This window comes from Ruegeria sp. HKCCSA071, assembly GCF_017872555.1.
Taxonomy (GTDB): Bacteria; Pseudomonadota; Alphaproteobacteria; order Rhodobacterales; family Rhodobacteraceae; genus Ruegeria.
Genome location: NZ_JAEDOX010000014.1, coordinates 1 through 57209 on the forward strand (window position 1 = coordinate 1; position 57209 = coordinate 57209).

Consider the following 57209-nt stretch of genomic DNA (forward strand, 5'->3'; position numbering starts at 1 on the left):
CTTTCGGCTGAATTACACCGGCAGCTATTCACTCTCTGTGTTCTTGAGCGTCAATGGTCAAAGTTTGCAACAGATCCATACGAGAGTGCCTACGGTTAGGCACCCGCGTCACCATGATTGAGCGCAAAGGTGACCGTTGGTCACTTGAGGTCGATGGTTCCGAAAGTTCTGAAAGTATTGAGGCCGATCTCGTTGTCGTTGCAGCCGGGCTCTATTCAGAGACACCAAATGTCCCGAACATTCCCAAACGTGAAGATTTTGGAGGAGAAGTCGTTCACGTGAGCGAAATTAAAGACATATCGCAACTCAAAGGTCGTCGTGTCGCTGTAATCGGCTACGGAAAAAGTGCCACAGATATAGCGGGTTCGGCTGTGGGTGTCGCGGAAAAGGTTCACCTCGTATTCCGAACCGCACACTGGCCTGTTCCGCGCAAATTGCTGGGCGTTCTTCCCTTCAAATGGGGAATGCTGACACGCCTTGTTGCTGCTCTGATCCCTCCGTATGTCAGACCCAGCCCAGTCGTGCGCGCCATCCACTCAATAGGATATCCGTTGCCCTGGCTGTTCTGGCGTGTCGTAGAACTGCTGCTCAGCACCCAGCAACGATTGCGAACACAAATCGCGCGTGGTGAGACCCTGATGCCTGAGACGCCTGTCGAATTCGACGCGTTTACGGAAGTGACTATGGTTCCACGTCCGGGGCTCATCGACTTTATCCGATCAGGTAAGATTTCCGCACATCGAACAGGCTTGAGTGCATTCTCTTCCAACGGGATCGACCTTGCGGACGGAGATTCTCTTGAGGTCGATTGCGTGGTCTTCGGCACGGGCTGGAAGACCGGCTACCCATATCTTCCGAAGTCGATCCTCACTTCCTTGGGCGATGGACCGGATGGGTTCTATTTATACCGCCATGTCCTGCACCCCTCGGTGCCAAACCTTGCATTCGTGGGTCGGGCGTCCTCCTTCATGAGTGTGACGACCTTCGCGCTTCAGGCCAAATGGCTTGCGGAAGTCGTTGCAGGACGTGTGCTCCTACCGAATGCTGAGGCCATGCAAAGCGATATCGATGCGCTCAAGTCCTGGAAACAATCTTGGATGCCAGAAGGGCCAGCACGTTCCGCCACACTTCTACTTCACATGTGCCACTATCACGATGAACTCTTACTCGACATGAGTGCGGACCCACTTCGCAAACGCGGTTTCCTGGCGCCGATTTCTGAGTTGATTGTGCCTTATCGTGCCTCCGACTTTCGAGACGTGGTCTAAGCGATTTGTACGCGAAGCCCCTAATATCCTTTTGACACTTCTTTAAAATGGATACGCGTGAGGATTTTTGTTTGGAACGACACCTGGCGGCCATACTCGCAGCTGATATTGTTGGCTATAGCGCGCTTGTTAGTGCGGACGAGGAAGGCACTTTACACGCGTACAAGGGTCACTTTCGAGCGCTGGAGCCGCATATCGGTTTGAATGGCGGGCGCTTGTTCAAAAAGACCGGTGACGGTTTTTTCGCAGAGTTTCCTTCGGTTGTGGATGCGGTGGCATGTGCGGAAACGATGCAGCGTCAGATGGTTGAGCGGAACGCGTCACGCGGGCAAAGCCCGGAGATGCAATTCCGTATGGGAATTCATGCGAGTGATGTTTTTGATGACGACGGTGACGTTCTTGGTGACGGCGTCAACATTGCAGCCCGGTTGGAAGGTTTGGCTCCACCTGGTGGGATCATAGTTTCAGGGCGGGTCTACGAAGACGTTATAGGTAAAGTGGATGTTTCGTTCACCGAATTGGGTCCGCAATACCTGAAGAATATTGCGCGCCCTGTAACCGCCTACTCAGTACAGGCGGCATTCGCTACTGCACCTCCGGTAATTCAAACTCGCCCAGACAAGCCTTCGGTGGCCGTATTGGCGTTTGAAAATCTTTCGTCTGACGCAGAACAGGACTATTTCGCAGAAGGTATTACCGAAGACATTATTACCAGCTTATCCAGAGTGCCTTGGATATTCGTAGTCGCCCGAAACTCTTCTTTTTCTTACAAGGGTCTTTCGGTTGATGTGCGTCGCATCGGTCGCGAACTTGGTGTTCGCTACGTGCTGGAGGGTTCTGTTCGCGGAGCTGGTAATCGGTTGCGTGTTACTGGTCAGCTGATTGATGCGGAAACCGGGGCGCATGTCTGGGCGGATCGATACGATGGGAAGCTCGACGATATTTTTGAACTTCAGGACCAGATTACTGAAGCCGTCGTTGCTTCAATTGCGCCGGGTATTAGACAGGCGGAAATCGACCGTTCTGCGCACAAACGCCCGGACTCTCTGGGAGCATATGATCATTTCCTGCGCGCACAGGCCTTGATCTACAGGTTCAATTTCGCTGAAGCGGACGACCATTTGTCAAAAGCTCTCTCGCTCTCAAGTGAGTACCCGTTAGCCAGCGCCCTTCGAGGCTGGATCAGAACTTTGCTTTGGAACCCGGACACGCGCCCAAGCAAGGACCGATTTGACTTCGCAGTGCAGCTTGCACATGAGGTTCTAGAGGCGTCGCACGTAGACCTGGAAGCGCAAGCATATGCCGGCTACGTACTCGCATTTCTGTCAGAAGACACCGAGTACGGCTTGTCATTGGTGGATCACGTGGTCAAAACAAGCCCAAACTGCGTTTCAGCCTGGGGCTCCAGTTGTTTACTGCATGGCCTGATGGGTGAAGCGAAAACGGCACAAGCGCATGCCAGGGAGGCCCTCCGGCTCAACCCGAATGATCCGCTGAATTACCGGGTCTATATGGGAGTCAGCCTATCGCAAATTGCAGAAGAGAATTGGCACGGTCTAAAAGAAACAGCCCAAAAAATGCGTGCATTTCATAACACTGTGACGGTGTTCCGCCTGAACGAACTTGTCGCAGAGATGGCTCTCGGCAATGTGGAGCGAGCCAAAGAACTTGCGCGTATTCACATGTCGCGGGAACCTGATTTTAGCGTTTCAATGTTTCGGGAAATGCGCGCTCGTATCTCAATTGCAAAGCCGGAGATCTATGACGCGTTTTACACGATGCTGGCAGCCGCATGCATTCCTGATTAGCGCCACCAATTGCAGATCAGCTGCCAGTGATCGAAAGCGAGCAGCACATGGAGTAGCAATTTGTCACTATTGGTGGGATATCCGCTTGGGGCTGAGTGCTTCCAAAGCGACAAAGGGCGCTTCTATGAGCACCGCTGACACTTTCAAACAAACCCAAGGGTGCCCGCAGCTCGCTGCGTGAGCGAAAAGTCGACATGTGACGGCAGATATCTATAGCCTCAACTGGCTTGGTCAGAGGTTCGGCAGAAAAGGGGCAGACCTGACGCAGCTTTGTAGCAAGTATAGGGTGAAGCAAACTAACCAAAGGAGAAACTACAGGGGTCATGCGGTCATTTGTTGCTATATCGCTTAGCGGCGAGGCAAAAGAAGATTTTGCACGTGCGCAGCGCGTACTGACAGTTGGCCGACCGGTACTGGAGGACAACTTGCATCTGACCCTAGTCTTTCTGGATGATCAGCCCGAGGAGATTTTGGAGGCATTGCATGAAGAACTTCTGGCTCTTTCAGCCCCAAGCTTCAGACCTGCGAGAAATCGTTGTGCGATAGCGCCAATGAGCGAACCCCCAACCCAAATCGCGCCATAACCAATGACAAGGGCCAGCGCCTCCGTGGGGCGCGCTGCGCCTGCATGTCCAAGTTCAAGAAATACCCGCAATGTCGGCACAAAGGTTGGCATCATCATTGCCGCGGCCATGATCAACCACATCGCAAAGAGAGCGCCAAGGCCAGTGTTTATGGCCCCGCCGCACAACGCGCGCCAAAGGTCGCGCGGCACCCCGGACAAGGGCGACGTCATTGTCATGAAGAATAAAGCGGCCCATGCGCTCAGAACGATTACAAAGAACGCAATCCACACAATTGCGGTTCCAGCTTTTGGATGATTGAGACTGATCTGTAGCTTGGAAATCATCCCGCCGCCCCAAGTATCCGACCGGCGATTCCTGCCATCCCTTGCTGCTGCAGCACGCCGGCCAAAGTCTCACCGTTCACATTCTGGACCCGCAAAGCGCCCTCCAGTGCCATCGCGGCAGCAACGCCTGTCGCCTGCCCCATCGCCATGCATTGCGGCATGCCCCGAACCGAGGCAAAGGCCACCGGATCGGCACAGATGAGGCGACCGGCGAACAGCAGATTCTCGATAGTTTCGGGGACCAGCGCGCGGAACGGGATGGTGTAGTAGGCACCCTGGTCGACGGCGGCCTCATGGGTCATCTCGGCGCTGTCGCGCATCACATCGTCGATCGGGTTGTCGCAGGCGACGATGCCGTCCGCGAACCTGGTTCCCCCGGCGATGTCCTCTCCGGTGATGCGATAGAGCGCTTGCAGCTTTCGGGTTTCGCGCACGCCAACGGTCGGGCCGAGCCCCCACATCTGCGCATCCTGGAAGCCAGGCACATCCTCGACCAGAAAGCGCGCCACCTGATGGCAGCGGCGCCGGCCCTCCTGCGTGGCGCGAGCGATGACCGCCGGGTCGGTGCCGTCGACGCCCCGGATGGTCACGGTGTTGCAGAACACGGTACCGGGGTGGAAGCCACGCATCAGGTAGAGCTTGTGCAGATCGGGGTGCAGCCGTCCTTCGGCGATGCCTTGGGCAGCGAAGCGGCGGAAATAGGGGTCGCCTTCGGCAAAGACGGCCTCCGTGTCGACGCCGACCATGTGAAAAGTCAGGCTGACCGCCATCATGTTGCCCCGGTCGTCTCCCAAGGTGTAGGGAACACCAGCGCGCGCGGACAGATCGCCATCGCCGGAACAATCGATCACCATGCGCGGGAGAAAGCGCAACGGCCCCAGTCTGTCTTGCGCTGATACCGCGCCGATGCGCTTGCCGGCCATTTCGGGTAGGCCGCAGAACGTGTTCAGGTGCAGGATGACGCCCGCCTGATCCAGCATGTCGAACATGACCAGTGTCGCAGTCTCGTGGTCGTATTGAACCTCGGCGCCGAAGTTTTCCAGCGCGCAAGGACGGACCTCGGCAGCGGGCGGCGTCATTGCTGACAGCCAGCCCGTCAGCTCAGCAAAGATGCCGCCGATGCTGTAGCCCAGAGGATAGCCGCCGCCCCAGGGCATGCCGGGGCAGGAGGCCATGACCCCGCCGATCTTGGGCCCGGCCTCGATCAGGCGGACGCGCAGCCCCTCTCGGGCCGCGGCAAGCGCCGCCGCGAAACCGGCGGTGCCGCCACCCACCACCAACACATCAGTTTCGATCTCACGGATCGGCTCTGCCATGGTCAGGCGATCCTCACGCCCTGGCGGAGCAGTTCAGCCTGAACCCCAGCCATATCCACCTGCGCCACATCGCAGCCTGCCTTGACCGCCAGTGCTGCGGCCACGCCCGTGCCCTGCCCGGCGACCGCGCAGCAGGCCATGTTGCGCGTCGCGGCATGGGCGATCCGGTCGCCGCCGATGGCGCGGCCCGCCACCAGCAGGCCCTTGACCTTGCCGGGCAGCATCGCCCGGTACGGTATCTGCATGTAGCGTCCGGTGGTCGGGATGATCAGCACGCCATAACCGTCGATGAATTCCGGATAGATGCCGATGGAATCCTCGAACCGGCCCTGCTGGCGCACGTCGGTTTCCGTCATGTTGTAGACGGCACGGATCTTGCGTGTGTCGCGAATGCCGATGGTCATGCCAAAGTTGCGCAGTCGCGCGCCGGCGCAGCCTGGCATGAACCGGCGCAGCGCCTCGATAGCCAGAACGGCCTGATGGCGGCCTTCGATCTCGCCCTTCGTCATACTGTCGGGATCGGTGCCGTCGATCCCGGCGAGGTGGACGAGGTTCATGTATGTCAGCTCGCCCGTGTCATGCATAGCGCCCCAAGTGCCCGCGATGGTGTTCAGATGCGGCGGTATCACACCCTCTTCGATTGCCTTGGCGAAGGGTTTCTTGAGGAAGGGAGAGAACATTTCGACTTCTTTCCCATCGGTTTCGACCGTCCATTCGCCGGTGGACCAGTCCTTGTAGGTCTGCGGATCGCGACGCACCTCGGCCATGAAAGCGGCCTTGTCCACACCGGCAAGGTGGAACATGACGCTGGCCGCCTGCATCTCCTCGACCGGGGTCTTGGCGGTCGGCGCGCCCGCGCGATGGGCCACGTCGGCGTCGCCCGTGGCGTCGATCACGACACCGGCCAGGATCGCCTCGCGTCCGGCCTTGGATTCCACAATGATCCCGGCGATCCGGTCGCCGTCCATCACCGGGGCGACGAAGTGGCGGTGCAACATACCGTGGATTCCGGCCTCCTCCACCAGCCGGTCGGCCACCAGCTTGAAGCCCTCGCTGTCGATTTCATAGCTCAGCGACTGGCTTTCGGGCACGGCGGCGCCCATGTCACGAGCACGATCCTCGAATTCGCGTCCGATGCCGCCTGCCTCGACAGTCGCTTCGTGGCGGTACCAGGCAAAGCCTTCGACACCGACGACCGTGATGTTGCCGCCGAAACAGCCGAACCGTTCGACCAGACAGACCTCGACCCCGGCCCGGGCAGCTGCCAAGGCTGCGGCAAGCCCCCCGGGGCCGGATCCGACCACAAGCACGTCCGTATTGTGGATGACCGGCGTCTGCCGGGCGGGTTCCGTGATGACAGTCATGTTGCCCTCAGAGGAATGGCAATTCACACAGAGTTCCTTCGACGGATCCGGCCGCGCGCCTTACGACGACCCGGTCACCGGGTTTTGCAGAGGTCGCCACAAGCGCGAACCCGATGTTTTTCTTCATGCGGTAGGACCAGACACAGGTGGTCATGTCGCCAATGCGCGTGCCATCCATGTCGATGTCATTCCACGTGAACTCCGCCTTGACCGGTTCCGAGTTGTCCATGACCACACCCAATTGATGCCGTTTCGGACCCTCAGCCGCGATCCGGCGTAACGCCTCGATCCCGACCGTGTCGTCAGGCACATCAAGGTCTACAAACTTGCCCATCCGGACCTCGAACGGATTGGTCTGCCCGTCCGAGTCGCCGCCATATGAGACCAACCCGCTTTCGACACGTTCGCACCAGTTGGGGTTGCCTGGCCCGATGCCGTGGGGCTGTCCGGCTTCCTTGACGATGTTCCAGAGCTCAGTGCCTTTGGTGCCATCCATCAGGTAAATTTCGAACCCGCCCTGCTTGGACCAGCCGGACCGGGCCACCGCCACGGGGATTCCGTCGATCTCTGTCTCGCGGAACCAGAAATATTTCAGGTCGCGAACCCAGTCGCCGAAGATCGAGGCGACGACGGTTTCCGCCTTTGGCCCCTGCACTGCGAGGGGCGACACGTCCGGTTCGCTCACCTCGACTTTCAGACCGCGCTCGCGCGCGATGGCCTCGGCCCAGAACCAGATGTTGCTGTCGGCGATGGACAGCCAATAGCGGTCTTCGTCCAGCTTCAGCAGGATGGGGTCATTGATCAAGACGCCTTGGTGATTGCACAGGGGGACATACTTGCCTTGCCCGATCTTGCATTTCGACAGATCACGGGGCGCAAGGATCTGCGCCAGCCGCCCTGCGTCGGGGCCTTTCAACTGCACCTGGCGTTCAACCGCCACGTCCCACATCGAGACGCCGTTGATGATGCGCCAATATTCCTCTTCGGGGTGGCCATAAGAGGTGGGCATCAGCATGTGGTTGTACGTCGTCATGGCACAGACGCCGTCAGCAAGCGTCGCCTCGTAGAAGGGAGAAGGACGCAGACGTGTGGAAGGCGAGATCAAGAACATGTTTGCCCCGGTTGTTGAGTGGAAGGGAAACGAAAGGCCGCCGATCCGGGTGGACCGGCGGCCAGGAGTCAGTCGGCATATGCCTCTGACAGGGAGGATGTTGGCTTAGGCGAGCCAGACGTTTCGCAGCGTCTGTCCAAACCCACCCATCGCGCCGACCGAATGCGGCGTGTAGCCCATAACGTTCTTTGCCGTTGCCTCAAGCTGGTTCTGGAACACAGGGTTCACGAAGCCGCCGTCGTCGTTCATCATGTGGAGCATGTCGCAGTACATCTGCGCGCGCTTGGCCTCATCCAATTCGGCACGGGCGGCAAGGATCATGGCGTCGAACATGTCCGATCCCCACATGGTTTCGTTCCAGCTGCCGCCCTTCATGTGAGCGATGGTGAGGAAGGCATCGACGGTCGGACGCGCCTGCCAGCCGGACATCGTCATCGGTTTCTGCATCCAGATGTTCGACCAGTAGCCATCAGACGGGGTCTTGATGACGTTGATATCGGCCGCGCCCTTCGCGGATTGCTGGAAAGTCAGCGCGATGTCGTTTGCGGTGCTGCCCGCGGTCTCGGACGTGTAGAGATCGACCGCGTTGATGCCTGCCTTGTCGAAATAGAATTTCGCCTTGTCGAGGTCGTATTCGGCGGGCTTCACGTCCTCGCACCAGTATTTGTAGGTGGGCCCGATTGGCGTGTCGGCCGAGATAGTGCCGATACCCTTGAATACCTGGTTCAGGATGAGTTCCCGGTCCAGCGCATGCTTGATGCCCTTGCGGAAGTCCGCGTTGTCGGTCGGCGCGCGGTCGACCATCATCACGATATTAGTGAAACCGCCCGTGGGCGTATTGTGTAGCGTGATGGCGCCGTTGCCACTCAACTGTTCCACGGCGAAGGCGGGCACGTCGCGAATGGCGTCCACGTCACCGGCCAGCAATGTGCTGAGCGTCGCGTTGGCATCCGGCACAGGGATGAAGTCGATCCCGTCGAGATAGGGCTTGCCCTCTTCGTAGTAGTTTTCGAACCGTTCGAGGACCACACGTTCACCGGGGATGAACTCCATCACCTTGAACGGGCCCGAGCCGATGGCCATCGAGAAGTCGCTGTGGCCGGCCGGATGGATGGCGAGATGGTAGTCGGACATGATCACCGGCAGGTCGGCATTGCCCGAGGACAGGGTGATCTTGACGGTCGAGGCGTCCGGTGCGTCGATCGCGGTGACGGTCGAGAGTAGCGCCTTTGCGGGAGATTCCGAGCCCTCGGCGATGTGCCGCGACAGGCTTTCGACGACATCAGCGGCGGTGACCGGCTGGCCGTTGTGGAAGGTCAGACCGCCACGCAGCTTGAAGCTCCATTCAGTGGCCGCGTCGTTGACGCTCCATTCTTCAGCCGCGTCGCCTTCGACCTCCAGCGTCGGCGCGAAACGGGTCAGGCGCTGGTAGACGCAGTTCGAATAGATGCCGTCATCGGTATCGACCATGCGCACCGGCTCGAGCGTGTTGTCCGTGTTGCCCTGCGCAATCCGCAGCCAGCCGCCGCGCTTCGGTTCCTCGGCGCGGGCTGGCCCGGCCATCGCAAGGATACCACTTGCCGCTGGCACCAGCAGGCCAAAGGCGCCCGCGCGCTTGAAAAATCCCCGGCGGCTGAGCGCGCCGGCCTTGTATTGCCGTACCAGGCTGTCGATGTCGGACATATCTTTCCTCCCAGATGACCGATGACGGGCTGCCCCGCTATTCCTTGGACATTGCGAGGGACAAGCGCAGTGCACAAACAACCGATTTCATGACTTTGCCATAACTGAGGTTATGGGTCCGACTCTCACCGCTCGCGCGCCAGGAATGGTTCTGCGGTCATGCCTGTTGGAACTGTCACCCCCATTCGCGTCAGGATCGATGGCGCAAGTGCCAGTTGATCCAGCAGTGTGTCTTCTGGCGGCAGGGCACTGTCACCGAAGTAATAGAAGGCGACGTCCTGTTGATCCTCTCCAGCACCGCCGTGGTGGCCAAGGTCATCCTGACCATGATCTGCCGTGATAATAACGTCATAGCCAAGGTTGCGCCAACGGGTCACGTAGGGCGCAAGTGCTGCGTCAAGATAGTAGCAGGCGTCGCTCATCTCTCGTTTCCCATGGCCAAACCGGTGTCCCATGCTGTCAAGCGTCGACGTATGCAGCAGTCCGTAGTCGATCCCCTTGGCCTCGCAAAGATAGGTCAATGTGGCGAACAGATCGGCATCGGACGGGCTCATCTGGTTGGCTTCCGTCGCATCGGCCATGGTGTGGAAACGGCCGTGGTGGATCGGGCCCTCTGGGCTGTCGAGTTCGATGTCGCGCACGGGGTCGAACGGCATCCGGTGGAATAGTTCGCTCCACCAACTCAGCGCCACGGCACCGGTCTTGCGCCCCGCCCCAGCCAGTTCCGAGAACACATCCGGCGCCTCAAGACGCTGGCGGCGCTTGTTCCCGGTGACGCCATGGACGTGCGGCGGAAGGCCGGTGTGCATCGACGCATAGCAGGCCGAGGATGTGGACGGCAGGACCGACCGCATCCGCCGTATCCGCGCCTCGCCCGAGCCGACCCAGCCTTCCAGATTGCCGAACAGGCGTCGGAAATTCCGGTAGGGCACGCCGTCCAGGATGATGAGAAGAAGCTTTTCGGATTTGGTCATCAGTTCACCTCGAACAAGCCGGCAGCCCCCATTCCGCCGCCGATGCACATCGTGACAACAACGTAGCGGACGCCGCGTCGGTTGCCCTCGATCAGCGCGTGGCCAACCAGCCGCGCACCTGTCATCCCGTAGGGGTGGCCCACGGAAATCGCGCCGCCGTTCACGTTCAGCCTGTCGGGATCGATCCCTAGTTGGTCACGGCAGGGAATGGCTTGCGCGGCGAAGGCCTCGTTAAGTTCCCACAACCCGATGTCCTCGACTGTCAGACCGGCCCGGTCAAGCAGCCGCGGCACGGCATAGACCGGGCCCATGCCCATTTCCTCGGGGGCGCAACCGGCGACGGCCAGCCCTCGGTATATCCCAAGCGGCGACAGCCCGCGCTTTGTGGCCGCTTCTGCCGACATCAGGACACAGGCCGAGGCTCCATCCGACAACTGACTGGCATTGCCTGCGGTGACCAGCCCGCCCTCGACAACGGGCTTCAGGCCCGCCAGCGTATCCTCCGTGGTGCCCGGGCGGTTGCCTTCGTCCCGCGTCAGGGTGATGGTTTCCTCGTGCATCTCGCCGGTTTCGCGGTTCTTGATCAGCTTGGTGGCGGTCACCGGGACGATCTCGTCATCGAAGGCCCCGGCGGCCTGCGCCGCGGCGGTGCGGGCCTGCGACAGCGCCGCGAATTCGTCCTGTGCCTCACGCGTGATGCCGTGCAACTGCGCCACGTTCTCGGCCGTCATTAGCATCGGCATGTAGGCGTGCTCGGCCGCGCGGGTCACGGCGGGGTCTTTCTCGGCCATGACCCAGTCGAAATAGCGTGCCTGGATCGCCGAGATGTTTTCCTGACCACCTGCCACCACGACGCCCATGCCATCGAGAGCGATCTGCTTTGCGGCAGTCGCAATGGCCATCAGCCCTGAAGCACATTGCCGGTCGATGGTCTGAGCGGCCGACGTGGCTGGCAACCCGCCCGCCAGCGCAGCCAGCCGCGCAACGTTCAGCCCGGCGGTGCCGGCAGTCAGGACCGACCCTATCACGACGTCCTCAACCTCGGCAGGATCGACGCCGGACCGCGCGACCGCCGCCCGGATCGCATGCCCGGCCAGCGTCGGCGACTTGATGTTGTTGAAGGCCCCCCGGAAGGCAGAGCCGATGGGTGTGCGGGCGGTCGAAACGATGACGACGTCTTTCATGGCGAAGGTTCTTTCCTAGCAATAGCGGGTTCTCAGGGCTTTCTTGTCCAGTTTCCCGACTGAGGTCTTGGGCAGCGCTTCGACAACCTCGATCCGGTCGGGCACGGCCCATTTCGATAGCGCCCCGTCCGCGACCGCCCTGGCAAACGACGTGCGCAGTGCTGTCGCAATTGCCTCCGGGGCATCGGTGCAGGCGACCACCAAGAGCGGGCGTTCGCCCCATTTGGGGTCCGGCACGCCGATGGCGGCGGCCTCAGCCACCCCCGCGACCCTGCTGGCAAGGTTTTCCAGTTCGAGCGAGGAAACCCATTCCCCGCCGGTCTTGATCACATCCTTCAATCGGTCGGTGATCCGCAGGGTTCCACCCTGATCGAACAGCCCCACGTCGCCGGTATGCAGCCAGCCACCGTGCCAAAGCGCCTGCGTGCCCTCCTCATTCTTAAGATAGGCCTGCGTTAGCCAGGGAGCGCGGGCGACGATCTCGCCGGTGGACTTGCCGTCGCGTGGCACGTCGTTCATCCCCGGATCCACAACCCGGATCTGGACCATCGGCGCCGGTTTGCCGGTCGCAGTCCGCACCTCGATCGGCGCCTCTGGGTCGCGCGTCGCCATCATGTCGGCTACCGTCAGGAAGGGACAGGTCTCTGACATTCCGTAAGCCGCGTGAAGGTCGACGCCTCGCGCCAGTGCCTGGCTCGCCAGTCCTTCGGGCAGTGCCGAGCCGCCGATGATAACCTTCCAGCGGCTCAGGTCCGTCGTTGCCGCCTCCGGTGCATTCAACAACATCGCAAGGATCGTCGGCACGCAATGCGAGAAGGTCACGCCATGCTCGGCAATCAGCGCCAGCAGGCGCGCGGGATCGTAACGGCCCGGATAGACCTGCTTCAGCCCCATCAGCGTCGCGACGTAGGGAATACCCCAGCCGTGAACATGGAAAAGCGGCGTGATCGGCATGTAGACATCGCCACGGTTCAGCCCGCCGCCGGGGATCGGACCCAGGCACGCCGCCACGGCGAGCGTGTGCAGCACAAGCTGGCGCTGCGAATAGCTGACCCCTTTGGGGTCGCCCGTCGTGCCGGTGGTATAAAACAGCGTCGCGCGGATATTTTCGTCGAAGTCTGGAAAATCGCTGACCGGCGTGGCGGCGTCCAGAAGGGCCTCATACTCGCCCTCGGCTTTCACATCCGGGGGCGTCTGGCCGTCATCACTCATCACCACCAGGCGCCAGGGCCGCTCGATCCGGTCGGCGATCCCCATGAGCATCGGGAGGAAATCGACATGGCAAAGGATCAGGTCATCCTCGGCATGGTTGATCGTGTAGAGAATCTGATCCGGCGACAGGCGGATGTTCACCGTGTGCAGGGTGGCCCCGATCATTGGCACGGAAAAAAAGCATTCCAGATAGCGGTGGCTGTCCCAGTCCAACACCGCGACAACGCTGCCTTCGCAAGCGCCAAGGGCGCGCAAGGCCCCGGCCGCACGTCCGACCCGCTCTGCGAATATGCGGTAGTCGTAGCGCATAGTATCGGCATGAACGATTTCCTGCCCGGGCGCATGAGAAAGGGGCGCGGTCAGGATCTGCTTGATCAACAGGGGGTAGGCATAGGCGGTCATGGGCTTCTCCGGTTTCAAAACTTGTGCCGCCTCAAGTCGGCATCGGACAAACAACAAAAAACCGGGCTTTGCCCTGATCCAAGGCAACCCATGCCCGACCCATAACGAAAACACACCCATCATGTCTTCTATGGTTGTTTGTCGAAAACAACGCTTGCCCTGAAACTGCGAGCAGCCTTGAGGGAGGAACGAGGTGTATCGCATCATATTGACGCGCCTGGGGCAGGGTTTGCTGACCTTGCTGCTGGCATCCATCATCATTTTCGGCGCGACCGAGATCCTTCCCGGCGATGTGGCCGAGGCGATTCTGGGACAAAGCCGCACGGACGAGGCGCTGGCCACTCTGCGTGAGGAGATGGGCCTGAACCGCCCGGCCATCGTTCGCTACTTCGACTGGCTGGGTGGGATGGTGCAGGGTGACCTGGGCACCTCTCTGGCAACCAAGCGTCCCGTGGCCGACATGATAGAAAGCCGGATGTGGAACACACTGCGACTGGCGCTGCTGGCGGCGGCGATCTCGGTTCCGCTGTCGCTTGCGCTTGGCCTCTGGTCGGCGATGCGGGCCGGAGGCAAGGTCGACAAGACGCTGGCCATGACTACACTCGCGCTGATCGCGGTGCCCGAGTTCTTTATCGGCCTTATCCTGATGAAGGTCTTTGCTGTCGAGTTGAAATGGTTGTCGGCCTCTGCCAATACCCGACCCTATTTCGATTTCTGGCAGAATTTCCGCGCACTTGCCCTGCCGGTCGCGACGCTCAGCTTTGCGGTTCTTGCGCATATGATGCGGATGACCCGGTCATCGGTGATCAACATTTTCACCTCGCCATATCTCGAGATGGCCGCGCTCAAGGGTCTGCCAAAGCGCCGTCTGGTCATCCGCCATGCGCTGCCCAATGCGCTGTCCCCGATCCTGACCGTGATCGCGCTGAACCTCAGCTATATGGTGTCCGGCGTGATCATCGTCGAAACCGTGTTCGGCGTCCCGGGTCTGACTCGCCTGCTGGTCGATGGCGTCACGCTGCGGGACATCCCGCTGATCCAGGCCTGCGCCATGATCTTTGGCGCCGTCTATATCCTTCTGAACCTGCTGGCCGATGTCCTGTCCATCATGGCCAATCCGCGCCTGAGGTACCCCAAATGAGCGACGCAACCGAAATTGCCAAGCCGCGCGCTTCGGTCTTTGCGGGCCTGCGCCTGACCTGGACCGCCACCATCGCGGGCTCGGTCCTGCTGTTCTGGCTGGTCCTTGCCCTGTTCGGACCATGGATCGCGCCGCATGGCGAGGCCGAGATCATCTCGGGCACGACCTTTGCACCAGTTGGCGAAGGCGGACTGTTGGGAACGGACAAACTGGGGCGTGACGTCTTCTCGCGCCTGATCTACGGGGTGCGCACGACGCTTCTGCTTGCGCTGATTACCACGGTGATTTCCTTTGCCTTCGGCGTGACGCTGGGTTTTGCCGCCGCGAACCTCAAGGGCTGGTTCGACATCGTCGTCAGCCGAATCGTCGAAGCCTTCATGGCCTTCCCCTCGACCCTGCTGGCCCTCGTGGTGATCGGCGCATTCGGGACCTCGATCACGGTTCTGGTGCTCACGGTCGGATTGGTGCTGTCTACCAGCGTCTTCCGGGTGTCGCGCGCGCTTGGCTATGACATCGGTGTGATGGATTTTGTCGAGGCCGCCCGCGCCCGCGGCGAAGGCACCTGGTGGATCCTGACGCGCGAGATCCTGCCAAACTCCATGGCCCCGCTGATCGCCGAGTTCGGACTGCGCTTCACCTTTTCCATCCTGTTCCTGTCGGGCCTGTCCTTTCTGGGGCTCGGCGTTCAGGAACCGGCTGCCGACTGGGGCCTAATGGTGCAGGAAAACGTCGGCGGGCTGTTCCTGGGATCCTCCGCTGCACTGATCCCGGCCGCCTGCATCGCCTCGCTGACCGTATCAATGAACCTGCTTGTCGACTGGTTCCAGCAGCGTCAGCAAGGTGAAACCGTTCTGGAGAAGATCGACCAATGAACGATATCCTGACCATCAAGAACCTGCGCGTCGAGGGTCGTCCGCCCGGGGGCAGCTATGTGCCGATCGTCAAGGGCGTGTCGCTGAACGTTGCCAAGGGTGAAGTGCTGGCCCTGATCGGTGAAAGCGGGTCAGGTAAATCCACGATCTCGCTGGCGTCGATGGGGTTTGCCCGGCCCGGCTGCCGCATCGCGGGAGGAGAAATCTGGCTGAACGGGCGCGACATCATGAAACTGTCACCGCATGAGCGCCATGCTCTGCGCGGTGACGAAGTGTCCTACGTTGCGCAATCGGCGGCAGCCAGCTTCAACCCCGCGCTTCGGATCGGCAAGCAGGTGATCGAGGCACCGCTCTGGCATGGCGCCGGCGATGCCGCGACGCTGACCGCCACAGCCGTCGATCTTTACCGCAAGCTGGACCTACCGAACCCTGACACCGTCGGCGACAAGTTCCCGCACCAGGTTTCGGGCGGGCAGCTGCAACGACTTATGGCGGCGATGGCCATGTCCTGCGGACCGGATCTACTGATCCTTGATGAGCCGACAACGGCGCTGGATGTGACGACGCAGATCGAGGTGCTGAAAGCCTTCAAGGACATCATCCGCGATCAGGGGACGGCGGCCATTTATGTTACCCACGACCTGGCGGTCGTGGCGCAGGTGGCGGACCGCATTCTTGTTCTCAAGAATGGCGAAATGGTCGAGGAAGGCCCAACCGCCCAGATCCTGAATGATCCGAAGCACGAATATACCCGCTCGCTGATGGACGCCGTCCGGCCCGCACCGCATCTGGTCGACCATGTTGACGGCAGCGCGGCGCAAGCGCCGGTCATCTCCGCACGAAACATCACGGCGGGTTACGGGGCGCTAACCATCCTTTCGGATGTTTCAGTTGATGTCCCTGCAGCATCGGTCGTGGGGGTGATTGGTGAAAGCGGCTGCGGGAAAAGCACACTGGCGCGCGTCGTCGCCGGCCTGACGCCGTTGCGAGAGGGAGAAATCAAGCTCGATGGGAAGGTCGCCGCCCCTGGAGTGAAGGATCGCCCCCGCGATACGCTCAAAGATTGCCAGATCGTGTTCCAGATGGCCGATACCGCGTTGAACCCGCGCCAGCGGATCGGTGATATCCTGGGCCGCCCGCTGGAGTTCTATCAGGGCCTCAAGGGTCGCGCGCGTTTAGACAAGGTTGGCGAGCTTTTGGAATTGGTCGACCTTCCGCGCAGCTTTGCCTCGCGCTTCCCGGGCGAATTGTCAGGTGGGCAGAAGCAACGCATCAACCTCGCCCGTGCATTGGCTGCCGACCCCAAGGTGATCCTGTGTGACGAGGTCACCTCGGCGCTGGATACCGTGGTCGCGGCAGGGGTGATCGAGCTTCTGAAGTCGCTCAAGGACAAGTTGGGCGTGGCCTATATGTTCATCAGCCATGACCTTTCGACCGTCGCCTCTTTCGCGGATGAGGTGGTGGTGCTCTACGCCGGACGGGTGGTCGAGAAGGGACCGTCAAAGGCCGTCTTCAGCCCGCCTTTTCACCCCTATACCAAACTGCTTCTGTCCTCGGTACCCGAGATGCGGCAAGGCTGGCTGGAAGGGGTGGCCGATACCGGGGAGGCTAAGGCCGCGAGCGCCGGAAGCGTGATCATTGGCGCCAAGGGCTGCCCCTTCGCCAATCGCTGCACCCATGTGATTGCCGGGACATGCGACAGGGTCACGCCGCCGTTGCGCGACCTTCCCGGAGAGTTGTCAGTCGCTTGCCACCTAGACACTGACGCACTTCCAAGCACTTGAACGGTCAGCCGACAAGCGCCTGGTAGCTCAGGACACGTAGCAGACGACGCAGCGTATAGGCGCTCGAGGGAACGAGCTGGGTCATCAGGATCACGGTCAATTCCTCGACCGGGTCCACCCAGAAGGCCGTCGAGGCCATGCCGCCCCAGGCGAACTCCCCGGGTGAGCCGACAATCTTTGCGCGCGCCGGGTCCAGCATCACCGAAACCCCAAGGCCGAACCCTATCCCCTCGAATGTGGTTTCGCTGAAATGCGCCTGCCCACGGCTGGCCAGATCGCCGCCCATGTGGTTCGACACCATCAGATCGAAGGTCTTGCGTCCGAGCAGCGCCCCCCCGTCAAAGGCACCACGTCGCAACAGCATCGTCGCGAAACGCTGGTAATCCGCCATCGTCGAGACCAACCCGCCCCCGCCGCTTTCCAGCGTCACCGGCGCAACGCAACGGTCCTGGTTCGCCGATGGAGCAAAGCCCGCAGAGCTGTGGTCATAGAGCGTGGCCAATCGGCTAGACTTGTGGTCGGGAACAGAAAACCCGGTATCCGCCATGCCAAGAGGGTCAAAGATCCGGGCCTTCAGGAAGGCGCCAAGCGTTTGCCCGCTGATCACCTCGATCAGATGGCCCAGAACATCGGTTGACAGGCCATAGAACCAGCGCTCGCCCGGATGAAACGCTAGTGGAAACCCGGCCAGCGCATCGACGGCTTCCGTCATGGTGACAAAACCGCGGTCGAAATCGAGCCCGGCTGCCGACAGGGCCTGTTCCAGAGCGTTGCCCTGCGGGTCTCCATAGACGATACCGGCCTGATGGGTCAGCAGGTCATGAATGGTCACCTGGCGTCGCGCCGGCTCGGTCGCGCCCAGAGCATGGCCCGGCCCCTTCCATACCCGGGGCGCACCGAAGGCCGGCAGGAAATCGGCAATGGGCTGATCCAACTGGAATGCCCCTTCCTCATACAGCATCAGCAGTGCGAGCGAGGTGACCGGTTTGGTCATCGAATAGATCCGCCAGATCGTATCGGGTGTGACGGGCTGGCGCGTAGCCGTGTCGGCATACCCCGCGTGTTCGGAAAACGCGACTTCCCCCCGTCTTGCGATCTGTACCGCCAGACCGCTCAGCCGCACCTCGCGGACATGGGCCTCCATCCACTGCGAGATGCGTCGCAGGCGCTGCGGGTCAAAACCCGAGATTTGGTCGATGGGCAAGGCGGCACCTCCAGTGGATTCCGGCTCCATCCTGCGCCTGTTCGATCAAGGCTTTCAAGCGACCTATAATCACCCTATAACCAAACAAAATTTATGCATGAGTTGGCCATGAGCACCCGACGCCTTCCACATCTGACCTGGCTACGCGCTTTTGAGGCGTCGGCGCGGCATCTGAGTTTTACCAATGCCGCCCAGGAACTGAATCTCACCCAGGCCGCGATCAGCAAGCAGGTGAAGCTTCTGGAGTACTACCTGCGCGAACCGCTGTTCGAGCGCAAACCTCGCAGTCTTGTTCTGACCAAAGTCGGCGCGGCCTATTTGCCCAAGGTCCGCGACGGTTTCGAACGCCTGGCCGCGGGCACCGAAGAGGTCTTCGGGCTCAGGCGCTCGGAGGTGCTGACGGTACGCGCACCGGTCGGCTATTCCGTCAACTGGATTGCGCCTCGACTGCAGGGTTTCTTTGATCGCCACCCAGATACCGAGGTCCGTCTGGTCTCCAGTGTCTGGGGCGACCAGTTCGACAACGAGCGATTTGACCTCGACATCCAGTACGGCACGGGACGCTGGCCGGGTTACAAGGCTGATCGACTGACTTGGGAAGTGATCAAACCCGTTTGCGCACCATCACTTCTGGAAGGCGAACATGCGATCAGGAAGCTGGCGGACCTTGCCCACCACCGTCTCTTGCATGTGCTTGGCTATGAGGAAGGCTGGGCCGATTGGCTCAGATACGCAAAGGCAAGTGGCATCAATTCGGGTCAGGGGCTGCAATTCGATACGTCACTGTTGGCATTCGAGTTCGCATCACGCGGTGGCGGGGTGGCATTGGCCCGTTCCTCGATGCTCGGCATCGAGATAGAGCGAGGTCGACTCGTCGAGCCATTCAGTATCGAAGCGCCTTTGCAGGAGGCCTTCCATCTCATCTCGCCAGAAGCAGGTCGCGACCATCCAGATGCCGAGAAATTCCGGGAATGGTTGATCGAAACGGCTGCAAACGACCCGGAAAACAGGCGAATCCGTGAGGCTTACCGCGCCTGAAGCCGAACGCCGGCGTCAAGGCGAATGATCTCGCCGTTCAGCATCGGATTGCGGATGATGTCGACGGCCAGTCTGCCGAATTCGGCGGGTTCACCGAACCGGTTCGGAAACATTCGGCCATCCAGCATCCCGTCGATGACCTCTTGCGGAATGTGATCGGCAATGGGCGTTTTGAACAGACCCGGCGCGATCGTCATGACCCGGACACCCCGCGGCATGAATTCCCTTGCGGCCTGCAGGGTGAGGCTGGCGATTGCCCCCTTGGAAGCCACATAGGCGCCCTGCCCGATTTGCCCTTCAACGGCGGTGATCGACCCCGTGTTGATGATTATCCCGCGCTCACCATCCTCGTTCAGTGGCTCCAGCGCCATCATTCGGGCCGCACACTTTGTCATGACGCTGACGGTTCCCATGAGGTTGACGTCGATGACCCGCGCAAAGGCGGCCATGTCCACCGGACCGTCGCGCCCAACAAGACGCATGCCACCAGGGATACCAGCGCAGTTCACATTGATGCGGATCGGTCCGTTGTGCCCTTCGGCTTTTGCCAATGCTTCTGACACCGCGCCCGGGTCGGTAACGTCACAAGCGACACCCACGGCGCCGATCGCATCAGCCATCAGCGACACCTTCTCTTCGTTCAGGTCCAGAATGGCGACCTTGGCACCTGCCTTTTTCAAAGCCTCGGCGGCGGCCAGCCCCAACCCTGAAGCCCCGCCAGTAACCAGCGCGGAAAGACCGTCAACCTGCATCGCACATCACTCCTGTTCTTCGTGATGAAATAGCCCGGTTTCTTCCGATGTTCACGCGAAGAGTATTTACCCTTTGGCCAACCAGAAGCACTGAGACAAGATCCGACAGATGCCAAAGAGACTGATCAGGTTTCAGAAAGGTCCTCGCGGTGGCACCAGATTGAATGACCTTCGGAAAATGTCCTGCGTGGCGGGACAGCCTCTTCGCAAATGGGGCCAAGTCGCTTCGGACACCGCCGCTGGAAAGGACATCCCTGTGTCGGCGGGCTGAGCTCGACCACATCGCCAGCCGAAAGGGTGGGGGCAAAGTCCGGGTCGGGTTCCAGCACCGCTCCCAGCAGGACCTCGGTATAGGGATGCGAGACAGAACTGTAGACATCGCTGGTCGAGCCAAGTTCGCACAGGCGACCCTGATAGAGAACGGCGACCCTGTCGGACAGGGCTTTGACCACCGCTAGGTCGTGGCTGACGAAAATGTAGCTGGTGCCGTTGTCACGCCTCAGGTCGTCAAGCAGTTCCAGAACTGCCGCCTGTACTGATACGTCGAGCGCCGATGTGATCTCGTCGCAAAGAACCAGTTCGGGCTGTGCGGCGAATGCACGCGCCACGGCGACGCGCTGTTTCTCACCGCCTGACAGCTGGCTTGGCAATCGATCCAGATAATGCGCGCCGAGGCGCACCTGTTCCAGCAATGCGGCAGACCTATCCAGCAGGTCCTGCCCGCTCAGGCCAAAATAAAGCTTTAGCGGCTGAGCCAGGATTTGCGCGATCGTCTGACGCGGGTTCAGGCTTTCGTCGGGGTTCTGAAAAATCAGCTGAACCTGGCGAAGATGCTGGCCAACGCGGTCCTCGACCCGGGGTTGAAGATCGTCCTGCCCATTCAGCATGGCGCGTCCGGACAGGGGCGGAAGCAACCCCGCGATCGACTTCAGGATGGTCGATTTGCCGGAACCGCTCTCTCCGACCAGTCCTAGGGTTTCTCCGTGGCGCAGCGCAATGTTAATCCCGTCCACGGTTGCAACGGCTTGTGTTTCGCGCCGCAGCAGACGGTCAAGCAGGCCAGGCACAGCATAAGAAATGGCCATGTCTTGCAGGTCGAGCGAAAGCGCGTCCGGCAACGACCGCTCGCCAGCCTCGCGTTCACCGGTCAGGGGGATAGAGCGGACCTGTTCGGGAAGGTGACAGCGCGTGCGCGACCCGCTAGAGGTCTCCCGCAGATCTGGACGCGCCGCCTTGCATCGGTCCGCAGCGATGGCGCAGCGTGTGGCAAAGGCGCAGCCGCTTCCCGCCTGCCCCGGCGCTGGCGGGCGCCCGTCAAGCGCCCGCGGCAGGCACTTGTCTGAGAGTTTTGGAATGGAGGCCAGCAACCCGCGCGCATAGGGATGATCCGGATCGCGCAGTACCTGCGGGCGGAGCCTTCCAGCACGATCTCGCCTGCGTACATGACCACGACATGGTCGCAGACGCGCGCTATAGCGCCAAGGTCATGGCTGACATAGACCATCGCCATGCCGGTGTCGCGGGCAAGATCGCGCAAGAGCTCCAGTATATGCGCCTGCGTCGTCACATCGAGACCAGTGGTCGGTTCGTCCAGCAGCAAGGCTTCGGGTTCGCCTGCCAGTGCCATAGCTCGGCAACTGCAAACCCGTCAAATGACAGAAAGGCAGACGTCTCGAAGCGTTGTGGCCAGCTCTCCCATATAGGTGTCATCGTAACCCGAGTCATTCTCCAGCACACTTAAGAAAGCACAGCTGGTGCCGGTGACCATATCCACCATGAGGAACTGCCCTCCATAGCCAGCATGACCGATTAATCGACCGTCGGTCATGGTCTGGTTTGAGTACTTGAGCCAATTCTTGGGTGGTGTCATCGCTGGCGCGCGGCGGATCAGAGTTTCTTGCAGGAAACCGATGTTGGCCATAGGTCGACCGTGCAGGTCGCGGCCTTCCCGCGCCAGTAGCAACCCGAACCGCGCGAGGTCGCGCACGCTTAGGCAACCGCCACCGGAAAACGCTGGGTGCCCGTCCTTGCTGAGGCTGATGTGAAACGCGCCTTCGTAACCTGCGGCGTCAGCGATCGCTTCGATTTGTTCAGCCAGTGGGATGGGTGAAACCTTGACAGCGATCAGGGTCAGGACATCTGTGTTTGCAGATTTGTAGTCAGCCTGTTGCATCCCCGTATTGGGCCTGAAACCCGTGATCGAGGCCGCAAATTCCGCAAGCGTGATTTCCTTCTCACCCGCGCCGGGCAAACGCCAACCCAGGGCGACCTCTTCTGTATAGCAGTCGGCATCCGGGTCAGCATAATCCTCGGTGAAGTCGTTATCGACGTTCATGTCGAGCAGAGATTGAATGCTGGCCTCGGCATACCCGCTGCCCATATCCGGCAAATAGTCGCGGACCTGCGCGTCCAATGACAACAGCCCCTGTGCAAGCAGACGACCTATGATTAAGTGGATGTGTAGCTTTGTCACCGACTGGATGGAATGCGGCGCTGAAGTCGAGAAATCATCTGCGGCTTTTTCCAGAATGATCTTGTCGTTCTTTAAACAGCAGAACCCAGAGAACGCCGGATGGGCAAGCATTTGTTCCAGTTCAGGCACACGGGCGCACAGATTCTGCTCGGCGGCTTCCAGCTGCAAAACCTCTCTGGAACGCACCATGAGACATCGGCGGAACAGCCGATATGCGTTGTGGAACCCATGCCGGCGAAATTCCGGCTGGTTCCACCGTTGCTTGTTGTCGTCTCCAACAGCCAGATCGGGATTGGGTATGATCCTATTCCTGCTCATGACCGAGGCACCTGGATCAGGGCATCAACGGCGACGATGTGATCTAGGTAGACAAACATCGGGTTGATCTCGACCTCTGCGACTTGGCTGCGCGCCTCTAGGAACGCCGCACAAAACCGGTGCAGCGCATCCGAAATTCGCGGAATGTCCGCTTTTTGACTGCCCCGGTACCCTTCCAACAGTCGAGCTACACGGAGCGAGCACAATGCGCGCTCGATCTCGTCTTTTGAGGCAGGCAACAATACAGTGCGCGCATCTCGGACCAACTCGGTCAAAACACCGCCGCTACCAATCACCAAGCTGGGACCAAATTGCGGATCAGCACGCAGCGTGACGATCAGCTCAGCAAGCGGCTTGGGCGACATGGCTTCGATCAGGAAGCGATCCGTCACCGCCGCGCGGTCATAAGCCGCAACCGTTGCCGTCATTGCCTTGATCGCCGAGGACAGCCCCTCCGCATCCTTGATCCCCAAAGCGACCGCGCCCGCTTCGGTCTTGTGAGGCAAGCTTGGTGACATCATTTTCAGTGCGACCGGATAGCCGATATCCTGCGCAACGCCAGCTGCCTCGGCCGCATTGCAGACATGTCCGTTTGGCACAGCAACAGCCATTTGCTTGAGCCAGGATTTACCTTTGTCTTCGGTCAATACCATTGGGTTCTGTATAGTTGCACCGGGTCGCAAGGCAGCAGGCCGGTCAATCCTTGTCCGCGCCCTTGCTTCGGACCACCAAATAGCATCACGCATGGCATTCAACGTCTCGTGAATACCCTGCATAGGCGCAACCCCCAGTTCAATGAGATGTCTGCGGGTCCCACGATCAAGATTTTCAGGTAAGGTCGCGCAGATCGCTGCCGGGACAGAGTGTTCCTGAGCGGCCTGAGCAAAAGCTGCAGCATCGTTCTGGTAGTAGATCTTGGACGCGTCCAACCCTTCTGCCGGGTAGTCCTGCACCAGAACAGCCAGATCCGCGTTTAGGGCCGATAGCGCCGTGGCAAAAACCGGGTAAGTCTTATCGCCCTGTCCCCAGATTGGGGTCGTATAATCCAGCGGGTTGGAAACCGTCGCGATCTCAGGCAGCAAACTGGTCAGGCTTTCCTGCCCTGCAGAGCCCACTTTGGGAAAGCACACACCAATCCTTTCCGAGTGATCTGCGAGCATCGTCGCCCCGCCCCCAGAACAGGTAAAGCCAGCGACACGCCTGCCTTGCGGCGCGCCTGCTACGCAGAGGTACTTCAGCGTTTCCAGAAACTGCGACGGGCTGGTGACGTCGATCACCCCGGTGCGATCAAACAGTGCCTGATAAAGCTCGCTCGAACCGGACAGAGAGCCGGTGTGACTGACAGTCAGAGTCGCCCCTATGGCGGAATTGCCGGTCTTCAGTGCGACAACAGGAACCCCCCGATCCAGGGCTTTCAGCGCGGCGCGTTCAAAAGCAGCAATGTCGCGCAACCCTTCGATGTGCAATCCAATGGCGCGCACAGCCGGGTCTTCAGCAAAGGCATCTAGGAATTCCTCAATCCCCAAGACCGCCTGATTGCCTGCAGAAACCATGTAGGCCATTGGCAAGGAACGCGCGCTCATGGTGATGTCGGATGAGAACATACCGGACTGGGTAACGATCGCTGCACCGTATCCCGGCGACCAGCCACCATGTTCAAATGACCAAAGAGCGGCATCGTCGATATAGTTAATCATGCCATAACAGTTTGGACCGATCAGAGCCATGTCACCGGCGGCTTCGATCAGATCTCGTTCTGATTGTGTGTCGCCAGTTTCCTTAAAGCCCGCGGAAAAACAAACGACGCCACCTGCACCCATCTGTTCCAATTCTCTCAGGGCATCAGTCACCCCGGCCGCAGGGATAGCGAGATAGACGGCATCAGGTGGCTCCGGCAGGTCCGAGATGCAGGGAACACAGCCCACGCCATCCAGATCGGCGCGTTTGGGATTAACGGCCCACATTTTCCCTTGAAATCCACGCCGACGGGCTTCGCGCACGGCAATGGTCGCATCACGTCCACCAATAAACGCGATGTGGCGCGGCTTTAAGAGACGCTCAAGATTTTCGCGCCGCGCCGGCGTCATGCGCCAAGTGGCCTCAGGATGGACCTGGTGATGATGTGGCGTTGGATTTCGCTGGTGCCGTCCCAAATCCGCTCCAATCGGCTATCGCGCCAGAACCGTTGGATCGGCATTTCCTCCATCAATCCCATGCCACCAAAAATCTGAACGGCATCATCGGCGATTTTGTTGAGCATCTCTGAGCAGTAAACCTTGACCATTGCCGCATCTGCATCACCCATGACACCCGCTTCGGCACGTGCAACGGCGTCTTGCACCATCAGATCGGCCGCGCGCAACGTCATCGCACCGTCCGCCAAACGGAAGCCGGTGGCCTGAAACGTACCGATCGGTTTACCGAATTGCTTGCGCGTTGCGGCCCACTCGGTCGCCAGGTCAAGGATGCGTTCGGCCTTACCGCAGCAGGTCGCGCCGACCCAGATACGCCCCATGCCGAGCCACTTTCCCGACAGCTCAAGCCCGCGACCCTCTTCGCCCAGGATCTGGTCCGGACCAAGACGCACATTGTCGAAACTTAACTCAAAAGTCTTGTAACCGCGATAGCTGACGCAATGCGTCCCTTCGCGGCAGTCGAACCCCGGAAGGCCCACATCGACCAGAAAAGCCGTCACCCGTTTGCGTGGGCCGCGTGGTGTTTCATCTGTACCAGTTGCAGCAAATACAATCGCGAAATCCGGCATGCAGGGACCGGAGATAAAGTGCTTGGATCCATTCAGGATCCAGTCATCCCCGTCGCGTATCGCATTGGTCTTCATCCCCATGACATCCGAACCTGCGTCAGGCTCTGTCAAGGCAAAGAGCTCACGCTTTTCACCGCACACGGCAGGAAGCAAATATCGCTCGCGCTGGTCTCCTTCGCAGGCCATCAGCAATTCCGTCGGGCGCGCCGCCCAGCTTTGTAGCGCATGGCTTGTACGGCCGTATTCCCGCTCAATCAGGGACATGGGCCCATATCCCAGCCCTCCGCCACCGACCTCTTCGGGCAGGTTGCAGGCGAAGAGGCCCAATTCATGCGACCTCGCCTCAATCTGGCGGCCGATCTCCTCGGGCACATAGCCTAAGCGGTCCACCTCTTCTTCATGCGGATACATCTCTGTTTCGACAAATCGGCGAACAGTGCTAACCAGAAGCTCTGTTTCGTGACTGGATTCCAGATTCATGGCAGCCTCATTCATTCTGCCTGAGCCGGTGCGTTTCGCCGCGACAGAATCGCAGAAACGGCAAAGGCAATCAGGGTGATGGCAATCAGGATCACGGCAGCGGCAGCCACTGTCGGATCGGTGTTTTCACGGATGCCGTTCCACATGCGGCGCGGCAGCGTGTAAACGCTGTATTTCGAGATGAACAAGGTCACCACGATTTCATCCCAGCTGAGGATAAAGGCAAAGAGCGCCCCGGCAAAAACCCCCGGCCTGATCGAAGGCAGGATCACCCGGCGCATGGTGGTCCAGTTAGAGGCCCCGAGATTCTTGGAGGCTTGTTCAAGCTTGGGATCAAACGTTGCCAAAGACGCGCTGACCGTGATCAGCACCATTGGGGCTGCCAGGATTGTATGCGCGAGGATCAAACCGGCGTAGCTGTCCAATAGACCCAGAGGGATCCACAACCGATAGAACGCCATGGCGGAAATAATCTGCGGTATGATCAATGGCAGCAGCAGAAAGGCGCGAACCAATTCGCTGTACCGCGATGACACCCGCCATAGACCGATCGCACAAAGCGTGCCTAAAAGCGTCGCTAATGCGGAGCAGGACAGGGCAATCACGCCACTTTGGAAAAAACTCGACAGCCATTCCTCACTGGTGAACAGCTTCTCGAAATGACGCAGAGAATACTCGCCCTGCGGCATGGACAAAAAGCGTTTCGGCGTCAGCGAAACAGGGATGGCGATCAGGGCCGGTGTCACTAGAAACAACAGCAGCACCCATGCCCCCACGCGGTTGAAAAATGAGAACAGGCCCGGCTTCATCGCGCTGCCCCCCCGAACACCGTGCTCAGCTTCATGAACCGCGACATGATCCAAAGCATCGCCAGAACGCCAAACAGCATGATGGCCGCCAGCATCGCCGCCGTGCCCCACTTCAAAGTCACCAGTAACTGAACCGAGATGTATTCCGCCACCATCAGCACCTTGCCGCCGCCCAATACGGCCGGTGTGACATAAAACCCGAGGCTGAGGATAAAGACCAACAGGGTCGAAGCCACAAGCCCCGGCATGGTCATGGGCAGGTAGACCCGCCAGAAGGTCTGGCTTCCACTGGCCCCCAGGTTGCGCGAGGCGTCCATCACCCTCTGATCAATGGATTGCATTGAGACCAGCAATGGCAACACCGCATAGGGGATCATATAATGCACCATTCCAATCAGAACGCCCAACTCGTTGCGCATGAAGGCGATGGGTTCAGCAACCAGGCCGATGTCTTCCAATGTGACATTGACCAGCCCCTTGCGTCCCAGCAACATGAGCCAGGCAAAAGTGCGTACGAGGATGGAGATCCAGAACGACACCAATAGCAGGGTCAGCATGTAAGTCTTCTGGCGTTGATGGCAGTGCACCATCGCGTAGGCGATGGAATAGCCGAAAATGACGCTGAAGACCGTCGTGATGATGCAGATGCGCACCGTAGTCCAGACAATGCGGATCAGGGCGTCACCTTCCGTCAGCTTGGCATAGTTGCCGAACCCGGGCTCGGGGTCTGTCACGCTCAGCCAAAGGATATTCAGGATCGGCCCCAGATAGAGCGCGACCACCATCAGCAGCAAAGGCGCGATAATCAGCCATCCTGTGTGGATATGACGGTTTAAGGCTTGCATCCAAAGCTTTCGGAAAGGGTTTGGCCGCCCGACCCTTAGGGTCGGGTGACCATAAGGTTGCGCGATCAGCTGATCGCTTCGAGGAAGGCATTCACCGCGTCGCCGCCGTTTTTGCCCCACCATTCCGGATCGTTGTAGACGATCTTGTCGATGTTCATGGCCGAGGTGATCGCATAAGGCTGTTGGTCCTCGGGGATCTGGTCAAAGGCCTCGGGATTCGACGGGGTCATGCCAAGGCAATCCAATAGCGCCAACTGCGCTGGTATGTCCTGCGCCGTAGCGATGAAATCCATGACTGCGGCACCCGCCGGGTTGCCCTTGGGCACGATATAGGCCCCCGGCATCGCCATCGCCTGATTGTTCACCAACTTGTACTGGCCATCAGTGTCGTTCTCGATGTTGCGACCCCGGTTCTGCCAGATGATCGCCATCGAGACCTCGTTGTTAACCACCATCGAGTGAACTTCCGATCCCGAGCCCCAGTAAAGGCTGTCATCTTTGATCGACTGGATTTTGTTCAGAGCTCGATCCATATCAAGCGGGTAGAGATCGCTGCCAGCGACGCCATCGGCCATCAATGCGGCCTCGAGCGACCCATTTGCCCATTTGTAAAGCGCACGGGTCCCGGGGAATTTCTCGGTATCAAAGAAATCGGCCCAGTTTTGCGGTGGATTATCGCCATAGGCTTCAGTGTCATACACAAAGGCATACCCGTAGAGGATGATCGACACCCCATATTCCAGCGCATAGCCGGGCAGCGTTTTCTCCTTCGACACCACGGAATAGTCAATCGGCTCCAGATGCCCGGTTGGTCCAAGTGACACGGCGTTGAACAAGTCCGCATCCGCCACATCGGCAGTCACATTGCCGCTGTCGACCATTTCCTTGATCTTGCCTTCCAGCGGACCAGAGGTATCAAACTTCAAACCTTTGCCGGTTTTGGCGGTAAAGGCCTCACCGATGGCCGAGCCATGGCATTCTTCGGATTGGCCGCCCCAGTTCCACATCACGACATGGTCTGCCGCCGCTTCGGCGTCGCCCGCCAGTACCGCATTCATTGCAACACCCGAGGCACCGCAAAGCGCCAGAAACGTGCGCCGGTCCATACGGCCAGCCCTAAACGCCCGGGCGCTTTCGGCAAGCATTTCCTTTTTGAATTGTTTATCGTGCATTTTCTTCCTCCCATTTGATCCGAGATTTGACCCGGCTTTCGGTCATGACGCCTCTGGGCGTTCTGTGTTGGGGTGCCTAGCCCGTTTGTAGCTCCACTGCTGCTGAATCCTTCCAAAGCAAATCCACCCGCACTCCCTCTGTCAGATCAGAGGCGTTGCGCCAGACGTCGATATCAACCTCAATCTCGTCCCCTTCGTCGGTATCCACGATGATCCTCTGCATCGAGCCGAAATAGGTGATGCTGCGAATGGCGCCCCTCATCCGGGCCTCGGTGTTTTCGTTGCCAGGCATCAGATCAATTTTTTCCGGGCGCAGGGCAAAGACCTTCCCCTGTTGATGAATAAAGTTCGATTTCCCGAGGAAACTGGCGGTGAACTGATTGATCGGGCGCTCGTACAGCTCTTTTGGCGTTCCGACCTGCTCGATCGCGCCGTCGCGCATGATCACGATGCGGTCGGACATCGACAGTGCCTCTTCCTGATCATGCGTGACATAGATGAAAGTAGTGCCGACGCGGCGATGAATGTCCTTGAGCTGCTCCTGCACTTCGACACGCAGCTTTTTGTCCAGCGCTCCCAGCGGTTCGTCCAGCAACAGCACAGGCGGTGCAAAACACAAGGCACGTGCAAGGGCCACACGCTGTTGCTGACCACCAGACAACTGCCCCGGTTTGCGATCTGCAAACTCCTGAAGCTGAACCAGCTCCAGCATCTCGTCGACACGGTTCCGAATTTCGTCGGCGGGGCGTTTACGCACGCTTAGCGCATAACCCACGTTGTCGCGAACAGTCATATGGGGGAACAGAGCATATCCTTGAAACACCATGCCGAAATTGCGCTTTTCGGCGGGCACATCCGAGATGGACGCACCGTCCAGCGCAATCTCTCCTTTCGATATGTCGAGAAACCCGGCGATCATCATCAACAAGGTGGTTTTGCCCGATCCCGATGGGCCCAACAGCGTCAGGAACTCTCCATTTCGGATATCCAGGCAGATGTCGTTGACAGCACGGAACTGACCAAAAAACTTGGAGACATTGCGAATTTGCAAGCTACCGGTTTGGGTTGGATCAGCCATCCGCCCCCCTCAGGTTCAGCTTGTTGCGCGACTCTTGCGGTGTCAGGATCCGCCCACCCATCCGTTCGATAATCTCTCGGGCGCGGGTGACAAGCTGGCCGTTTGTCGCCAGAACCCCGCGATCAAGGTAGATGTTGTCCTCAAGACCGACACGCACATTCCCGCCAAGCGCGACAGCTGCGGCTGCCATCGGCATCTGCCCCCGCCCAATCCCAAAACTGGCCCAGCTGGCGCCTACGGGCAGTTGCGCCTTCATGGCCGCCATGGTTTCCACCGTTTGATCGGCCCCCCATGGAATTCCAAGGCACAACTGGAACATCGGCGGAGCATCAATCAGCCCCTCCTCCACCATCGCCTTGGCAAATCGGATATGGCCGAGATCAAAGACCTCAAGCTCGGGCTTCACACCCCATTCCTGAACCAGTGCCGCCATCCGACGCAGTGTCGGTGGCGTGGAAATATAGATCATGTCCGTGTCGGAAAAATTCAGCGTGCCACAATCGAGAGAGCAGATTTCAGGCAGGCATTCCTTGATATGGGCCAGCCGTTCTTCTGGTCCGATCATGTCGGTGCCCGGACCGGGCATGGCGGGATTGGACGGGTCTGAAATCCAATCGCCCCCCATACCTGCCGTAACATTGATGACCACATCCGTATCGCTTTCGCGTATTCGATCCACGATTTCCTTGAAGAGCGCCGGATCGCGCGAGCCCTGCCCCGTTTCAGGATCACGCGCATGCACATGCGCGGCAGAGGCCCCTGCCCTGGCGGCTTCGATTGCCGCATCAGCAATTTCTTTCGGGGTCACCGGCACGTGAGAGCTCTTGCCGGTCGTATCTCCCGCACCGGTAACTGCGCAGGTCAGCACAACTTCGTAGGTCATATCCGAGCCCCCCTTTTTACCTAGATTGCCGCGCGATTGACGGATAAAGATGTCGATTATCCGCCACAGATTAGGTTAGAATGGCGAAAAATCTGACCTAAAGCTCCTTGGTAAAACCAATGCATGTCGACATCACAACGCATATGGCTCGGGCTAAACGGCATGCCGTATTTGTCGTTGTCCCGCGTTTCAACCTGACCACGCTGATCACCATGATCGAAACCATGCGGATCGCAAATTACCTGGCGCCAGAACCGATGTTTTCCTGGGACATCGTCTCGTTCGACGGTCCTGAGATTGTTGCCAGCAATGGCATGACGACCGCAGTTGACACCGACTACGGGAGCCTCACTCCGGCAGGTTTTGTGTTTGTGTTGGGCAGTTGGGGTACTGAACACTACGAAAACACCGCTTTACTCACCTGGTTGCGAAAACGCGCACGCGCAGGCGAAACTGTTTGCGGCGTTGAATTGGGCAGCTACATCGTCGCACGTGCAGGCCTGTTGGACGGCAAACCTGCGACTATTCACTGGTCGTGGTTGAGCGGGTTCCGGGAATCCTTTGATCGGGTCGATATCCATGAGTGTCTGTTCACTATTGACGGCAAGGTAATGACGTGCGCGGGCGGGTTGGCTGGGGTCGATCTGATGCTAAGGCTGATTGAATCCATCAGCGACAGCGGCTTTTCGGGGGAGATTGCAGACCAGATGCTGCATCACCCCATTCGCGACGCCGCCTCACCCCAGCGCAGCACCATGGGCCGGAGCACGGAAACCATGCTTCCGTTGATCCGAGAAGCGATGACCCTGATCGAAGAAAACATAGAAGAGCCGCTCAAAGTGCCCCAAATCGCTGATGTTCTGGGTGTTTCTCAGCGTCAACTGGAACGCCAATTCAAGAAACACGTGGGCTGTACCGTGGTGCAATTCGGCTTGTTGCGCCGATTGCAGAATGCTCGCCTACTGTTGATTTCGACCGACCTCAGTGTACGCGAGATTGCCACCGCATCAGGATTCAATACACTGTCACATTTTGCTTATTCATTCGGTAAATTCTTCGGCCGGCGCCCATCCGAATACCGTGAGGCATGGCCGAAAAGCGAGCCGGCACCCAACTGGCCCGGCTCTCTCTCGGATTTCTTGTCCATTCTGAACAACGTGCCCGCTCAAGGTTATCCCCCGCGGGACTGACGCAGAGCATTCAGCACTGCAACTATTTCGCGATCTCGTTGGGCTGCCATGTCCTCGAAATCTCGGTCGCCGGCGACAGCGTTGCAGCCATCGACCATGCGATCGCGCAATTCCTTCGTCAGCTCAGGTGCCTCCAACCGGGTCCAAGGCAGTTTAAGCGCCGGGCCGAACTGATCCAGGTTGGTGGCCATGCCTCCGGCACCACAGGCCACGTGAAAAGCCATACACTGACCCTGCGAGACCATACGAGGCGCCGGGCCGTTCATGAGTGCGATGTCGATGTCTTCCGGCGTTGCCTCTCCATTGGCGACCATATGCAGGGCCTCTCGCCAAAGCGCCTCTTGCAGTCGGGTCGCGACAAAGCCGGGGATCTCTTTTTTCATCATCAACGGGGCCTTGCCCGCTATTTCGTAGAATTCCCCGGCCCAAGCCACCGCCTCTGGTGATGTCTGTTCGCCGCCCACGATTTCGACCAGTGGTAGCAAATATGGTGGATTGAAGGGATGGCCTATCACACAGCGTTCCGGTGTCGGGCAAGTCGCTTGGATGTCGGTCATCATCAAGCCGGACGTGGAAGAGCCAATCACGACGTCTGTTGGCAAAATGAGCCCGAGTCGTTGATAAAGTGCCTGCTTGATCTCAAGACGCTCGGGCGCGCTTTCCTGCACAAATTCGGCGCCGTCCAGCGCAGCCTCCAAATCTGTAACGATGCGCAAGCGGTCAAGCGACGCGCCGGCGGCAAGCCCCAAGTCCGTCAAGCTCTTCCAAGCAGTGCGTAAGATTGCGTGAAAGGCATCGGATTCGCTCGCGTCATGCAAATAGGCGGTCACATCATAACCACGCGCAAGAAAATGCGCTGCCCAGCCGCCGCCGATGGGGCCGGCTCCAATGCTGGTGATGCGGGTGATCGATGAGGGGTCAGGATACATCACTCACCCTTGAATTTGGGTTCACGCTTTTCGACAAAAGCCGCGACACCTTCGGCCGCGTCATCAGATTTCAGCATCTTGCGGTAGATCGGCATCGGATCGGTGCGCATCTTGTGAAAGGCCTGTTCCAGCGGCACGCACTCGATCTCGCGCTGCACTTCCTTGACAGATTGCATTGCAAGAGGCGCCGACCAGGCAATCGAGGCCGCCCATTCCCGGGCCGCCGCCATCAATTGATCCTTTGGAACCACCTTGTTGACCAACCCGTAATGCGCCGCCTCCGTCGCGGTCATCCGACGGCCCAACAGAAACATCTCCATCGCGATGTTGTGCGGTATTCTTCGAGGCAGGCGTTGCAGTGCCCCCGCATCTGGAACGATGCCCAAAGGCATTTCAGGTAGGCCAAACTCCACATGGTCCGCCGCGATCAGAAGATCACAGGCCATGGCCATTTCGAACCCACCACCGATTGCCAGACCGTTTATGGCCGCGATAACCGGCTTATTGAGCGCCCAATTCTCGGTCAGACCCGTGAACCCGCCGAACCCGTAGTCATCACTTTCCCACCAGTTGTCGAGCTGCATTTCGCCCTCGTTCAGGGCCTTCAAATCCCAACCGGCCGAGAAAATTCGATCTCCGCCCCCGGTCAGAATCGCGCAACGCAAGTCCTTGTCCTCGTGCAACTCCTGAAACGCCGCGGCCAAGGCCTGACTGGTGGGAACGTCGATGGCGTTTACTTTGCCCCGCTCTAGTGTGATTTCCAGAACGTGGCCGTCGCGGTGTGTTTTGACCCCTTCTGCCATTGCTTCAGTCCTCCTTGAATTCCGGCATGACCTCGTCGCAGAACATGCGCAAGGATCGCTGCTGCGCCGCGTGATCAAGCCCCATCGAGGCATAGTAGATGAACTCGTTCACACCGAGCCCCTGATATTTCTTGAGCTTTCCAATCACACACTCAGGTGAACCGAACATTAGGTTTTCTTCCAGCATCAAGGGATCATACTGTTCCCGGCCCTCCAACTGATCCAGCGGAATGGAAGCAGGAAAACCATCTTTGACATCGCCCAAATTGCGATAGAGGTTTTCGAACTGGCTCAGCAATCGTCGCACCGCCTTCATCGCGTTTTCGCCATCGGCCGCATTGTCGTAAACGCAGGAATGGCGCATCAGCGCAAAACGTGGCACCCAGCCATTATCCGCTTTTTCAATCGCCTCATCGAGTTGCTTTTTGTACAGCTCGGCCTCAGCGAACGGGCGGGTGAAAGGCCAGCAATTCACGTGGCAGCGTTCACGCATGGCGTAGTCATAGGTGATCGGCGAGCGCGCCGCGACCCAAACCGGAACCTCTGCTTGCAATGGTTTGGGCACCGAGGTTGATGTCGGGAATTGCCAATATTCGCCTTCATGCGCATAATCGCCCTTCCACAACTCGCGCACCGTGGGCAGCATCTCTTGCATATAGCGCCACGCATCAGATTGCTTGAGGCCCGGCTTCATGCGATCGAACTCGCGCTGATAGGCACCTGACCCGATACCAAACTCCAACCGACCGCCGCTTAAAAGATCCAGCATCGCGGCTTCACCGGCCAGGTTAATCGGGTGCCAGTACGCAGCGGTCGCCACCGCCGTACCAAGCCGGATCCGGCTGGTCTCGGATGACCACCAAGTCAGCAGTTGGAACGGGTTGGGCGCAATCGTCATTTCCAGCGCGTGATGCTCAGCAGCCCAAACGATATCGAAACCGCCATCCTCGGCGATTTGCACCATCTCCAATGTGTGGCGCGCGACGTCTTTCATATCAAGACTGTTGTCGATCCGCTCCATGTTTACGGCAAGTTGGAATTTCATGCTCACCTCCCTCAGCGCATTACAAACGGGTTCGCCATCGGCTCATCCGATGTGTTCATCCAGACCGTCTTGGGCCGGGTGTAATCGTAGATCGCCTGGAACCCGCTTTCGCGGCCATAGCCTGATCCTTTAACGCCACCAAACTCCGCTATCGGCGACACAACACGGTAGGTGTTCACCCAGACGATGCCGGCACGCACCGCATTTGCCATGCGCAAGGATCGCGCGCCGTCGGTGGTAAAGATGCCCGCCGCCAGCCCATGTTCGGTATCGTTGGCCAGTTCCAGCACCTCAGATTCGGTCTTAAAACGCTGGACGCAAAGTACAGGGCCGAAAAGCTCTGTATCGACGATACGCAGATCCTGCCGTGGGCAGTCGATGATGGTTGGCTCGAAATATAGCCCTGCTTTGCCTTCCGGCTGCTTGCCCCCCACCAGAACTGTGCCGCCCTCTTCCTGAGCGAAGGCAACCTCGCGTTGGATGTGGTCCAACTGTCCAGGGGTGCAAAGCGGCCCCATCTGAGTTTCCTCGGCCAGTGGATCGCCAATGAGGATCTGCTGCGCCTGCGCCACCATCCTGTCGAGAAACTCATCCGCGATGTCCTCGTGCAAGTAGAGCCGCGATCCGGCGACGCAGCTTTGCCCTGTCGCGCCAAAGATACCGGCAATCGAGGCATTGACTGCACTTTCGATATTGGCGTCATCAAAAACAATGAAGGGCGACTTGCCGCCCAGTTCCAATGAGACCTCGGCAAAGTTGCGTTTGACGTTTTCCAATACATGGCGCGCGGCATTTGGGCCACCGGTAAAAGAGACGCGCGCCACCAGTGGATGCCCGGTCAAAGCCCGTCCACAGGGCTCACCATGACCCGTTACGATGTTGACCACACCAGGCGGGATACCGGCCATTTCGACAAGTCGCCCAAACTCCAGCATGGCCGCGCTGGCATGTTCGGATGCTTTTAGAACAACCGTATTCCCGGCAGCCAATGCCGGGCCGATCTTGACCGCTACAAGGAACAATTGCGAATTCCAGGGCACCACGGCAGCAACCACGCCCAGAGGTTCGCGCTTGGTAAAGACAAACATGTCAGGTTTGTCGATGGGCAGTGTCTGGCCGCTTACCTTATCCGCACACCCAGCAAAAAAGTGGAAAAACTCGGCAATGTACTTGGCTTGCCAACGCGTTTCCTTGAGCATCTTGCCGGTGTCGATGGATTCAGTTCGTCCCAGCTCTTCGGAATGATCCGCCAGAAGATCGCCCAGCTTGCGCAGGCATTTGCCGCGCTCGGTCGGTGTCATCCGCGCCCAGGGGCCGCTGCTAAAAGCAGTGTGCGCCGCGGTGACTGCGCGGTTGATATCATCCTCAGTTGCCTCTGGAACACGGCTCCAGACCTCACCATTGGCTGGGTTGACGCTGTCAAAAGTACCGCCATCCGCAGCGTCGACCCAGTCGCCATCAATCAGCATCTGATAGTTTTTGACATCAGCCATGGCGTGCCTCCCCCCTGATTGTTGCCTCCCTATTCATGTCTGCTTTCGCGCCTCAGGGTTATGAAAATACGACGCAGTCTGTCGAAAAATCCGGGTCTCGCATCCGATCATGGGTGCAGGCTGTTCCAAAGGGAGGCTTGGAAATGGGTAGCAAAAAGCAGGTTATCGGAGGTCCACTGGAAATTGGCGGACGGGTTCTGTCGCTGTCCCGCGCCATTCGGGCAGGTGATTTCGTTTTTCTGACAGGGCAAATTCCTATGCGAGACGGCGTGCCTATGACCGATGGCACCGTCGAAGAGCAGACCCGCGCAGTTTTGGACGACATCACCAAGACACTAGCCAAGGCAGGCTGCACCCGCGACGATGTCATCAAGGCCATGGTCTGGCTGCGGGAGCGCGACGATTTCCCGGGATTTAACGCCGTCTACGCCGAGTATTTTCCAGTTGAGCCTCCAACCCGGTCGGCTGTGGTCAGCGATCTTCTGGTGGATGCCCGCGTTGAGGTCGAAGTCGTAGCCTATCGCCCCCTCAAGGACCAATCCTGATGGGCATAACACCAGACGGAACCCATTTCAAAATGACAGGACCAGAAGGTGCGCCTGTTGTGGTAATGATCCATGGGCTGGGCCTGAACCAGGATTGCTGGCAATGGACGATCCCTGCACTGTCTGATCGCTTTCGCGTTCTCACCTATGATCTATATGGTCATGGGCAAAGTGCCCCGCCACCCGAACGCCCCAGCCTTTCAATGTTTTCACGCCAGCTAGAGAGCTTGCTGGACCACTGCGCCATCCAAAGCGCGGTTATCGCAGGGTTCTCGTTGGGTGGCATGATCGCGCGTCGGTTTGCCCAGGATGTGCCACAACGGGTTTCAGCTCTGGTGATCCTGCATTCCCCACATAAACGGACCGATGCTGCACAAGAGGCAATTTTGAAACGGGTAGAACAGGCACGGCTGGACGGACCAAAAGCAACGGTCGAAGCCGCGCTGGACCGATGGTTCACCGAGGCGCTTCGTCAGTCCAACCCTCGTATGATGAACACGGTTCGTGACTGGGTCATGGCCAATGACAAAGCAACTTACCACACCATCTATCGCGTGCTGGCCGATGGTATCGACGAAATTGTTGCGCCAAGCCCGCCAATTTCTTGCCCTGCGCTGGTGATTACGGGTGATGAGGATTTCGGCAACGGGCCAGAGATGGCGAATGCCATCGCAAGCGAGATTGCGGGGGGCAGTGCACTTATCCTCCCGGGACTGCGGCATATGGCACTTGCCGAAGACCCGGACGCTGTGAACAAGCCACTCCGCAGCTTTCTCAACAATCTGGATCTGAAGCCATGAGCACCCAAATCCTCAAAGGCCTGCGTGTGTTGGATTTGAGCCGGATGCTTTCAGGTCCCTATTGTACAATGCATTTGGCGGATCACGGGGCCGAGGTGATCAAGATCGAAAGCAAGCATGGCGACACCAGCCGCGGCAACGGACCGTTCCGTCAAGACGATCCGGATCATGCCTGGGCCGGCTACTTTGTAAGTCTGAACCGCGGCAAGAAAAGCGTGCAGCTTGATCTGAAATCGCCGGAGGGCTGCGCGACTTTTCGAGAACTTGCGGCAACGGCGGATGTCATCGTCGAGAATTTCCGCCCGGGCGTAATGGATCGCCTTGGCCTGTCTTATGAAAGCCTTGCTGCCGACAACCCCCGGCTCGTCTATGCCGCGATCCGTGGCTTTGGCGACCCGCGCACAGGCCAAAGCCCCTATGCCAACTGGCCTTCGTACGATGTGGTTGCGCAGGCCATGGGCGGTCTGATGTCCGTCACCGGACCGAATGCTGACACACCCACCAAGACCGGACCCGGGGTGGGTGACATATTCACCGGCATGATGATGGCTTTCGGTATCATGGCGGCCCTGCGCGAGGCCGAAGCGACTGGCAAAGGGCAGTTTGTGGATGTGGCCATGTATGATGCCATGATCTCGCTTTGCGAACGAATGGTGTATTTGCATGACGTGACAGGAAAGGCGCCCGGACCGGAAGGCAACGGGCATCCATTCCTTTCCCCGTTTGGCCTCTACCCGGCAGCCGATGGCCACATCGCGCTTGGAATTGTCGACGATGCGTTTTGGCAGCTTTTGACACGGCTGATGGGGCAACCGTCGCTTGGACAAGATGACCGCTTCTCCACAAGGGCGGCCCGGGCCAACCATGCTTCCGAAGTCAACAAAATCGTAAGCGATTGGACCCGACAACGGACTAAGGAGCAATTGACGGCAACACTGGGTGGCCACGTCCCGTTCGGCCCGATGAACACTATCTCGGACATCACGGCTGACCCTCATGTAGCCAGCCGCGGCATGCTGGCGAAGGTCCCGCATCCGGATGCGGGACATGAACCTTGGACCGTGGCAGCAAACCCGTTGCGGTTCGGTCGGCACCGCCAAGGTGCACTGACGACCCCTCCTGCGCTAGGTGAGCACAATAGCATTCTGGAAGGATTGACCCCACCGGAGTCGACGGAACCCTTAGTCGGGAAGGCGCTGCGCGACGCCTTCGGGCGCTTTGCCACCGGTGTGACAGTGGTCACTACCCGGCAGCCGGACGGGACTCCGCGCGGATTCACGGCGAACTCATTTACCTCCGTTTCTCTTGACCCACCTCTACTCCTGGTTTGTGTCGGTAAGCAGGCCTTGTCCTTTGAAACCTTCCTGCAGGCGGATCATTTCACGGTCAACGTCCTGGCGGACGACCAAAAAGAAATCTCGGGCCTTTTCGCGTCTCAATCAGCCAAGAAATTCGACATTGCAGCCTGGCAACCTGACGCGCGCAACATGCCCACGATAGACGGCGCGCTCGCCCGGTTCAGCTGTGCCCGACACCGTTTGGTCGATGCTGGTGACCATCTGATCCTGATCGGCCGCGTGGAGGATTTCGAAACGCGCGAGGGACATCCGCTGGGCTACTTTCGCGGTGCCTATTTCGATTTGGGGCTCAACAGTGCCCTGACAGAGGCCGCCACTGCAGGTGGTGTGACCGTCGGAGCGGTACTGGCCAACGAAGATCGGGTCCTACTCTCCGTTGACAAAAGCGGGCACATTTCAGTGCCGGTTGCTCCTGCAAATAACAATTCTGCAGATGGGCTGATCACTGATCTGTCAAACCGAGAATTGATTGTAGAGCTGGCGCATCCTTATGCGGTTTATCGAATATCCAAAAGCGGGACGCAGCGGATCATCTACCACGGAAGCGTTCATGGGCAGCCCCCTGACGGCATGCAGTACTTTGATCTCGGCGACTTGCCGCTGGAACGCGTACGCGACGGGGCTGAAAATTCGATGTTGCGCCGTTACGCAAAGGAAAACAGCCACGGTACATTTGGTTTCTACCACGGAACTGAAGTCGAAGGCGTCGTACACACACCGACCGGGCACCACAGCTATCACGTTTGACAGGAGAAGTAATATGATCCCCGAATTGCGCAAAGTCGTCACCTTTGATGAGGATATTCACACAGAAGGAGGCCGACCTTCGGAACCCGTGTTGCGCATGATCGGCGTCGCAGCGGTGGTCAGAAACCCTTGGGCAGAACGTGGCTTTGTCGATGATCTTTCGCCAGAGATTCAGCGCATGGCGCCGGTTCTGGGAGAGATGCTCACCAAGAGGCTGATCGCTCTGGCAGGGTCGGGCGATGCGATAGAAGCCTACGGAAAAGCCTGTATCGCAGGGACAAGTTGTGAGATTGAACATGCCTCCGCGCTTATTCACACCCTGCAGTACGGAAATTATTATCGTGAGGCAGTGGGTGCAAAAAGCTATCTCGGTTTCACAAACACGCGAGGGCCCGCGAACACCCAAATTCAGATCCCGCTGATGGACAAACATGATACCGGGCGGCGGTCGCATTACCTTACAGTACAGTTCTCGATTTACGACGCGCCGGATGTGGATGAACTTGTTGTGGCTCTGGGGGCATCAACCCGTGGTCGCCCGCACCACCGGATCGGCGACCGATACTCAGACCTCGCTGCCTTGGGAAGGGATGTGGAGAACCCGGCTGGGGTCTAGTTTGTTTCGATGATGATGCGTATCAGGTAATTGGATTCACCCAACCGAAACTTCGCATTAGAACCGGTTCCAAGTCTATTCCCGCAATCTTGACAACGTGTTTAGATATCCAGCGTATGCTCTTTTTCCCATCGCGAGAAATGGCTGACAAACGAATTCCACTCCTGATACTTCATCTTCAGGTAAGCGGCCGAGAATTCCTCGCCCAGAGCCGCTTTTAGCCCGGCATCTTTGTCGTATTCGCGCAGCGCATCCAGCATGTTCAACGGCAGCTTGGGCGCGTCTTTGACCGTGTGGCCCTCGGCGTACATGTCGATGTCATAGCGCCGGCCCGGATCCGCCTTTGAGCGGATACCCGACAGGCCCGCCGCGATGATCACGGCCTGCAGCAGGTAGGGGTTTGTCGCACCATCGGCCAGACGCAGTTCGAACCGCCCCGGTCCAGGGACGCGGACCATATGTGTGCGGTTGTTGCCCGTCCATGTTACGGTATTCGGAGCCCACGTCGCACCTGACATCGTGCGCGGTGCATTGATGCGTTTGTAGGAGTTCACGGTCGGGTTGGTGATCGCCGCCAGCGCACTGGCGTGCTTCATGATCCCGCCGAGGAAATGCTTACCCTTCTCGCTCAGGCCAACCTCGCCCGTTGGACCGTCACCTTTACCGGCAAACACATTGGTTGCGGCATCCGCACCGGGCGCATCCCAAACCGAGATATGGGCATGGCAGCCATTGCCCGTCAGACCTTCGACCGGCTTAGGCATAAAAGTAGCGCGGAAGCCGTGCTTCTCGGCCACCGATTTGGTCATGAACTTGAAGAAGGAGTGTTTGTCGGCGGTCTTCAGAACATCATCAAACTCCCAGTTCATCTCGAACTGGCCGTTGGCGTCCTCGTGGTCGTTCTGGTACGGGCCCCAGCCGAAATCAAGCATGTAATCGCAGATCTCACGCACCACATCATAGCGGCGCATCACCGCCTGCTGGTCATAACAGGGCTTCTCAGCCGTATCGAATGGATCACTGATCTGCTCGCCATCGGGGGTCAGCAGGAAGAATTCAGCCTCGATACCGGTTTTGACATGCATCCCCATCTCGGCAGCCTCGCCAATCAGGCGTCGCAGAACATTGCGCGGGGCCTGGGCGACGTCCTTGCCTTCCATAACGCAATTGCCCGCAACCCAGGCGACCTCGGGTTTCCACGGCAGTTGGATGACCGAAGACGGGTCAGGCACAGCCAGCATGTCGGGATGCGCCGGGGTCATGTCGAGATAGGTGGCGAAGCCCGCGAAACCCGCCCCTTCCTCTTGCATGTCGGCAATCGCTTGCGCAGGAACCAATTTGGCCCGCTGCCCACCGAACAGATCGGTGAACGAAATCATGAAATACTTGACGCCTTTTTCCTTGGCGAAAGCTGCCAGATCTGTTGTCATGGTCACCTTCCCTTTCCCAGTTGGTTCAAAGAATAAAGGCGCCGCCCTTTTTGGGCCGCGCCTTCGTATTGTTTGCAGTTCAGAACACGGCTTTGCCCGGATACCAATCGGTGCCCGCCAACGGCACTTTGGCCATCGCAGCCGCCTCCATCGTCAAGGCGCAGAGGTCCTCGGGCTCCAGATTGTGCAGGTGATTGTGACCGCAGGCGCGTGCGATGGTCTGCGCCTCCAAGGTCATCACCTTCAGATAGTTGCGCAGGCGACGACCGGCCTCGACCGGATCCAGACGCGCAGCCAGTTCCGGATTCTGCGTGGTGATGCCCGCAGGGTCCTTCCCTTCGTGCCAATCGTCATAGGCCCCGGTTGTGGTGCCCAGCTTCTGATACTCGGCCTCCCATTTCGGGTCATTGTCGCCCAAAGCGATCAGTGCAGCCGTACCGATGGCCACCGCGTCCGCGCCCAATGCCATCGCCTTGGCCACATCGGCCCCGGTGCGGATACCGCCCGAGATCACCAGTTGCACCTCGCGGTGCACACCCAGGTCCTGCAACGCCTGAACAGCAGGGCGGATACAGGCCAGCGTCGGAATGCCGACATGTTCGATGAACACGTCCTGCGTGGCAGCGGTGCCGCCCTGCATCCCGTCCATCACCACGACATCGGCCCCGGCTTTCACCGCCAGCGCAGTGTCATAATAGGGCCGCGTCGCGCCGACCTTCACATAGATCGGCACCTGCCAGCCGGTGATCTCACGCAGTTCGAGGATCTTGATCTCCAGATCATCCGGCCCGGTCCAGTCCGGGTGACGACAGGCCGAACGCTGGTCAATCCCTTTGGGCAAGGTACGCATTTCAGCCACGCGGTCGCTGATCTTCTGACCCAGCAGCATGCCGCCGCCGCCGGGTTTGGCCCCCTGCCCTACGACGATCTCAATCGCATCCGCCTTGCGCAGATCATTGGGGTTCATGCCATAGCGCGACGGCAAATACTGATAGACCAGCTTCGAAGAATGCCCGCGCTCTTCGGGTGTCATGCCACCGTCACCGGTGGTCGTTGACGTACCAGCCATCGAAGCGCCCCGGCCCAGAGCCTCTTTTGCCGGACCGGACAATGCACCAAAGCTCATACCCGCGATCGTGATAGGGATATCCAGCTCAATCGGCTTTTTGGCAAAACGTGTACCGAGCGTCACCGAGGTTTCGCACCGTTCACGGTACCCTTCCAGCGGATAACGCGAGACGGACGCCCCCAGAAACAGCAGATCGTCGAAATGCGGCACCTTGCGTTTCGCACCGCCACCACGAATGTCGTAGATACCTGTGGCCGCCGCCCGTCGGATTTCCGCGTTGATCGGATTTGTAAAGGTCGCCGACTGAATCGGCAAGGTGCGGGGGATGGTCTGATCCGTGTCTTTCATACCCTTCATCCTCAGTAAGCGGCTGCGTTGTCGACGTCGAAGTTATAGAGCTGACGCGCCGAGCCATAGCGCTTGAACTCTTCGGGCTTGGCGTCCGAGCCCGCGCGTTCCAGCAGGTCGGTCAGGATTTCGATATGCTCAGGCCGCATCTCTTTCTCGATGCAATCCGCGCCCAGGCTCTTGACCGAGCCACGCACAAACAGCCGTGCTTCGTACAGCGAGTCTCCAAGCGCATCGCCTGCATCGCCGCACACAACCAAATTGCCTGCTTGTGCCATGAACGCGGACATATGGCCGATATTGCCATGCACAACGATGTCGATGCCTTTCATCGAAATCCCGCAGCGCGAGCTGGCATTGCCTTTGATCACCAGAAGCCCACCATGCCCGGTCGCGCCCGCATATTGGCTGGCGTCGCCTTCCACGACAACGGTGCCAGACATCATGTTTTCGGCCACTCCCGGCCCGACCGAGCCCTCAACCCGGATGGTCGCCTGTTGGTTCATCCCTGCGCAATAGTACCCGGTCGAGCCTTTGACGGTCACTTCAATCGGTGCGTCCAAACCCACGGCAATCGCGTGGCTGCCTTTTGGATTCTGCACTTCCCAACTGGTTTGGTTCGTTTCGTCGCTTTGCGCCTGAAGGGCCGCATTCAAACCCCGCAGGCCGTTTTCCGCAACATCATAGGTCTGCATCTCAGTGGCTCCAGAAATAGACAGTGGCGGGCTCGGGCTCCCAGACGCGGGCGTCTTCGATACCGGGCAGGTTTACTAGCGCCCGGTATTCGCTGCCAAAGGCCACGTATTGATCAGTCTCGGCCATAACCGCAGGTTTGCAAGCGATGGGATCGCGCACCACGCCGAACCCATCCTTGGTGCCGACCACGAATGTGAAGAACCCGTCGAGATCCTCCAAGCTGCTTTCCAGCGCCTCACCCAGAGTCGCGCCGTTCTGCATCTTCCAGGTCAGGTACGCCGCGCCCACTTCGGTGTCGTTCATCGACTCAACCCGCACGCCTTCGCGCTTGAGCTTGCGGCGCAGTGCATTGTGGTTCGACAGCGATCCATTGTGAACCAAACACTGATCCGCGCCGGTGTTGAACGGGTGCGCGCCTTCCGTGGTCACAGCGGATTCCGTTGCCATGCGCGTATGACCGATCCCGTGGCTGCCGCCCATGGTCGACAGGTTGAAGCGATCTGCCACGTCTTTGGGCAGGCCGACCTCTTTGTAGATCTCAATCGCGGCACCGGCTGACATCACGCGCAGACCGGGACGCAAATCGCGCACCACTTGGCGGGCCTGTTCCACCTTCGTGCTGTCCAGTTCCAGAATCGCATGCGTGTCGTTGGCCTGCAGAGTAACCTGCGCCTCGATCGCCGCCCCCAGATCAGCGGCAAGCGCGGCGAAGTCCTCCTCAGGCTTGTCCGACTGCACTGTCAGCTTCGCGGCCCCGGCGGACTCGGCCCCATAGATTGCGATCCCAGCGCTATCCGGGCCCCGGTCGGTCATTGTGACCAGCATATCCGTCAGCATCGAGCCCAGCTCGGGCTCCAATGTCTTGTCCTTGAGAAACAGGCCGACAATTCCACACATCAGCTTTTGCCCTATGAAACTTCATCGAGCCCGACGCTAACAGCGCAAGGCGAGAAAAGCAACTATAAGAAATAAATATTCATGTGGGGAAACTATCGCGCGAGACACTCACATCCGTCAACCGCCAGGACCGATGGCCGCCCGGCTCGAAAAACAATAAGCAAGACTTAGCTGGTCTGCGGATAAGAAATGATCGACAGGTATTTCGCTGGCAGCTTCACCAGAACTTCTGGCCCGTGCGGCGCGTCGGCATCAAAGAAAAGCGTGTCGCCGGGCTTCAGGGCATAAATGCTGTCGCCGTGGCGATAATCCACCTCACCTTCGAGCATATAAAGCATCTCAATCCCATCATGCTGGAATGTCGGGAACCGGTCAGATTCCTCGGTTAGAGTGATCAGATAGGGCTCGACCACCACACCACTGGCATTGGCCCCAAGATGGCCCAGAAGGTTATACTGATGCCCGGCCCGTGTGCCCGCTCGCTCGGTTTCGGCCCCCTCACCCGCTTTGGTATGCACTGCGTTTCGGGTTTCTTCATAGCGGCGAAAAAAAGAGGTAATCGGCGTGCTAAGCGCATCTGCTAAAGATTGCAGCGTGGTCAGCGACGGTGAGGTCGCCCCGTTCTCGATTTTGGACAGCATGCTGATCGACAGGCCAGTCAGAGCGGATAATTCGGCTATCGTGATCCCCTGCTGCAATCGCAACGCCCTAATTTCGCGTCCGATTGCGGTTTCCAGATTCTTCTCACCACTGTCCCGAACCTTATGCGGATCCTGCGACAGGATCGCTTTTTCATCGGTGGTTTCCGCCTGCGCCATCGCGGTCCTCTTGATCGCTTGTGGTGTTTGAACCAACCATGACATAAGAGCGACCGCTTTGTGTAGCCGGACTTGCCAGGGAATTTTTATTCACCACAGTATCCGCCGGACTTGCATCTCAAAACGCCTGAAACGGAGGCTGACATGCATCAGACATCAGCGCATTTGAAGGATGTTGATCTGGTTCTGATGGTTTCCATCTCCAAAACCAACAAGATGAGAGATCAGGGGATGTCCACTCCATCAGAACCGGGGAATACAGATCGCAAGTTTAAGTCCGAGAGGCTTCAAACGCCGCCCATGCTTTTTCGAAGGCGTCGAAATCGAACCCTGCTGCGCGGGCGGGATTCAGAACCAATTTTTCGGTTTCAAGCAACCTGATGATCGCCTGTTCAAGATTGCCCACGACTTCAGGCGGGATCACCAGCGCGCCATGCCGGTCCGCGTGCACGAGATCGCCATCCTTGATTACAAGGCCGAAGACTGTCACCGGTGTGCCAATCTCTTTTACGTGCACAAATCCGTGGCTTGGCCCGACAGACCCGGCAACCACCGGGAATCCATCCGGCAGGTCGCCGAGGTCCCTCATCACGCCGTTGGTCAGCGCACCATTTATGCCAAAACCTTTGTGGACCGTCGTATTGATCTCGCCCCAATAGGCGCCGATGCAATCAGGATAATCCAAATCCTCAACCACGGTGACAGCCGGGCCGCTCCCAGTTGCCATATGCCTGTAATAGTCCATCCGACGTTGTCGGATCTCCTCAGGCGGTTCTGACGGCGGGTTCACGGCGGCAATCTTCGCGGTACGGGCATACCCCACCATCGCTCCCGCATCGGGATCAGAGCATAACATCGTGCCCCGGGTGAATTCATTGAATCCGCGTTTGCCCTGCGCCACTTCGATTGCGTTACAAACAGTCGGAGTGTCGACCTTTTTCAGCAGGTCCAGAAGGGATTGGTTCATATCATCTCCAGCCAGCGGGTCAGGGCCGCCGTTGTTTGTTGCGGTTGTTCCAATGTCGGCAGGTGGCCGGCGTTTTCTATGATTTCCAATCGGCTCTGTGGCATCAGATCGTGCATCAACTCATGCCTTGAGACGGGGCACAGGGCGTCGTCGCGCCCACAGAGAATGAGTGCTGCGCCGGTGAAGTTGCGCAGAGTGTTGCTCTGGTCAGGGCGATCACGCAGAGCTTTGGATTGATTGACGAAAACGTCCGGCCCAAGATCCATGGCCATGTCCATGCACAAATCTAGAATGGCGGCGCGACGCGGACCGTCCGCCAGGTAGTTCGGTTTCATCTCTTCGGCCATGACTTTGCGCAGGTTGCCACGTCCGACCGCATCGATCTGAGGGCCGCGCCTGGCTTTGACCTCGTCCAGTTCAGCAAGTGGGTTCGTGTCCATCAACGCCAGACCAGCCACACGGTCCGGGGTCTGCCGCAGAATTTCCATCGCCACGATACCGCCCATCGAGAGTCCCACCAGAGCAAAGCGTTCGGGCGCATAGGCCAAAACATCGGCGGCCAGCGCCTGCATCGTTTCATGGCCTCCGATTGGTGCGCACAGGATCGGGTACTTGCCTGACAAAGCATCGATCTGCGGAGTGAACAACCGCGCATCGCACATCATGCCGGGCAGGAGGATAAGCGGCGTCATTTGACCAGGGCAGCCCCTTCGGCAAGCGCGCCCAACTTGGCATAGGCGATATCCGGATCTACTGCACCAAAGCCGGCAAAGGTGCCAAAGCCGCAATCTGATCCGGCGATTACACGCTCATTTCCAACGATGTTCGTAAACCGCTCGGTACGCTGAGCAATCAGTTCGGGGTGTTCGACAAAATTCGTCGTGGTGTCCACCACACCGGGCACAAGAACCTTGTCATCCGGAATTTCCCCCTTGCGGTCACGGAACACCGTCCATTCATGCGCGTGTCGCGGGTTAGAGGTTTCAAAAAGCACGAAGCGCGATTTGGTCGACATCAGCGTCGAAAACACCTTGTCCATGCCGATGTCGCAGCAATGTGGCCCCTCGTAATTGCCCCAGCAAATATGGACACGCACTTTGTCAGCCGGGACATTTTGCAATGCGTGGTTCAATGCCTCAACATGCATGTTGGCGATTTTCACGAACTCGTCGTCGGACAGATCGGTGAACAGCATATGGCGCGACAGGGCCAGATCCGGGCAATCCAGCTGCAAATCCAGACCCGCACCAACGATGGTTTCATATTCTTCCTTCATCGCGTCGGCCAGCGCGGCCAGATAGGCCTCGCGCGTCGGATAGAAGTCATTCTGCAGAAACAGAGAAATCACCCCAGGGCTAGCTGCGTTCATAAAACCGCGCCCGACCCCGTGTTCGACCATGGCAGCCTTGAGGTTGTCGATGTCCTTCTGCAGCTCACCTTGCCCTTTTGAGCGCACCTCGCCAACGCACATGGGTCGCGCATATTGGGGCGTGCCGCCATCATCTGCCAGACGTTTCAGAAAACCGGGAAACATCTTGAGGTCTGCGGGCGCATTGCGCGGGCTGTCACCCGCAAAGCCGGTATAGCGGTCCTTGACGTAAGTGGCGTAAGAGATCTTTGAGGTCTCACCGTCCGAGACGATATCTACCCCAGCCTTGACTTGTTTCCGCACGGTCTCGGACACGGCCGCTGTCATGCAGGCGTCAAATGCAGCCTGATCGAACGGTTCCTCTCGCTCGCGAGCAAAGATGAAGTCAACGACCTCCTGATTTCGTGGCAGACTTCCCACATGGGTGGTTGAAACGCGGGTCATGTTAGAATCTCCATTCAAATCTAGGTCCATCGCCGGGCCGGAAAGCCGGCGATGGATGTGCTGCGCGCGCCCCGATTGAAGCCGAGACGTGTAATATCGGCGTTATGCTCCTGTCCAAGTGGCCCCAGCAGGGTCGTCGGTTGCGGTGATCCGGTACAGACCCGCTTGCCCGGTCATAGACGGTTCAGCGCTGTAGCTTTCACCGGGCAGAACCAGAGCGGTATCGCCGTTGGACAGGGTAACCTCGACCTCATTGATCTTGATGCGCCAATGGCCGCTCGCCGGCATCAGAACAACGGGTTTGTCCGCCTTAGCCTGTTCAGCCACGGCCGAACCGCGCGTCATAAAATCAACCTCGAAACCGGGCTTGTCTTTGATCAGGCCATTTTCACCGATCACAACCGCAGGTTTGTCCGCTGCCAGCGCCATCAGGTCCCAGTAGCGAGCGACGTATTTGCCGATCACTGCATCAACGGGAACCTCGGGGAAGGCTTTCAGTTCTTCCTCGGTCAGTAGCGGCATCGGCTGCACATTGTGTGGCAGTTCCTCGCCCTTTTTGCTATCGTACAAGACGCCGTTATTGCCCAACATCAGGCCATGGGCCTGCGCATCCTGAATGACTTGCGGAGCCCAGGTCACGCCGCCACCGGCATCGTCGCCACCCAGCATCGACATGATCATGCCATAGTCCTGGCCGACATTCTCGAAGCCGCGGAAGATCCCGGTCGGGATGTTGAAGATGTCGCCTTCTTCAGCGATGAACTCACCTGCCGTGCCATAACGACCCCAGAAGAACCGCCATCGACCTTTAGCAACAAAGAACACCTCGGCGGTGGTGTGGCTGTGCAGCGAGTTGCGGCATTTCGGCGGTTGCCCCGCTGCGCCGATGTTGAACCCGATCTTGTCGGTGATGTGGACGTGTTGATCCGGGCTTTCGCTGACCCCACCGCCAATGATTGTAAAGTTCTCCTTCTGGTCCGAGCCCGGCGTGTGCGCGTCGATGAACGCGGTTTTACAAGGCTTCAGTTCGCCATAACGGACGATGCGGCTTTCGATGGTACTCATATCTTTTCTCCTTTTGATTTGGGTTTGATCGGATCAAACCAAACCACCCGGCGGACGATTGTTCAGTCGTCGGGCACGCAGGCTGGCGCGATGGGCGTGGAACCGCCGCAACGCCTGCCCGGCATCCAGATTTGAGATACGGTGCGACATTCTAGAGATCGCCGGTTTTCAGCAGAATCTGTTTCCAGATCGAGGTTTCGTCAAACAAGGTGTATTCCTTGCGCAGTCCCCATGGACCGAACTCGGCCTGGCTGATGCCCAGCACAAAGACCTCGGCCCCTGTGGGCACGCCGAACACGCCCCAGCCGTCATGCGTGCCATGCAAAGACCAGCGGATCGCGGCGCGCGGCGGCATCATCGGGTCGTCACGGCCGATCTGGTGGTGGACCTTGAATTCGGCACGTGGGAACGCCGCACGCAGGCCCATCCAGAACCGATCAACCGGCCCCCAACTGTGGCCGGTCTTGCCGCCGGGATATTCTGACAGAACAGCCCGGTCGTATTCAGCCTCGATCACCCTCATATCGGCATTCATGATCCGGGTCAGGATATCCGCGTATTTTTGGCCCCATTCATTGTCATTGCCACGGCCTTTATATGGGCCGGGCTGATCGTTCGCGAGCGTGAAAGGTTGCACGCAGGCTTCTGGCCCACCTTCGCGCGCGATCAGATCGCGGGCGTATTCCTTGGGGTCCCAACCCATCTGCTGCACGATCGCGCTCTGGTCGCGGATGAGCCACTCATCGTTGATCTGGTTGTTGATGGCGTGGCAGTCGGCCAGAATGCGGTAGACAAGCTTCTTGCCGGTCGCCTTGCCATACACACCGTCACCCAGATGGGTCGCTGTGGACAAAAGGCGATGCGACGACAGCATGCCCTCTTCCGGCGTTCCCGACCAGATTACATCCTCACCCAACAGCGTTCGATCAGGGAATTCTGCCAGAGTTGCCATAGTGGCAGCAATGACATTCTGGTTTCCGACAACCACCGACCCAGGTGAACGTACGACGATGTCCGTGGCATAATAGTCGTGCAGTGTGGCAATGCCACGATCTTCCCAGATTTCCTTGGTAATCCCGATTATGTAGTCGGGGAAATCTTTGAACTTGGGATCAAATCCCTTCATGTCTTCCATCCTTCAGGTATGCGGGCGGAGCCGCGTACAATTAGCGGTCCGTCAATCTCGACCCGACGCGGGCCGGCATCGGGGTCCTCGATCTTGCCGAGCAGAATATCGACAGTTTCGGTGACCATGCGATTGGCGGGCTGTCGGATGGTGGTCAGGTTGTAGGCTGGCCATGAGGCGACAGTGACATCGTCATACCCGATGACCGAAACGTCGCCCGGAACATTCAGCCCCAATTCGAACCGCAGCGTGTCCATCACGGAAACGGCCATGTGATCGTTGGCGACAAACACCGCATCAGGCGGATCGGCTTCGAACATCCGCAGCGTGGCTTGCCGGGCTTCTTTCGTCGAAAAGTTTCCTACTTCGCGGGCGTGCAGCGTAACCCCGGCTTTCTGCAAGGTCGCAACAAACCCTGTTTCGCGGTCACGCTGGGTCGAAGCTCCTTCCCACCCGGCGATATATCCGATCTTTTGGTGCCCAGCTGCCAACAGGAACTCGGCGGCTTTTCGACCACCGGCAACGTTGTCAGATGTAACTGACGACATCGCCGTGTCGTCTTGTGCCCGATTGAACAATACCATCGGTATACCGGCCGTTCGGCAGCGGTCTGACAAATCTGAGGACAAAGCCACCGAAGCGGCGATGATCCCTTCGACCTGAAAGTCGAGTATTTCCTCGACCACATTGTCGATGTTTCCAGATTCATGCGAGGCCATGAATATCAGCACGTGGTATCCACGTTCCTGTAACGTGTTTGTCAGCTTCTCCAGCGCCTCGGGATAGAACTGGTTGTTCAGATAGGCCACGACAAGCCCAATGATCCGGCTTTTCCCGGACACTACAGCGCGGGCCAGTACGTTCGGGCGATATCCCAGTTCCTTGGCCGCTTTGCGCACCTTCTCAACAGTTTTTTTTGACGCAGACGCGCCGGGGGTGAACACACGGCTGACCGCAGATTGGCTGACCCCGGCGAGACGGGCAACTTCCAGTGATGTAACTTTTTGTGTCGCCATCAGTCTGCCGTCCAACCTCCGTCAACCATCAATGCCGTGCCCGTCACCAGCGACGATGCATCCGAGGCCAGATAAACCACCGCCCCCATGATGTCTTCAACCTCTCCGGGGCGACCCAGTTTAATCTTGTCCAGAATCCAGGCCCGCTTGTCCGGGTCGTCGAAAGTCGATTTTGTCAGATCCGTCAGAATGAAGGTGGGGCAAATCGTGTTAACCCGGATCTTTGACGGTCCGAACTCAAGCGCCATCGCCTTGGTGAAGCCTTCGACCGCGAATTTCGACGCACAATAAACCGCGCGTTCGCGACCACCAACATGGCCCATCTGGCTAGAGATATTGATCAGCGAACCGGGGCGGCCAGCGTCGAGAAGGCCTTTGGCAACAGCCTGGGTCAGGAAATAAGCACCTTTGACATTGACGCCTATCACCGCATCGAAATCTTCCGGCTGTGTTTCCACGGCCTTGCTGTGTCGGGCAAGCCCGGCTGAGTTCAGCAGAATATCGAACGGCCCATTTTGCGCCACGGCTTCAGCGGTTGCCGCCACGTCCGAAACATCCAGTTCCAGAACTCTGGCAGACCATCCCTGCGCCGACATATCTTTTACAATATCCTGAAGCGCACCAGCACGGCGCGCCGCCAAAGTGACCTCAGCACCATGTTCCGCCAGCGCCACAGCGCAGGCCATGCCTATGCCCGACGAGGCTCCGGCGACCAAAGCTCGCTTGCCGCTCAGGTCGAAACTGGGGGTGCTGGGAAAATGCGGCATATCAGACCTCGCCGACCGGGAATGGGATGGTGCCCGGTACACGTGCCTTATTGAACTCACGCAGTCGGGCAAAAACATCTACGCCCAATTGCCGATACACATCCAGCAAATCGACCAACACCCAATTCTCGCGGATCAGCCCACCTTCCAGACGCCAGAAATCAAGTGACTTCAAAGTGATCCGTTTGCCCGAAGGCGCAATCCCCATCCAGCCGTCATGGGTGACGGTCTGGATCATGTTCGGCCAGCCGGTCACAGCGGCGTAGTCCCCATCACCAAAAAAGTGAAAGGTGATCTCGTCGGCATACAGACCACGATCGGGCATTCCGTTGAGGAAGGGAATCTGGTGCCAGTTGCGGAATCCCGCGATACCGCGCGCTGTCCCGATCCCTGCGGGGCCGTACCAGTTCATGCGCGGATGCCAGAACCGCTCCATCTCCATCACTTCGGGCCCACCCTGGCTGGGGTGTTTCTCAAGATGTTTCAGCATGTCGACGATATGATTGCACGAGGCCAGAGACTTCACCTCATCCCACGGTCCGGACACAACGCCATCCAGAGTCGCCGGGCCGGGAATGCAGAACTCCAGCCCCAGAGACGGGGCCATTGGCCAGGCATTCGCCTGCATCATGACTTCGGGAACGTCCCAGAGTGTCTGGATCTCGACAACCTTGCCATTTTCGAAGCGGTAGAATTCGTGGAACCGCATGTGGGTCAGATGCCCGGTCGGCGGGATGTCCAGCCAGGGGGCGACGAAGGTGCCGAAGTAGTGGCCGCCGCAGCCAACCCAATCGTTGCCCTGTTCTGTCCGACCACCCATGACGATCCAGTCGCGACGCTCAAGATCGGGCATGGATTTCAGAAGTGGCGCATAACAGATGTCATAGAGTTCCTGCGGGCAGGTCAGATCTCCGAATGGATACAACATGTGGAGGGCGGCATCGGGCGCGATCACCGCCTCCAGCGCCGCTCGTACCTCAGCTTCGTCGAATTTATACATGGCCTCGCGCAGGGGCGCGATCAGGGCCTTGTGGGTAGAGTGAGTATCCATTGCGAAATCTCGCATTATTTTAACTTCTTATCCAAAAAATTCTGTAGGGCCCCGGTCGAATCCCTGTGCAAGATTCGTCACGCTTACGAAGTCGCATCGGCCGTCTCGCGATATGGTGCGCCTTCACCATAGGGCACGTTGATGCCCCCATAACGCCGGACACGGATGTTGCATTGTTCGGCATGGCCGACAAAGCCTTCCAGCATACACAGACGTGAGCCGTATTCGCCGATCATCGCCGCTGCCTCATCAGTGACGACTTTCTGATAGCTATGGGTTTTCATGAATTTGCCGACCCAGAGCCCGCCGGTATAGCGCCCGGCCTTTTTGGTCGGCAGTGTATGATTGGTTCCGATCACCTTGTCGCCGTTGGCCACGTTGGTGCGTGGACCAAGGAACAGCGCACCGTAACAAGTCATGTTTTCCAGGAACCAGTCGTCGCGATCTGTCATGACCTGAACGTGCTCGGACGCGATGTCATCGGCCACTTGAAGCATCTCGTCATAGGTGTCGCAGACGATGACCTCGCCGTACTCCTCCCAACTGACCTTGGCAGTGCCGGCGGTGGGTAGGATCCCGAGGATACGGTCGATCTCGCTCAGTGTGTCTTCAGCCAATTTGCGTGAGTTGGTGACCAGTACGCAGGGGCTGTTATAGCCATGTTCCGCCTGACCCAGCAGATCGGTCGCACAAAGCTCGGCGTCCGCAGCAGTTTCATCGGCGATGACCATCGTCTCGGTCGGTCCCGCGAACAGGTCGATGCCCACCCGGCCAAACAGTTGGCGCTTGGCTTCGGCCACAAAGGCGTTGCCGGGGCCAACCAGCATGTGAACCGGATCAATGGTCTCAGTCCCTATCGCCATGGCACCGATGGCCTGGATACCACCCATGACATAGATTTCATGTGCGCCACCCAAATACATGGCCGCGATCACGGCCGCATTGGGTTTGCCCTGGAAGGGTGGGGTACAAGCTATGATGCGCGGAACACCGGCGACCTTGGCAGTTGCCACTGACATATGCGCCGAAGCCACCATCGGGAATTTGCCACCGGGGACATAGCATCCCACTGACTGAACAGGGATGTTCTTGTGACCAAGGATCACTCCTGGCAGAGTTTCAACCTCGATATCCAGCATCGAGTCGCGTTGTGCCTGCGCAAAGTTCGTCACCTGCTTCTGCGCGAATTTGATATCGGCCAGTTCGCGTTCAGTCAGCGAGTTGATCAACTCGTCGATCTGATCCTGGCTCAGGCGGAAGCTTTCCGGCGAGTAATTGTCGAACTTCTCAGACAGCTCGCGCACTGCGGTATCGCCGCGGGTTTCGATATCAGCCAGCGTTGCTTCGACAACAGCTCGGGTTTTGGCATCATCTTCCGCCCGATCAGCTTCAGGTTTGCCGCGTTTCAGGTATTCAATAGCCATTGTCTCTATCCTCAGTTTTCGGGCCGGGGTGGAGTTTTTTCTCCCCGGTCAAATGCTTCCCAGCCTTCGCCGTTGAACAGATCAACGCCAAGCTGCGCGGCGACGTGGGCGAAATCGACGTTCACCCAGTTGTCAACGATCTTGCCATCGACGACTTTCCAGAAATCCATGTATCGGATCTCGACCCGCTTGCCGGTGGGCGCGATGCCCAGAAACTCGCCCGAGTGGGTTGCCTCCTGGCGGCCAAAGGCCGCAGCCCATTCGCCCATATAAAGCCGGGCCTCATCAATGCAGGTCTTGTCCGAGAACGCCGCCTGAAACGGGCGTTGCCAGTTTTCCTGAAACTCCTTGAGCCCAGTTTTGGTGCCGCAGCCCCGGTTGCCGATCCAGCGAAACCCTTCTGCGAAGAATTCGCCGATATCGTCGATGCGGTGATCGTTCAAACCATCGACCATCCCCTCGATCACGGCGCGGGTCTCGTCGGTTTTTCTCATGTCCGTGTCACGTGTCAGCACGGCCTGTTCGGGGCGGGAGCCCTTCATGTGTCTTTTCCTTTTATGGATACCAAGGGGTTTTCTGTCTGGACGGGGACGGTTGGTCGGCCGTCAGAAAATCCCTTGGCATCCGGTTGAGCGCCGGGTGGCGCGCAATGGCGTTATGTCTGGCGGAACAGCTCATTGGGTCTGTTCAGAAATTTGGGCAAAAAGGTCGTAACCCAGTTGCAACAGCAGATGTGGAATATCGAGCATGCACCAGTTCTCGATGATCTTGCCGTCTGCGCAGCGCCACCAGTCGCAGTCACGCATAAAAACGCGCTTTCCCGTTGGCTCCAGGCCCAGGAAGGGTTTGACGTGGACGCCGGTGATCTGCGGCCAGCCGCACAGGAATGCATAGTCGCCATCCCCGACCTTGCAATTCGAACCGACGCCGGTGACGCCTGCGTCCTTGCCGTCGCCCCAGCCTTCGAACGTGTCCTCGAAGGGGGATTGGAATTCGGCGAAGGCATCGACCGTGGCATAGGATCCCAGCCCGCCGGGACCGTACCACACCATTCGGTCATCCCAATAAGGCCGCCAGCTTTGGTCCTCAGTCGTTAGCTGTTTTAGCATGTCCTCGACCAGATCTGCTGTGGAGCGTGACTGCGCTGGGTCTGAAGGCCCAATGACGATGCCGTCATGCGTTGCCGGACCTGGCACGACACCTTCATAGCCCTGCAGTTCCAGCGGCCAGAGGCCAAGCGCGATGATCAACTCGGCAAAGCCGAGGAAGACATAGGATTCGACGATCTTGCCATCTTCCATTCGGTGGAATTCACCAAATCGCAGAAATGCCAGTTTGCCGCTGGGTGGAATACCACAAAGCGGTCGCTTGAAATGACCGTGGAAATACCCGGTCGAGGTGACCCACTCGCTTCCCAGGTATTCGCCACCTGTGACCACATAGTTCTGACGGGTGAGCCCCTCGAATGCCTCTGAAATCGGTAAGATGACAGAGCTGATGTAGCCGTTGCCATCAGGGGCTGCATTGATCGGATGGCTCGCTTCGGTAGTGGCCGTTGCGGCGAAGATCTCGCTGGCGGCCGTCTCCATGGTCTCGCCGAGGCCCTTGTCAAAGCTTTCGAGAAACTGACGATAAAGCTGTTTGTTTTCAAACGTGGTTTCGGTAGCGATGCCCATGGCGGGGCGGTTTGAGCGTGCGTTCATGCCGCTGTCCTTTTTCAAACGGATTCCAATTTGCGTTGATGCTGTGCGGGCACGAGGCCCCGCGCGCATCAAGGCAAAGGGAATTCGCCCTGGCCGCCGCGCCCGGCGCGCAGCCAAGTTCAGGCTGGCTGCATGCGCATGGGCAGATACGGACTGAGGATGCGTGGGGCCCATTCGTGTCAGCCTTTCACCGCCCCTGCAGTCAGGCCGCCGACGATCTGGCGCTGGAAGAACATCACCAGGATGAACAGTGGAACAGTGGCAGAAACCACGGCTGCAACAGCGAACATCACGTTGCCCTCGGTTTGCGTTGTACCGAGAAACGCGGCAATGGCAGGCACCATAGTACGGTTGCTTTCAGACAGCAGCATCGCCCCCACGGCAAAGTCGTTATAGGCCAGAAGGAAGGAGAACAGCCCGGTCGTGATGACGCCTGGCCACATCACCGGAATGATCACACGTCGGAAAGCCTGAAACTGGTTGCATCCGTCGACCTTGGCACTTTCATCCAACTCGCTCGGGATGTTCTTGAAGAAGGAATGCAGCATCCAAAGAGTGAAAGGCTGGTTGATCGCCACGAGCACGATAATGGTGGTTGGAAGAATTCCCCAAACATTCCATTCAAAGAAGGGTAACAGATAACCTGAG

The 57209-nt window shown here is 58.8% G+C and carries 51 protein-coding genes and 2 pseudogenes (1 of these 53 running past the window's edge); 12 read left to right on the plus strand and 41 right to left on the minus strand.

Features of this window, described 5'->3' with window-relative positions:
• Positions 1-53 precede the first annotated feature (53 nt).
• From I9188_RS17725 to I9188_RS17735, 3 genes are all read left to right on the plus strand, one after another.
• On the plus strand, positions 54-1268 hold the full coding sequence (locus I9188_RS17725; protein WP_280922441.1) for an NAD(P)-binding domain-containing protein: 1215 nt from the start codon (positions 54-56) through the stop codon (positions 1266-1268).
• Between the two features lie 47 nt (positions 1269-1315).
• Complete coding sequence (locus I9188_RS17730) at positions 1316-3076, plus strand: adenylate/guanylate cyclase domain-containing protein (protein WP_209599700.1); 1761 nt, start codon at positions 1316-1318, stop codon at positions 3074-3076.
• Positions 3077-3399: 323 nt separating this feature from the next.
• Positions 3400-3660, plus strand: a complete 261-nt coding sequence (locus tag I9188_RS17735) for a 2'-5' RNA ligase family protein (protein ID WP_209507307.1) — start codon at positions 3400-3402, stop codon at positions 3658-3660.
• Here I9188_RS17735 and I9188_RS20475 read toward each other — a convergent pair.
• From I9188_RS20475 to I9188_RS17770, 8 genes and pseudogenes are all read right to left on the minus strand, one after another.
• Positions 3591-3986 (minus strand): annotated as a pseudogene (locus I9188_RS20475) (DUF2182 domain-containing protein); the annotation flags it as partial. The gene I9188_RS17735 and the pseudogene I9188_RS20475 sit on opposite strands and share 70 nt — an antisense overlap.
• The gene (locus I9188_RS17740; protein WP_209507308.1) at positions 3983-5302 is read right to left on the minus strand and encodes an FAD-dependent oxidoreductase; all 1320 of its coding nucleotides are present in this window, start codon (positions 5300-5302) and stop codon (positions 3983-3985) included. The pseudogene I9188_RS20475 and the gene I9188_RS17740, both read right to left, overlap by 4 nt.
• Before the next feature lie 2 nt (positions 5303-5304).
• Positions 5305-6666 carry an FAD-dependent oxidoreductase gene (locus I9188_RS17745; protein WP_209507309.1) on the minus strand — a complete coding sequence of 454 codons (1362 nt, stop codon included), beginning with the start codon at positions 6664-6666 and terminating at the stop codon, positions 5305-5307.
• Positions 6667-6673: 7 nt separating this feature from the next.
• Complete coding sequence (locus I9188_RS17750) at positions 6674-7777, minus strand: glycine cleavage T C-terminal barrel domain-containing protein (RefSeq protein WP_209507310.1); 1104 nt, start codon at positions 7775-7777, stop codon at positions 6674-6676.
• A 105-nt stretch (positions 7778-7882) separates the two neighbouring features.
• Positions 7883-9460 carry an ABC transporter substrate-binding protein gene (locus I9188_RS17755; protein ID WP_209507311.1) on the minus strand — a complete coding sequence of 526 codons (1578 nt, stop codon included), beginning with the start codon at positions 9458-9460 and terminating at the stop codon, positions 7883-7885.
• Positions 9461-9585: 125 nt separating this feature from the next.
• On the minus strand, positions 9586-10434 hold the full coding sequence (locus tag I9188_RS17760) for an alkaline phosphatase family protein (protein WP_209507312.1): 849 nt from the start codon (positions 10432-10434) through the stop codon (positions 9586-9588).
• Positions 10434-11618: an acetyl-CoA C-acyltransferase gene (locus I9188_RS17765; RefSeq protein ID WP_209507313.1), complete on the minus strand. Its 1185-nt coding sequence runs from the start codon at positions 11616-11618 to the stop codon at positions 10434-10436. Before I9188_RS17765 ends, I9188_RS17760 begins: the two co-directional genes overlap by 1 nt.
• 15 nt (positions 11619-11633) lie before the next feature.
• Positions 11634-13232, minus strand: a complete 1599-nt coding sequence (locus I9188_RS17770; protein ID WP_209507314.1) for a fatty acid--CoA ligase — start codon at positions 13230-13232, stop codon at positions 11634-11636.
• A 193-nt stretch (positions 13233-13425) separates the two neighbouring features.
• On the opposite strand from I9188_RS17770, the gene I9188_RS17775 reads away from it, so the two are divergent.
• Genes I9188_RS17775 through I9188_RS17785 form a run of 3 tightly spaced genes read left to right on the plus strand, consistent with a single transcriptional unit; the run spans position 13426 to position 17029 of the window.
• On the plus strand, positions 13426-14373 hold the full coding sequence (locus tag I9188_RS17775; protein WP_209507315.1) for an ABC transporter permease: 948 nt from the start codon (positions 13426-13428) through the stop codon (positions 14371-14373).
• Entirely contained in the window at positions 14370-15245 is an 876-nt protein-coding gene (locus I9188_RS17780; protein ID WP_209507316.1) for an ABC transporter permease, read from the plus strand. Before I9188_RS17775 ends, I9188_RS17780 begins: the two co-directional genes overlap by 4 nt.
• Positions 15242-17029 (plus strand): ABC transporter ATP-binding protein, encoded by a 1788-nt coding sequence (locus tag I9188_RS17785; RefSeq protein WP_209507317.1) that lies wholly within the window; start codon positions 15242-15244, stop codon positions 17027-17029. The genes I9188_RS17780 and I9188_RS17785 overlap by 4 nt, the downstream gene beginning before the upstream one ends.
• Before the next feature lie 4 nt (positions 17030-17033).
• Here I9188_RS17785 and I9188_RS17790 read toward each other — a convergent pair whose 3' ends face one another.
• Entirely contained in the window at positions 17034-18233 is a 1200-nt protein-coding gene (locus I9188_RS17790) for a serine hydrolase domain-containing protein (RefSeq protein WP_209599701.1), read from the minus strand.
• A gap of 108 nt (positions 18234-18341) precedes the next feature.
• Here I9188_RS17790 and gcvA point away from each other — a divergent pair, with 108 nt between their 5' ends.
• Positions 18342-19271 (plus strand): transcriptional regulator GcvA, encoded by a 930-nt coding sequence (gcvA, locus tag I9188_RS17795; protein ID WP_209507319.1) that lies wholly within the window; start codon positions 18342-18344, stop codon positions 19269-19271.
• On the opposite strand, the gene I9188_RS17800 is transcribed toward gcvA, so the two are convergent.
• The 11 genes and pseudogenes from I9188_RS17800 to I9188_RS17845 form a co-directional block, all read right to left on the minus strand.
• Entirely contained in the window at positions 19259-20023 is a 765-nt protein-coding gene (locus I9188_RS17800) for an SDR family NAD(P)-dependent oxidoreductase (protein WP_209507320.1), read from the minus strand. The genes gcvA and I9188_RS17800 overlap by 13 nt on opposite strands.
• A gap of 125 nt (positions 20024-20148) precedes the next feature.
• Complete coding sequence (locus tag I9188_RS20330; RefSeq protein ID WP_245223751.1) at positions 20149-21108, minus strand: oligopeptide/dipeptide ABC transporter ATP-binding protein; 960 nt, start codon at positions 21106-21108, stop codon at positions 20149-20151.
• A gap of 150 nt (positions 21109-21258) precedes the next feature.
• Positions 21259-21390: pseudogene (locus tag I9188_RS20335) on the minus strand (ABC transporter ATP-binding protein); the annotation flags it as partial.
• A gap of 281 nt (positions 21391-21671) precedes the next feature.
• A complete protein-coding gene (locus I9188_RS17810) occupies positions 21672-22814 on the minus strand; it encodes a serine hydrolase domain-containing protein (protein WP_209507321.1) in 1143 nt (380 codons plus the stop codon).
• Positions 22811-24901 carry an acetate--CoA ligase family protein gene (locus I9188_RS17815; RefSeq protein ID WP_209507322.1) on the minus strand — a complete coding sequence of 697 codons (2091 nt, stop codon included), beginning with the start codon at positions 24899-24901 and terminating at the stop codon, positions 22811-22813. Before I9188_RS17815 ends, I9188_RS17810 begins: the two co-directional genes overlap by 4 nt.
• A complete protein-coding gene (locus I9188_RS17820; RefSeq protein WP_209507323.1) occupies positions 24898-26058 on the minus strand; it encodes an acyl-CoA dehydrogenase in 1161 nt (386 codons plus the stop codon). Before I9188_RS17820 ends, I9188_RS17815 begins: the two co-directional genes overlap by 4 nt.
• 11 nt (positions 26059-26069) lie before the next feature.
• The gene (locus tag I9188_RS17825; RefSeq protein WP_209507324.1) at positions 26070-26867 is read right to left on the minus strand and encodes an ABC transporter permease; all 798 of its coding nucleotides are present in this window, start codon (positions 26865-26867) and stop codon (positions 26070-26072) included.
• Entirely contained in the window at positions 26864-27712 is an 849-nt protein-coding gene (locus I9188_RS17830) for an ABC transporter permease (RefSeq protein ID WP_170508301.1), read from the minus strand. The genes I9188_RS17825 and I9188_RS17830 overlap by 4 nt, the downstream gene beginning before the upstream one ends.
• A gap of 65 nt (positions 27713-27777) precedes the next feature.
• Positions 27778-28884, minus strand: coding sequence for an extracellular solute-binding protein (locus tag I9188_RS17835; protein WP_209507325.1), 1107 nt, complete (start codon positions 28882-28884; stop codon positions 27778-27780).
• Positions 28885-28960: 76 nt separating this feature from the next.
• Complete coding sequence (locus I9188_RS17840) at positions 28961-29962, minus strand: ABC transporter ATP-binding protein (protein WP_209507326.1); 1002 nt, start codon at positions 29960-29962, stop codon at positions 28961-28963.
• On the minus strand, positions 29955-30845 hold the full coding sequence (locus I9188_RS17845; protein WP_120981302.1) for a 3-keto-5-aminohexanoate cleavage protein: 891 nt from the start codon (positions 30843-30845) through the stop codon (positions 29955-29957). Before I9188_RS17845 ends, I9188_RS17840 begins: the two co-directional genes overlap by 8 nt.
• Before the next feature lie 119 nt (positions 30846-30964).
• Here I9188_RS17845 and I9188_RS17850 point away from each other — a divergent pair, with 119 nt between their 5' ends.
• Positions 30965-32035: a GlxA family transcriptional regulator gene (locus tag I9188_RS17850; protein WP_209507327.1), complete on the plus strand. Its 1071-nt coding sequence runs from the start codon at positions 30965-30967 to the stop codon at positions 32033-32035.
• Here I9188_RS17850 and I9188_RS17855 read toward each other — a convergent pair.
• From I9188_RS17855 to I9188_RS17870, 4 genes are read right to left on the minus strand one after another with little or no spacing between them, the layout of a single operon-like run.
• Positions 32017-32964, minus strand: a complete 948-nt coding sequence (locus tag I9188_RS17855; RefSeq protein ID WP_209507328.1) for a 3-hydroxyacyl-CoA dehydrogenase NAD-binding domain-containing protein — start codon at positions 32962-32964, stop codon at positions 32017-32019. The genes I9188_RS17850 and I9188_RS17855 overlap by 19 nt on opposite strands.
• Positions 32964-33767 carry a carnitinyl-CoA dehydratase gene (locus tag I9188_RS17860; RefSeq protein WP_170418313.1) on the minus strand — a complete coding sequence of 268 codons (804 nt, stop codon included), beginning with the start codon at positions 33765-33767 and terminating at the stop codon, positions 32964-32966. The genes I9188_RS17855 and I9188_RS17860 overlap by 1 nt, the downstream gene beginning before the upstream one ends.
• Positions 33768-33771: 4 nt before the next feature.
• Entirely contained in the window at positions 33772-34812 is a 1041-nt protein-coding gene (locus I9188_RS17865) for an LLM class flavin-dependent oxidoreductase (protein WP_170418310.1), read from the minus strand.
• 11 nt (positions 34813-34823) lie between these two features.
• Positions 34824-36305: an aldehyde dehydrogenase gene (locus I9188_RS17870; RefSeq protein WP_209507329.1), complete on the minus strand. Its 1482-nt coding sequence runs from the start codon at positions 36303-36305 to the stop codon at positions 34824-34826.
• 143 nt (positions 36306-36448) lie between these two features.
• Between I9188_RS17870 and I9188_RS17875 the strand changes: the two genes are divergently transcribed.
• Genes I9188_RS17875 through I9188_RS17890 form a run of 4 tightly spaced genes read left to right on the plus strand, consistent with a single transcriptional unit; the run spans position 36449 to position 40371 of the window.
• Positions 36449-36850 (plus strand): RidA family protein, encoded by a 402-nt coding sequence (locus I9188_RS17875; RefSeq protein ID WP_209507330.1) that lies wholly within the window; start codon positions 36449-36451, stop codon positions 36848-36850.
• Positions 36851-36882: 32 nt separating this feature from the next.
• Complete coding sequence (locus I9188_RS17880) at positions 36883-37650, plus strand: alpha/beta hydrolase (protein WP_245223750.1); 768 nt, start codon at positions 36883-36885, stop codon at positions 37648-37650.
• Positions 37647-39755, plus strand: coding sequence for a CoA transferase (locus I9188_RS17885; protein ID WP_209507332.1), 2109 nt, complete (start codon positions 37647-37649; stop codon positions 39753-39755). Before I9188_RS17880 ends, I9188_RS17885 begins: the two co-directional genes overlap by 4 nt.
• A gap of 13 nt (positions 39756-39768) precedes the next feature.
• Complete coding sequence (locus I9188_RS17890; protein ID WP_209507333.1) at positions 39769-40371, plus strand: amino acid synthesis family protein; 603 nt, start codon at positions 39769-39771, stop codon at positions 40369-40371.
• A gap of 101 nt (positions 40372-40472) precedes the next feature.
• On the opposite strand, the gene glnT is transcribed toward I9188_RS17890, so the two are convergent.
• The 17 genes from glnT to I9188_RS17975 all read right to left on the minus strand — a co-directional run.
• Positions 40473-41801: a type III glutamate--ammonia ligase gene (glnT, locus tag I9188_RS17895; protein ID WP_209507334.1), complete on the minus strand. Its 1329-nt coding sequence runs from the start codon at positions 41799-41801 to the stop codon at positions 40473-40475.
• Positions 41802-41880: 79 nt separating this feature from the next.
• The gene (locus tag I9188_RS17900) at positions 41881-43218 is read right to left on the minus strand and encodes an FMN-binding glutamate synthase family protein (RefSeq protein WP_209507335.1); all 1338 of its coding nucleotides are present in this window, start codon (positions 43216-43218) and stop codon (positions 41881-41883) included.
• 11 nt (positions 43219-43229) lie between these two features.
• Positions 43230-43913, minus strand: coding sequence for a GXGXG domain-containing protein (locus I9188_RS17905; protein WP_209507336.1), 684 nt, complete (start codon positions 43911-43913; stop codon positions 43230-43232).
• Between the two features lies 1 nt (position 43914).
• Positions 43915-44811 carry a glutamine amidotransferase family protein gene (locus I9188_RS17910; protein WP_209507337.1) on the minus strand — a complete coding sequence of 299 codons (897 nt, stop codon included), beginning with the start codon at positions 44809-44811 and terminating at the stop codon, positions 43915-43917.
• Positions 44812-44978: 167 nt separating this feature from the next.
• Positions 44979-45629 carry an XRE family transcriptional regulator gene (locus I9188_RS17915; protein ID WP_209507338.1) on the minus strand — a complete coding sequence of 217 codons (651 nt, stop codon included), beginning with the start codon at positions 45627-45629 and terminating at the stop codon, positions 44979-44981.
• A 271-nt stretch (positions 45630-45900) separates the two neighbouring features.
• Positions 45901-46596, minus strand: coding sequence for an RraA family protein (locus I9188_RS17920; protein WP_209507339.1), 696 nt, complete (start codon positions 46594-46596; stop codon positions 45901-45903).
• The gene (locus I9188_RS17925) at positions 46593-47288 is read right to left on the minus strand and encodes an alpha/beta fold hydrolase (protein ID WP_209507340.1); all 696 of its coding nucleotides are present in this window, start codon (positions 47286-47288) and stop codon (positions 46593-46595) included. The genes I9188_RS17920 and I9188_RS17925 overlap by 4 nt, the downstream gene beginning before the upstream one ends.
• Complete coding sequence (locus tag I9188_RS17930; protein ID WP_209507341.1) at positions 47285-48409, minus strand: cobalamin-independent methionine synthase II family protein; 1125 nt, start codon at positions 48407-48409, stop codon at positions 47285-47287. The genes I9188_RS17925 and I9188_RS17930 overlap by 4 nt, the downstream gene beginning before the upstream one ends.
• 102 nt (positions 48410-48511) lie before the next feature.
• Positions 48512-49474, minus strand: coding sequence for a cupin (locus tag I9188_RS17935; protein ID WP_209507342.1), 963 nt, complete (start codon positions 49472-49474; stop codon positions 48512-48514).
• Between the two features lie 151 nt (positions 49475-49625).
• Complete coding sequence (locus tag I9188_RS17940; RefSeq protein ID WP_209507343.1) at positions 49626-50600, minus strand: ester cyclase; 975 nt, start codon at positions 50598-50600, stop codon at positions 49626-49628.
• Positions 50597-51616, minus strand: a complete 1020-nt coding sequence (locus tag I9188_RS17945; protein ID WP_209507344.1) for a LacI family DNA-binding transcriptional regulator — start codon at positions 51614-51616, stop codon at positions 50597-50599. Before I9188_RS17945 ends, I9188_RS17940 begins: the two co-directional genes overlap by 4 nt.
• Complete coding sequence (locus I9188_RS17950; RefSeq protein WP_209507345.1) at positions 51616-52383, minus strand: SDR family oxidoreductase; 768 nt, start codon at positions 52381-52383, stop codon at positions 51616-51618. The genes I9188_RS17945 and I9188_RS17950 overlap by 1 nt, the downstream gene beginning before the upstream one ends.
• 1 nt (position 52384) lies before the next feature.
• On the minus strand, positions 52385-53434 hold the full coding sequence (locus I9188_RS17955) for an ester cyclase (protein WP_245220660.1): 1050 nt from the start codon (positions 53432-53434) through the stop codon (positions 52385-52387).
• A gap of 83 nt (positions 53435-53517) precedes the next feature.
• The gene (gene hisD / locus I9188_RS17960) at positions 53518-54858 is read right to left on the minus strand and encodes a histidinol dehydrogenase (protein WP_209507347.1); all 1341 of its coding nucleotides are present in this window, start codon (positions 54856-54858) and stop codon (positions 53518-53520) included.
• Positions 54859-54869: 11 nt separating this feature from the next.
• A complete protein-coding gene (locus tag I9188_RS17965) occupies positions 54870-55400 on the minus strand; it encodes an ester cyclase (RefSeq protein WP_209507348.1) in 531 nt (176 codons plus the stop codon).
• A gap of 132 nt (positions 55401-55532) precedes the next feature.
• A complete protein-coding gene (locus I9188_RS17970; RefSeq protein ID WP_209507349.1) occupies positions 55533-56561 on the minus strand; it encodes an ester cyclase in 1029 nt (342 codons plus the stop codon).
• Positions 56562-56740: 179 nt separating this feature from the next.
• On the minus strand, positions 56741-57209 hold the 3' portion of the coding sequence (locus I9188_RS17975) for a carbohydrate ABC transporter permease (RefSeq protein ID WP_209507350.1). The gene runs 413 nt beyond the window's last position; only the last 469 of its 882 coding nucleotides appear in the window; its start codon lies beyond the right edge, outside the window — the gene reads right to left on this strand; its stop codon occupies positions 56741-56743.

What these genes read in the sequence shown, in the direction of transcription:
- I9188_RS17820 (WP_209507323.1), bottom strand. Translation starts at nt 26,058, where the DNA reads ATGAATCTGGAATCCAGTCACGAAACAGAGCTTCTGGTTAGCACTGTT.
- I9188_RS17890 (WP_209507333.1), top strand. Translation starts at nt 39,769, where the DNA reads ATGATCCCCGAATTGCGCAAAGTCGTCACCTTTGATGAGGATATTCAC.
- I9188_RS17835 (WP_209507325.1), bottom strand. Translation starts at nt 28,884, where the DNA reads ATGCACGATAAACAATTCAAAAAGGAAATGCTTGCCGAAAGCGCCCGG.
- I9188_RS17815 (WP_209507322.1), bottom strand. Translation starts at nt 24,901, where the DNA reads ATGACGCCGGCGCGGCGCGAAAATCTTGAGCGTCTCTTAAAGCCGCGC.
- I9188_RS17850 (WP_209507327.1), top strand. Translation starts at nt 30,965, where the DNA reads ATGCATGTCGACATCACAACGCATATGGCTCGGGCTAAACGGCATGCC.
- I9188_RS17955 (WP_245220660.1), bottom strand. Translation starts at nt 53,434, where the DNA reads ATGGATACTCACTCTACCCACAAGGCCCTGATCGCGCCCCTGCGCGAG.
- I9188_RS17810 (WP_209507321.1), bottom strand. Translation starts at nt 22,814, where the DNA reads ATGAGCAGGAATAGGATCATACCCAATCCCGATCTGGCTGTTGGAGAC.
- glnT (WP_209507334.1), bottom strand. Translation starts at nt 41,801, where the DNA reads ATGACAACAGATCTGGCAGCTTTCGCCAAGGAAAAAGGCGTCAAGTAT.
- I9188_RS17725 (WP_280922441.1), top strand. Translation starts at nt 54, where the DNA reads ATGGTCAAAGTTTGCAACAGATCCATACGAGAGTGCCTACGGTTAGGC.
- I9188_RS17885 (WP_209507332.1), top strand. Translation starts at nt 37,647, where the DNA reads ATGAGCACCCAAATCCTCAAAGGCCTGCGTGTGTTGGATTTGAGCCGG.
- I9188_RS17870 (WP_209507329.1), bottom strand. Translation starts at nt 36,305, where the DNA reads ATGGCTGATGTCAAAAACTATCAGATGCTGATTGATGGCGACTGGGTC.
- I9188_RS17730 (WP_209599700.1), top strand. Translation starts at nt 1,316, where the DNA reads ATGGATACGCGTGAGGATTTTTGTTTGGAACGACACCTGGCGGCCATA.
- I9188_RS17760 (WP_209507312.1), bottom strand. Translation starts at nt 10,434, where the DNA reads ATGACCAAATCCGAAAAGCTTCTTCTCATCATCCTGGACGGCGTGCCC.
- I9188_RS17845 (WP_120981302.1), bottom strand. Translation starts at nt 30,845, where the DNA reads ATGACCTACGAAGTTGTGCTGACCTGCGCAGTTACCGGTGCGGGAGAT.
- I9188_RS17940 (WP_209507343.1), bottom strand. Translation starts at nt 50,600, where the DNA reads ATGAAGGGATTTGATCCCAAGTTCAAAGATTTCCCCGACTACATAATC.
- I9188_RS17930 (WP_209507341.1), bottom strand. Translation starts at nt 48,409, where the DNA reads ATGACCCGCGTTTCAACCACCCATGTGGGAAGTCTGCCACGAAATCAG.
- I9188_RS17840 (WP_209507326.1), bottom strand. Translation starts at nt 29,962, where the DNA reads ATGGCTGATCCAACCCAAACCGGTAGCTTGCAAATTCGCAATGTCTCC.
- I9188_RS17915 (WP_209507338.1), bottom strand. Translation starts at nt 45,629, where the DNA reads ATGGCGCAGGCGGAAACCACCGATGAAAAAGCGATCCTGTCGCAGGAT.
- I9188_RS17765 (WP_209507313.1), bottom strand. Translation starts at nt 11,618, where the DNA reads ATGAAAGACGTCGTCATCGTTTCGACCGCCCGCACACCCATCGGCTCT.
- I9188_RS17755 (WP_209507311.1), bottom strand. Translation starts at nt 9,460, where the DNA reads ATGTCCGACATCGACAGCCTGGTACGGCAATACAAGGCCGGCGCGCTC.
- I9188_RS17935 (WP_209507342.1), bottom strand. Translation starts at nt 49,474, where the DNA reads ATGAGTACCATCGAAAGCCGCATCGTCCGTTATGGCGAACTGAAGCCT.
- I9188_RS17855 (WP_209507328.1), bottom strand. Translation starts at nt 32,964, where the DNA reads ATGTATCCTGACCCCTCATCGATCACCCGCATCACCAGCATTGGAGCC.
- I9188_RS17970 (WP_209507349.1), bottom strand. Translation starts at nt 56,561, where the DNA reads ATGAACGCACGCTCAAACCGCCCCGCCATGGGCATCGCTACCGAAACC.
- I9188_RS17800 (WP_209507320.1), bottom strand. Translation starts at nt 20,023, where the DNA reads ATGCAGGTTGACGGTCTTTCCGCGCTGGTTACTGGCGGGGCTTCAGGG.
- I9188_RS17965 (WP_209507348.1), bottom strand. Translation starts at nt 55,400, where the DNA reads ATGAAGGGCTCCCGCCCCGAACAGGCCGTGCTGACACGTGACACGGAC.
- I9188_RS17740 (WP_209507308.1), bottom strand. Translation starts at nt 5,302, where the DNA reads ATGGCAGAGCCGATCCGTGAGATCGAAACTGATGTGTTGGTGGTGGGT.
- I9188_RS17860 (WP_170418313.1), bottom strand. Translation starts at nt 33,767, where the DNA reads ATGGCAGAAGGGGTCAAAACACACCGCGACGGCCACGTTCTGGAAATC.
- gcvA (WP_209507319.1), top strand. Translation starts at nt 18,342, where the DNA reads ATGAGCACCCGACGCCTTCCACATCTGACCTGGCTACGCGCTTTTGAG.
- I9188_RS20330 (WP_245223751.1), bottom strand. Translation starts at nt 21,108, where the DNA reads ATGGCCATTTCTTATGCTGTGCCTGGCCTGCTTGACCGTCTGCTGCGG.
- I9188_RS17950 (WP_209507345.1), bottom strand. Translation starts at nt 52,383, where the DNA reads ATGCCGCATTTTCCCAGCACCCCCAGTTTCGACCTGAGCGGCAAGCGA.
- I9188_RS17900 (WP_209507335.1), bottom strand. Translation starts at nt 43,218, where the DNA reads ATGAAAGACACGGATCAGACCATCCCCCGCACCTTGCCGATTCAGTCG.
- I9188_RS17780 (WP_209507316.1), top strand. Translation starts at nt 14,370, where the DNA reads ATGAGCGACGCAACCGAAATTGCCAAGCCGCGCGCTTCGGTCTTTGCG.
- I9188_RS17920 (WP_209507339.1), bottom strand. Translation starts at nt 46,596, where the DNA reads ATGAACCAATCCCTTCTGGACCTGCTGAAAAAGGTCGACACTCCGACT.
- I9188_RS17735 (WP_209507307.1), top strand. Translation starts at nt 3,400, where the DNA reads ATGCGGTCATTTGTTGCTATATCGCTTAGCGGCGAGGCAAAAGAAGAT.
- I9188_RS17745 (WP_209507309.1), bottom strand. Translation starts at nt 6,666, where the DNA reads ATGACTGTCATCACGGAACCCGCCCGGCAGACGCCGGTCATCCACAAT.
- I9188_RS17880 (WP_245223750.1), top strand. Translation starts at nt 36,883, where the DNA reads ATGACAGGACCAGAAGGTGCGCCTGTTGTGGTAATGATCCATGGGCTG.
- I9188_RS17830 (WP_170508301.1), bottom strand. Translation starts at nt 27,712, where the DNA reads ATGCAAGCCTTAAACCGTCATATCCACACAGGATGGCTGATTATCGCG.
- I9188_RS17905 (WP_209507336.1), bottom strand. Translation starts at nt 43,913, where the DNA reads ATGCAGACCTATGATGTTGCGGAAAACGGCCTGCGGGGTTTGAATGCG.
- hisD (WP_209507347.1), bottom strand. Translation starts at nt 54,858, where the DNA reads ATGGCTATTGAATACCTGAAACGCGGCAAACCTGAAGCTGATCGGGCG.
- I9188_RS17910 (WP_209507337.1), bottom strand. Translation starts at nt 44,811, where the DNA reads ATGTGTGGAATTGTCGGCCTGTTTCTCAAGGACAAGACATTGGAGCCC.
- I9188_RS17925 (WP_209507340.1), bottom strand. Translation starts at nt 47,288, where the DNA reads ATGACGCCGCTTATCCTCCTGCCCGGCATGATGTGCGATGCGCGGTTG.
- I9188_RS17875 (WP_209507330.1), top strand. Translation starts at nt 36,449, where the DNA reads ATGGGTAGCAAAAAGCAGGTTATCGGAGGTCCACTGGAAATTGGCGGA.
- I9188_RS17785 (WP_209507317.1), top strand. Translation starts at nt 15,242, where the DNA reads ATGAACGATATCCTGACCATCAAGAACCTGCGCGTCGAGGGTCGTCCG.
- I9188_RS17770 (WP_209507314.1), bottom strand. Translation starts at nt 13,232, where the DNA reads ATGACCGCCTATGCCTACCCCCTGTTGATCAAGCAGATCCTGACCGCG.
- I9188_RS17945 (WP_209507344.1), bottom strand. Translation starts at nt 51,616, where the DNA reads ATGGCGACACAAAAAGTTACATCACTGGAAGTTGCCCGTCTCGCCGGG.
- I9188_RS17865 (WP_170418310.1), bottom strand. Translation starts at nt 34,812, where the DNA reads ATGAAATTCCAACTTGCCGTAAACATGGAGCGGATCGACAACAGTCTT.
- I9188_RS17825 (WP_209507324.1), bottom strand. Translation starts at nt 26,867, where the DNA reads ATGAAGCCGGGCCTGTTCTCATTTTTCAACCGCGTGGGGGCATGGGTG.
- I9188_RS17750 (WP_209507310.1), bottom strand. Translation starts at nt 7,777, where the DNA reads ATGTTCTTGATCTCGCCTTCCACACGTCTGCGTCCTTCTCCCTTCTAC.